Genomic DNA, 57,164 nt, shown 5'->3' with positions numbered 1-57,164 from the left:
GTTTTCTTGTGGTATCTATTGATACCCTTAACAGCAACTTCGCCTAATCTAGTGCTATCCACTTGGAGGACAACTTCCAGCGTGGTGTCTTCATTGTTACCACTACTGTTGGTGACACCTAGAACGCTAACTAGCTGCATAACAGCTTCAGTAACCTTATTGCCGATCGAGCTGGCCATCTGGTTTCCAAGATCGGATAAATCCGCTCCTTTGAAACTTTCTAGTGATCCCCTTCGGCCGCTGCCGCCAGTTGCTGACATTGAGGACGGTTGTGTTGAACGAAATACTTCTGGCATTGTCAATTCAGGAACACCGTCCATGCTCATAAAATCGAATGCATCGTTCATCAGCTCCAAGGCCCTGGCAGGTTTAGTCAAAGGTAGAATCATTTCAGCCTTATTGCCTTCAGCACCTTCGAAAAATCCATGCTGGGTGATCATTCCTCCATTTTCAAAACCAGTGAACCGATTGATCATATCCACTACCATGCTGACTACTGCGTCTTTAGCAGTTTTCACAAAGCCTTTTGCAATCGAAAACATTGGGTCTGACATTCCTGATAGATCAGCAAACTTGGAGATAGCTTCATTAACCAGATTTGACGGATTTGAGATAATTCCCCATATACCACCTAGCTCATCCGAGTCAAATCCCCCGGAAAAGAACTTCTTGAACGTGCTGAATATTCCGCCAGCGTAGCTAGGAACCATATCACCAGGTAGCACTTGAGTCCCACGTGGGAGATCAACTAGCATGTTTTTCTTGCGTGGGAACATGCCTAACTCACCAGTTGGTAACCTGAACATCTCCTGCCAACGTGACCCCGGACCATCGTTGACCAAAGCGGGGCCTCCTGGATGGTAGCTAGTCCCTTGAGCATAGTAAGGAACTTCCCATCTATTAATGCTCCAGCCAGCGTTGACAGCGCCGAGAACCCTGTTAATACCGCCAATAACGTTGTTAACGGCCCGAGCTATCGGTTGAGCTATCGTGTTTGCTATGTTACGGATCGTGTTACCAATAGCATTGATTCCGTTACTCAATCCATTTGCGATTTTCCCTGGAAGTTCAGCAGCCCAGCTCCCAATCTTTCCAAATACATCGGAGGCTGTGTTTCTTACGGATTGTAGTCTATTAGAGACTCCATCTTTGAGAGAGGTGAATGCTTCAACAGCCCGGGAACGTGCATTATTTGCTCCGTTCCTCACAGCGTCAGCAGCGCTAGACATTTTACTACTTGCCGCTGATCTCACCTGTTCAAATTTGTTAACTGTGTTGCTCCTCAAATTTTCCCAATTCGATGTAGCCCAGTCTTTTGCATTACCGGCTTTCTCACTAACAGTGTTGGCCATTTCCGTGCCTTTTTCAATGGCAGCCTTGACCATTTCTTTATTGACAGTAACAAAGGTATCTTTCATTGTTGTGAACTTCTCTGATGCCCAGTCCTTTGCATTACCAGCTTTTTCACTGACAGTACTAGCGATTTCACTAAACTTTTCACTTGTAGTCTGAGCGATTGATGATGCAGTTTCAGAAACAGTAGTTTTTAGTCCTTCCCATTTTTCTGAGACCCAATCCTTCGCTTGGCCAGCTTTTTCAGATACTGAGTTTGCAATATTAGAGAATGTTTCCGTGATTCCGGTCCATAATTCTGAGGCTATTGTCACGACCGCTTCTTTCATCTGGGTCCATTTTTCCGAAATGAAATTCTTGATATTTTCCCAAGTTTCCGAAGTGAAGTCCTTAATTGCTTGCCACTTTTCGCCGATCCAGTCGGCCAACTGTCCAGCTTTTTCTTTCATCGTGTCCCAATTTTTATAAAGAAGAACTCCAACTGCGACAACAGCAGCAATCGCCGCTGTAACCGGACCTCCAAGTAATCCAACAAGCGTAGTCAATCCGAGCTTAACTAAAGAGAATAATCCAGCCAGTGATTTGATTGACGAAATAATATTGAATATTCCAGTTACGAAACCAGCGATACCGGAAAGGAGTTTAGCTCCTGCGATAACTGCTGCAAAAGCGCCAACTAAGGTCACGAAATTCGCAAATCCTTCCTGATGTTCGTCTATAAATTCGCCCAGTTTGGTTAGAGCTTTCCCTATGCCTTCAAGGATTTTTACTATTGCACCCCCAGTCCATTTTGCTATGGGTTGTAAAAAGGAGTCCCACAACCATTGGAATGTTGGTTTTAAAGCTTCGATCACGCTGTTGATTAATTTTAATGCACCCGAAAGCATATTCAGAAACGCCGGAATCAAATCTTGAATCGAGTAGCTCGCCAGCGGCAGCAGCACATTCTTGTAGAACCACTCAAGCCCATTGCCAATGTTTTTAGTCAAAGGTTCAATTGCTTTCAGCAACTTATCAATAGACTGCAGCAGCGGTGTGAAATCGAGCGTTTTAGCCCACTCTGCTGTTGCTCTAGTAATATTGTTGATGTTGCCGAGAATACCCTCGATCATCCGCAGTATAGTCTTGAAGATCGATTCACCAACAGCACCTTGCTTCCATGCTTCAGTAAAGCGAGTAGCCAAGTTGGCAATAGTGTTATTGATGTTTGTGAAAATCTCTAAAAGGTGAGCAGCGATTCTCTGCCCTAATCCATCATCATTCCACGCATTTCGGAAAGCTACTGCGATTTCATGCAGCATTACCAAGATTGCATTGAACATATCGAAGATAGATTGAATGAGCGCTGTACCGCGGCCGCCATCTTCCCATGCACGCCTAAATGCTCCAGCAATATCCCCAATGATGGAGAGTACATCAGCTAGCAGTATCAGCAGATTCTCGACAAATCTCTGCCCGGTCCCGTTGGTCCACACTTCCATGAACGAGCGGCCGATTGCCTTAATCAAGCCCATCACTTCGCCTAAAGCGTATTTCCAAGCATCGATTACTTTCTGACCTTGTGCATCCCAAGCAGACTTAATCGGGTCGAATAATTTCGACATAATTTCTTTGAACTTGTTAGCAAAATTGGTCAGCCATGCTGGAGTCTCTGGTTCGGCACCCGACCAATCCAAACCTCCTGGTGTGCTCGGTTCATCAAGCGAATCATCGCTATCGTCATCCGTATCAAACTTAAGTGTGTTGATCTCATCAAATCCCATCAGGACTTGTTGAAGCTTTTTCACTTTTTCTTTCGCCTTATCGGAAGACTTGCCCGTCTCTTTCATAGCATCAATGTTAGACTGGAGCCCCTCAGCACCTTTTTTGGCAGCTGAATAGGTCGTTCCGAATATCGTTGCTATGAAACTAGCAAGGTACCCTGTTAACTTAGCAATTCCTGCCATCAGCGTATTAATCGCCGGCATTATTGCGGTGTAGATTGGATAAAAGGCTGTGAGTAGATTAACTTTGATCTGATTGAGCGAACTAGCAAATTGTTCGTTGGTCTTCATTGCCGACCATAAACCGCCGGCTAATTTCATAATTCCTTGATAAAGAAATGTGAAAAGGAACAATTGAGACCATAGCATTTTCATTGAACGGCCGAAGCCACCCATGGACTTCGACATCCGGTTAGCTCCGCTAGATACCTGGTTAGATTGCCTACTGAAGATAGAACCCATCCGGCCAACGCCATTCTTGAAGGAATTGCCTGCACTAGTGAACACACCCTTTAACCGGGAGAAAATCCCTTGAGTGGTTTTACTCTGACCAGCAAGGTTTCTCATGCCGTTAGTGGCCATGGCAGTCTTTGCTCCGGTCTCACCGAGTTCGGTATTCAATCCAGCTAAAGCGCCCTTTAACATACCGGATCGATCATCCATGGTCCCGAGTTGTTGCATGAGCTTGTCATTCTCAGCAATAAGCTTCTGCATCTTAGCTTCAATCTTGGCGATCTCACTAGAAGTTTTAGCGGAAGACTTAGTATCCTCGAAGCCTTTAGTCTGCCAGCCGTTCTTGCCGAAGCTGCCCTTCTCAATTTGCTGGTTACGCATTTGTTCATTCAGCGCTTTGACCTTCTGCCGCATTCGCTCTATTTGAGCTTCGTTCTGCTGCATTTGCGTCTCGCCGCGTTTGATTGATTGAGGAATTGCGTCATATTCAGTTTTCAGTTTACGCACAATAGCTTGCGCATCACTTTGTGCCCTGTTCATCTGAATTTGAGCATTAGCTATTTTTTCGTCATACTTACTAACGGCTTTCCCGTCACCAGAAATAGCAGCACCATTCCTGTCACCAGTTAAGTTTGCAATCTTCTGTTGAGCTGCACGAGCTTGTTGCATTTTCAGATTCGCTTTATCAACGGCAGTCTGAATATCTTGAGTCATTTTTGCAGTTCCTTTTGAAAATCCTTTAGTCATTGCAGCAGCAGAATTTTTCCCGGCTTCGCCTGCTTTTTGCTCGGTCTTGTTAAAGTGCTTGTCAGCTACTGCCGACATTCTCTCAAAATTCTTAGTAGCCTTATCGAATCCAGCTGTAGAAGAAAGATTTTTCTCAATTTTTCCAATGCCGTTATTAGAGATAGAGGACAAGCGATCCATAGTGTCCTGCATTTGATTTAGGAAGGGGCTCATTTTCTTCTCAATTTGTTCAATGTTAGCATCGAAAATTATTTCTAGAGTTTCTAATTCCATGTTCTTCCTCCTTTCTAAAACTTACGTCTTCGATTTGAAGAACTTATTTATTTTTTTAGATAGTACTCTAAATGTAGTTCTTCTCAATATTCTCAAGCACATCTCTGGCAGGCATTGTCAGTACTTTAGCTTCAAGTTCCCTTGCACACTCAGCGCCTACAGCATTTGTGCTTTCACCTTCAGATAAGTACTGGCTAATACCAGTTTTACTTTCTATTTCTTCAACAGCTTGTGCAATCGCTGTTTCTTTATAGTCATAAACTTCAACAGCTGCTGCCAAAATCAATTTCGCTGATTCATAAATCTTGTTGGTAACTTCATTTTGCTTTTCATCAAAATTATGCTTAACTTGTGATAGAATAATCTCGCGGGTTAATCGAGATAATTCTTCAGACTTATTTGCCTTTTCCGCTGTAATTTTTTCGTGTAAAGCTTCGCACATTTTTTTATACTTTAGATATCCATCTTCTAAAATGCTCAGTTCCTTAGTCTTTCCGAAGCTTGGTGAAATCTCAAGTTCTTTATTTAATGCATCGATTTCTTTTTGGGCTTCACTCATTTCTTGGCGCATAGAGTGATACTGCTGCTGCATGAGTTTGATTGATTCAGTAATTTCATTTATTTTTTTGTAATTGTCTGCCATCTGTTTCAGCTCCTAGTCTTTAAAATATTTACTTTTGCTACGATTTCCAAAGGCTCGTTTTGCGATTCTTTTTCCCATTTCACCAGGTTTAGCGGTATTGGTATTCTCTGCTCTAAATTCTCTAGCTAATAATTCTTGATCCTCTAATTGTTCTACTTCTAATCGGGCAATCTGTGATGGAGTGAGCCCGTATTCATTACCTAAGACTTTAGCCATTCTCTGAACGTCTGTGCCGTTTGTTTGAGAAATCATTTTGCTTTCTTCAGTCATAATTGTTTCCTTCTTTCTTTTTTCGTTAATTGATCGCCATAGTGTACCATCATGAGCCCCATTAATTTACTAGCATTTACCTCAGTGAGTACTGCAATGAACAGGTTTTTATCGTTGTCAGAACAGGATTTGATTCTTTTGTAGTACTTTTAATCATTTGGAGTACTTTTTGTAGTACTACATTTCTCTGTTCAACATACTTCTGAACAAAAAACATGGTGCAAATTTAGCGTTACTATTCGAACGTTACTTTTGGTTGCATCTTTTTTGCACCCCTAAAGGTTGCAACCATACTTTGATATACCTGGAACCTAAATATCCATCTAAGCAGCATAATTGAGTTTTGTTTCTTGTTTTGGGTTAAGTTTGTTTCTACAATTCCGCTTAGTGCTTTAATCCTCTTTAGCAACTTGCCTTTCGAAGATTTTAATAAAATCATTAATTGATATTGGATCTAAAACATATTTCTGAGCTGCCAATTTGAGAACGACTCTAGCTACCGATAAGTTTCGCCTGTTTAGTAATTCATCCTTTTTCAAAGCTTTGGCTTTCTCAATAAATTCTCTCAGCAAATGCTGGTAAATAATATCTTCATAAACTTTCATGCGATCACCCCTTTCTTATTTCAGATTTATAAACAACCAGCTCAAGTTCAGTGCAAAATTGCAGCATTGCTTCTTTTGATTCTTTGATGATTACGTCTCTCCCAAAAAAAATTCGTTCTGATATTTCTTTAAGAGTCAGGTTATTAAAGTATCTCAAGAAGAATATTTTCCTTCTTCTTTCTGACTTATCCGGTTTGACATGGGATATAGCCGAATAGCCTTGGACAAATAAATTATGTAGTTCATTGAACTCTTCTAAGGCATCTTCATGTTGAATAAGTAAAACCTCAGATTGCCCGCAGCCCTGATTGATTGTTGATGGAGGAATTAAGCTAAACGATTGTGTAACTCTAGGCATTCTTGTTTGACCAACACGTTCCCTTGAAATTTGATAGGCATTAACAAATACAGAAAAATTTTTTCTGGTGACTTCCCAATCTATTTCATCTGGGTCAGGCTTCTGATATTTGGCTATATTAAATTTCAAGAGATTCACCCTTCCCATTTTATTTCTTGGCAATAATCATCCCAATTGCGTGAGCAAACTGAACAATACATTTTGTTGACTCCTGAGAAACAAGATCTTCGCTTACATGGTTTCGTTCTGCTGTTACATATACTGAGTACCCTAAAATGTAGCGATCATAAAATATTTTCTTTTTCCTTTTGCTTATTTCAGGTTTAAAAGGATGTTCAATAGCAGAAAAACCTAAAACGAATTGCTCATGTAATTCGAGAAATTTTTCTTTTATTTCTTCGTTATAGATTAGTATTTCTTCAGCTTGTTTACTTACCTGATTTGATGAAATTGGAGTAAGTGATAAAGAAGCTGTTACTTTTGGCTCTCTTGGCTGGCCAACACGCTGTCTATAAGCCAGGTATGCACTTAGGAAGATACCAACATTCTTTTTGGTACTACGGATATCGACATCTTTTATCTCCGGACATAAAAATTCTGCTATATCAAATCCCAATCTATTCAACCTCCAAATCACTAAACAAAAAAAGAGAACATAAGGGGTCCGCCGAAAATTCGACTAACCTCTTATGTCCTCTGGTTTTCCAGTCAGACTATTCAATTTTTTGAGAAATTGTTGTCTCCGTACGAATCACTTTGCCATTTTGAACAATTAAACGAATCTCACCAAATTTTGGGAGCTCGATAGTTTCCGTCTTACTGTTGGTATCTAAATATAGTGTATCATTTTTCATGAGTCAAATCTCCTTCTGCTGCCTTCAATTTGGCTATTTTTTCTGTGTTAATACTAGAGCATTAATCTTTATCTCACGAGTGATTTATCTACTCATTATTACCATCTAAAGCGCAAGAAACACCATATATTACATCATTGAGATTGGAAAGTATCTCACTCATATTACCTAACGCTCTTTCGTCAAATAATGTCATGTGCAACTCGACTAAGCTCTCATGATCCTTCTTCATTTGAAAATTAAGGCTTAATAAATCAAGGTAATTCTTAAGCATATCAATTTGGCAAATCGATGTACTCAGGCTTACTGATAAGCTTTCAAGTTCTTCTTTAGTTGCTACATTCAGTTTTGATTGTTCTTCCATTTTTCTATCCTCCTAAATTTAAAGATATTGTTCCATGAGCTTTTTCGTATTCTGCTAAACTTATTGATTCCCACTTTGTTTCTTCTGCTACTCGATTACAATATCGGCTTAACTCTATCTCGTTGATACTCCTGAAGAATCCACTCAATCTAGATAAGATCCGGATTTGTTCCTCCAACAACCTAACTGTGGGAGTCCTAATAAGTTGCTCGCATCGGAAAATCTCTAGATACTCAGCATTGGTCATTTAGCAACTCTCTAATTCTTTTTGGAATTAAACCATACTCCCGATTTTTTGCGGCCAACTCCACGAAATATCTTTCGTCTGCAAACAAGGTATTTTGAATTTGGCTAACTAGCCATTCATCTGAGTAGCAATAATCCTGCATCCTACTGCTCAAAATACTCACTCTTCCCCAAAACTCTATTTCCCAAGCTGCAGCTTTACATTTCGCAACCTCATTTTGCTGCTTTGCAAATTTTAAACGCTCTTTGGCTTGTTCCCGCTTTTCCTTCCACGTTTCAGTTCCTAATATCATCGTTTAGCTCCTCCCTTTGACCTGTATCGATCATAATCAAAACTAAAATCAGCATATCGACCAATTAACTTGAATGGCAGCTCACCTACATTTCCATCTCTATTCTTGGCTATGTTTACCCATAGTTTTGAGCGATCCGCTAAGTCTTCTAGATAAAGCAGCATAACTACATTGGCATCTTGTTCGAAGCTTGCGCTTTCCTGGAGATCCGCAAGCACCGGTTTTTTAGTAACCTTATCAACTTCACGATTCAATTGTGTAAGTAAGACGATGGGGATATTCAATTCATTGGAAAGCCCTTTGAGTCGCTTAGTGATCTCTATCATGTTTAGCCTACGGTCATTCTTAGCTAATCCAGCATCAATCAATAAGGCATGATCTATAATAGGCACGTACTCGCCACTTGATGCATTTCTTTTTATCGTCCGGATAATTTTGTTTAGATTGCGATAACTTTGGGCTGTGTAGATTTTAATCGGCAGCTGAGCAATTCGTTTGTAGGTTTCAATTGCTTTCACTCTATCCTCTTTAGGAAATGCTTCTCGGAACCGCATCGGATTTCTTAGATGGTATGAGTTTATACGGCTTCGCTTAGCAACATATCTGTTCATCATTTGGTCCAGTGGCATTTCCAAAGAAAAATACCCGACAGTCACGCCTTCGTTTTTTGAGACAATGTTATCAGCTAAGTTCAAAGCCATTGCTGTCTTGCCCACGGCAGGCCTAGCACCAATCACGTATAATGATCCTCCTACGAGTCCTCCACCTAAATATTTGTCTAGATCACCTCCAAAGGTTTCAACGAATGGTGAGGTAGATTCTTCCATCCGGGAAATAAACTCGTTTAATCCTTTGAGAATATCCCCATCATCTTGTTCGCTTAGCAGCTCCTCTTGCTCTTCCTTCAATTCGGCAATATAGTCTAGCAGAGACTGCTTAGGTTCTTTTGCATATCGTTCGGCTGTCTCTATCAATTTCTGCTGAACGTATTGCTTATGGATTTGGTCAGCGAAAAATTGGCTTATATCTTCCCTCAAGTTCTCTGCAGGATCTTTTAGAATTAGCAATTGATCAGTGTCCATCGTAGACAGTGGATTGTTAGCCTTGATTCTTCTCATAATATCTTCAACTGCCTTTTCACTGCCGTTAGTCTCTTTGATCGCTCGGATGATTTCTTTAATTGATTCCATCTTGAACCAAGAAAGGTTAACATCCAGATCAATAATCCTTTTAGGGTGGCAAAGCAGATCACCGGCTAAACGCATTTCATAATTAAACTCTTGATTCATCAGTCATCCCACCTCAGACTATCTATATCTTCAATTGCAGCTGCCCGCTTTTCAGGCAGTGGGTTAAAGTTATCGCTTGATTGCGTAATATATTCATCCTGCCATCTTCTTTGAGAAAACCAGGTTGATCCATGGGCAATAAATCTTTTTTCCGTCTGCTTAATTTGAATTTCCTTTGTGTAACTGTTGATACCCTTGATAATAATATCATCGGTTTCACCTTCCTTGATTGCTTTGCAATAGGCTTTGAACGCCTTGTCTTTCCCTTTTTTATTTGGATAGACTTTCCAAAGTAATTCGAAGCGATCTTTCAGAGCAAGATTTGACGGTATATTATCTTTCTTAACATTCTTATCATTCTTATTATTGTTCACTTGTCGTTCACTTTGCGTTCTCTTGCCGTTCTTTTGGCGTTCACTTAACGGTTTTTCGTAACGTCCAAACCCTTGGTATTCCTCATAATTCACTACGGTAAACAGTGTTCCGTAATCGGTGACTTCAATTTTGATTCGTCCTTCCTTTACAAGTTGATCAATTTTCTGTTTTATAGTATTAAGCGAGTATTGCTTATACCCTCTTTTTTCCCTGTATGCCAAGTCATTTTGCAGGTTCCTATACGACCTTAGAAACTGACCTCTTTTCAAATGAACACCCGCAACCATGGCACCATCATCAGCGAAGACAGCATTTCCGTAGATGTAGAAAAATATTCGGAATTTAACTACATCCGTCCAAATCGGATTTTCAAAAATCTCTCTGCTGGTCTGAAATGCACCTTTAACCATCTTAATATCACCACCCTACTACTGATCTATTTGATAAGAATCGTAGTTACAAATAGTGATAAGCATCTCAGTTGCTGCCTTTTCCACGACAATCAACGGAGACTGATTATTACCAGCGCTTGGCTTCTGTAACCAATTTAAAATATTCAATATTTGATTTCTACTCGCGCTTTCAGTTCTGAATCCGACTTTCCAAGAAACAGCTTTTTGAATCTGTGGAATCGATGTAAAAATCTGTCCACGTTTTAGTTCCTTGAAATCTTTGTGCTGTGATTGCGTCAAAAGATAAATCCATACCTTCAGGTACAATAGTGGCTTTTCGAAAATAGCACTATTATTCAATTTTCTTGCAACAAGTATGGCTCCTCCTGGAATAATAGGCTCCACCATCAAACACCTCCAATTAATCCAAATCTGAATAAATTTTATCTAAATTGCTCAAGTGATCTTGTGCTAAAGCTGATATTGCGGCAACAAGCCCTCTCAATGCTCCCAAATCAGCACTAGTTGCAGATCCCCCTTCGATACTGTGAAAAACGAACTGAGATAATCCATGTAGTGCACTTTCTATTTCTCCAGCATCGTTAGTGGCTAAAAAAATAGCATCTATCAATTCTTTAGAAGTTTTTGCTTTCGTCATTTACTTAGCATCCCCATTTCTTTTGTTATAATCCCATTCGTCGAATACCATAAATAGATAAACAGCTGCTGTAGTAAATAACAAGATTTTCCCTAGGGTTGGTAGCAAAGTGGCTGCACTCCCTATTAGAAATACTAAAATAAATAAATTCTTTTTCTTGTTCATGATTTTTTGTCCTCTCTGTGATAGAATGGACAAAAGAATATAGGATCTGTTCCTATTTGATGTGCCTTTATCCCTGTCCGCCAAGACTATTTGGGATAAGGGTTTTCTTTTGTCCTCCTTCATGTCTATTCTCCTACTCAATGTCTTCTACTACTGTCGATTTGTCTCCATAATACTGTGCTTTTAGCTCTTCAAGTTCTCCCGAAGCTTCCAGTACTAAGTCTTTACCATCTTCCAAATTTGAATCATAAAATGCGATAGTCAGATTGCTTAGAATTCGATTTTTCTTCCTGTCCAATTCAATTGCTCTTATTGTCTCTTGATCCACAATAATTCTCCTTTCGTTTCTTCCAATAACTCTCTTAAGTTCATATCGCTCAATTACACGATTAACTTTTTCTGGTTCACCATTTTGGTGATTACAACTTTCGATTAAAACCTTTCGCCCCAGGTCATTTTATTTTTTGTTGTAGTTAATAATCCATTTTCGAACTTCTTGCTTAGAAAAAAAGTATTTCTTCGTTCCAATCAACGTCACCGGTAGCCCTTGGACTAGTAATTCATCTAGAAATTGGGGGCTTACATCCAACCATTCTTGAATTTCTGTCCTGTTTACTAGATCTCGATCGAGATTAAAATCTTTCTTCGCTTGCTGCAGTGTGTCTACTGCTACTTGATAAAAATATTTTTTTAGTTCCCTTTCTTGATCATCAGCAAGTAATATTTTCACTTCTGCCATTTTCTCACCTTCTTTACTGGTAAATACGAGACTTATTTGCTTCGGGCATAAATACCTTAGAAAGATATTTCATGGTAATTTCTTACAGCTTACTCTGGACTCTATGGACTAAGATTTGATTCTGGCTTGATTGGCTTGTTTGAGTCGCTCTGCATTAATCGCTTTTTGTTCTTCACTCAGCTTTTGCTTTGCCTTAATAATTACATTGCCACTAATCACTCCTTCCAGTAATGTGATCTGCCCATTTCCCTCCACCATTTCCAGGGTAGCCTGCACACGAGCACGCCATTTTCTATTTAACGGGGGACAATCACCATAATAGTGCCATTCGTCCAGTTCCCTGTCATAGCTGATAATAACTTCCTGTTCTTCTCGTGGTGTATAAGTCATTTACTTCACCTCACTTTTTTCCGGCAAATACTCAATCAATTCGCTCAATGGAACTTGTAAGAAGTCACAAATCTTTTGCAATGTTTCCAGCTGAACATTTGTTGAACGTTGATAATACAAATTAGTTAAAGTTGTTTTACTAATCCCCGTTTCTCTGTATACATCCGAAACTTTTATCAATCGCTCACCAAGCAATTTAGATAGATTATTCTTCACAACCAACCCTCCTTAAATTCGTACAAGTATTCTTGTACAAAAAGAACTATACCACGATGTAGTGATTTGTACAAGTATATTTGTATAAATGATAATTACCTTGTGAAATAATACATTTCGTTGTAAACTCTGTTTATAAGTCTAAGAAAAGAGGTAGCTATATGATCAGGAATAATTTATCTATTTTGATGAGCGAGCGCGGTGTTAAAAACAGTACTCTCTCATTCAAAACCGGTATTTCTAAAAATACAATTTCCTCAACTGCACAAAATGATGGGAAAATGATTCAGCTAGAAACAATTAACAAAATTTGCCAAGTTCTCGATGTCACGCCAGATATGTTTTTTTCATATTTACCATATGACTTAAAATTCAGCACGATTTTGAGCAACGTTAAAGTTAACGGGTATAAAAATGATAAAAATAGAGTCGATAAAATCATTGTTTCCGATTTGGATTTAGATTTGTTCGTTCAGGTTTTAGAGAAGAATAGTGTAACTAATACTTTTGATTTCGAATGCTCCCAAGAAACTGAATGGGATCTTTGCGACCCATACGATATTAGAAAGCTTCATATAAAAAGTAACCTGGATACCGAATTTGCGAAATTTTGGGAAGCAATACCAACTCCATTTCAGACTGACTTGAAGAAAGAAATAAATGCCGTATTGATTGCTGACTTAAAAAAAACACTCATTACGAGAGTTACGGAAATCTGTAAATATTGTGCACTTGATTCAGACGATCCTGAGTCCTTGTTCGAATTCTTCTCATTGGAATTACAATCTTCACTTTTTAATTTTTAGCAAATGATAATTTATTTGCATCGATAAAACACCTATCCCCTTGCCCCAGGTCAGATAGGAGAATTAAAATGTCAAAAACTTTTAAACAATACCAAAAACAGAATGGAACCAAAGCTTGGATGTTCAATTCCTTATATCTAGGGATGGACGATCAAGGCAAGCAAGTTCGTGTTACTCGCCGAGGATTCCCTACCCAGAAAGCTGCCAAGCTTGAAGCAACTAAACTGAAGGCGGCCTTTGATAGAGGTGAGTTCAACAAAAAGACTCCTGATAATTCATTTCAGGAGATTTACGAACTATGGTTTGACAGCTACAAAAAGACTGTCAAAGAAACAACCTATGTAGCTACTGAGCGAACATTCCGGCTACACATTTTGCCAACTTTTGGAGAAATATCCATCAGTAAAATCGATATGAAACTTTGCCAGAAAACCGTGAATCAGTGGGCTGAAGAATTCGAGCATTATAATATCATGCTGCAGTATGCTTCTAAAGTTATGGACTATGCTGTTCACCTGGAATTGATTGTAAAAAATCCATTCCTGCATATTATCCGGCCGAAAAAGAAGGGACCTAGAGAAAAGAAGCTGAAATTCTATACTAAAGATCAAATTCAGACAATCATGGCTCATTTAGACAATAAGGCTGTCGCAAACAAAAATTCTTCTTTGTACAAAAAGTATTTTTCTGAGTTTGATCGAGCACTGTTTCGCTTGCTAGCTTTCTCTGGTATGAGATCGGGAGAAGCATTAGCCCTGGAATATTCTGATTTCAATTTCGAAGATAAACTTTTGTCTATCACCAAGACAATAACTAACACAAGAACTGGATACACTATCTCACCACCTAAAACTCCGAGTTCTAATAGAGTTATTCCTATGGATGAAAAGACTATGCAGATAATCAAACGCTGGCAATTGCTGCAGCGGAAAATGCTTTTCTCCAATAGAGTAAAAGCTATTGATGGTGTGTTCACGGATGTATATGGTGAAAGAATGATACGGCAAGATATCTATCAGCGAGCGAATCGACTGGCAGATGCAAACAAACTTCACCGAGTAGGCGTCCATGGCTATCGACACTCACATGCTTCAATGCTTTTTGAAGCTGGAGCGACCATGAAAGAAGCACAAGTACGTCTTGGCCATAGTTCTATTGAAATGACTATGAACGTGTACACACATGTCACAGATAAGGTGAAAGCTGAAACAGTAGAAAAGCTGATAAAATTCGCCAATTTTTAGCTTATTGTAATCAATTTTGTAATCAGTCCGAATTTTAGGCAAAATAAAAAAGCTAGAATCCTTATACGACAAGGGTTCTAGCTCACATCTAAAAAGCTTATTTAACTTCACGGTGCAAAGTAACTTTGCGTTCGCGTGGGCAGTATTTTTTCTTTTCCAAACGATCAGGGTTGTTACGTTTGTTTTTATTCGTTAGGTAGTTACGTTCTTTACAAGAAGTACATTGTAGAGTAATGTTTACGCGCATGTTTTTCCCTCCCATACATAGCAATCTTCCAAGATGACTCTCAGACTTGAATATCATACCATGTTTCGTTAGGTTTGACTAGTATTTTTGTCAATTTTGTTAAGTAGTTCTACTTGACGTTAGCTCAACAGCGCTTCGATATCTTCTGCAATTTCTTCTGGCTTTGTCTGCGGTGCGTAGCGCTTTACAACTTTTCCTTGACGGTCAATCAAAAATTTGGTGAAATTCCATTTGATGTCTTTGTTAAGTAAACCACCTTGCGCCGTCTTCAAATACGTATACAACGGATTTTCGTTTTCACCATTCACGTCAATTTTACCAAATGTTTGAAAAGTGGTTTGATAATTCAGCTGGCAAAAAGTCGCTACGTCTTCATTACTGCCAGGGGCTTGATTCCCAAATTGATTACATGGGAAATCTAAAACCTCAAAGCCTTTTTCTTGGTATGCCTCGTATAGTTTTTGCAATCCTTCATACTGAGGGGTGAACCCACAGCCAGTTGCTGTATTTACAATCAATAAAACCGTATCTTGATAATCCGTCATTGCTTTGGTTGAGCCGTCTGTCTGCTCAATCGTAAAATCATAAATCCCCATAAATAATTCCTCCCTATTTTTGTGGTCTTCTACGAGTATACCTGTTGTTATTCACTTTCACCTACTGGTTTGTTTCGATAATTACCAATCTTATTCAAATTTTGATCAAAAAAAGAGAAAAGATCAATTGACCTTTTCTCTAATTTGCTCCATACATTTCAGCATAGGCATTGATAATATCTTTAGCAATTGCTTTATTGGTGTCATCATGGTCCACTGATAAGTTTGGCAGCATCACACTAATCGCAATTTTTGGTGCGTCAGACGGTGCATAAGCGACTAAATTACTATTAATGGTTTGAACAACTTCCCCATTCACGGTTACCGAAGTTTCCGCTGTACCAGTTTTTGCGGATGTATCCAAAGCTGCAGTTTGCAAGTCGCGAGCGGTTGTATATCCATCATTACCGTGAACAGCTTGATAGAAACCTTGCTTGATGATTCCCATTTGTTCAGGTGTAATATTGACTTTCTCCAGCTCTTGGCCGCTGATTTCTTTTTGCAAATCACCTAAACCGCCGCTCTCATTATTGCTGTAAATTCCTTTAACAACATGTGGGGCAATTCGTGTACCGCCATTAGCCACAGTTGCAGCGTATTGAGCCAGCTGCATGGCAGTATAAGTATCATACTGACCAAAGGATAAGTCCAATAAATTCCCGCCGCCTGGGGCATTAGCTTCACCGAAATTGGTGTTTACAATACCGGAGGATTCACCGGGTAAATCAATTCCGGTTTTAACACCCATACCATACTCAGCTAGAGCACCCCGCAGTTTATTGTACATTTCTTCTGAACTGGCACTTTCCGGTAACGTCATGTTGTAACTGTAATTAACACCCAGCATTCTTAATACGATTTGCATCATATAAGCATTGGAAGATATTTCTAATGCTTTAACGGTATCCAACGGTATCTGATAGCCAATTACTTTGTTGTAAATCGAACCCTTCAACGCTGTCCCGGCTAACTTGATCGGTTCATCAATTAATACATCGTTCCCGCTAATTGCACCAGTTTCGTAACCAGCTGTTACGGTTCCAGCTTTAACTACGGAACCCGGTTCGAAGTTATTCAAAATCGTTCCTAATGAAAACTCTTCAAGATCTTTACTGCCAACCTTGTGCTGGAAACCCGACATTGCCAGGACTTGTCCATTGTTAGGGTCTAGTGCAACAGCATAAACTCCAGGTGAATATTGCGCCTGCCCATTATCCACTAATGTTTGATAATGGTTTTTAACAATTTCTTCTACTTTCTTTTGGAATTCAGTGTCAATGGTCAGCATCAGGTTAGAGCCCTTCTCACCTGGACTGATTTCTGTTTGACCAGTCACATTGCCTTCCTGGCTTAAAGAAACCTCGTATTCACTCTTTTTACCTTGCAGTACATCTTCATATTGTTTTTCTAAATAGCTGGTACCGACACGGTCATTGCGGGCATATCCTTTTTTCAAATATTCCTTCAATTCTTCAGCTGGAACCGAAGAGACTGTTCCTAAAATACTGCGTAAAGAATCATCTACCTCATTGTTATAGCTGCGCTGCCAATCCTTACCGGTGGAGACACCAGGCAATTCAGCAGCACGTTCGGCAACAACTGCCAACTCTTCGTTGGTTACTCCTTCATTTTTTATGAAAACCGTACTTAATGCTGACGCGCTGTTCATCCGTTTGAAGATCGTCGCAGCCTTTAATTGATTTTCGTCAAATTGAATTTCTTCATCTGTCACCTTGTCTACCAGTTTTTGGTATTCGTTGGTTGTATCCAGATTTTTTTCCTTAAATGAAAGCCGATCTTCGGCTGCTTGCAAGTGTTCCGGATCGCCTAACCAGTAATCCTTCTTATCGCGTTCAGTCAATTTATCGTCTGCAGGTACATCAATTAAGGCATTCAAAGTGTTTGCCAACGCAAATATATCTTTGCCTTCCATGGTATTTCCGCGAGTAAAAGTAATCGCCGAGTTAGCTTGATTATCCACCAACGCTACACCTTTAGCGTCGTAAATTGTTCCGCGTGGCGTGCTTCCGGTGACCTTGATTGTTGTCGAAGCTTTCAACTGCTCCTGCATCTGCTCCCCATTAACGATCTGCAGGTAGCCTAGACGTCCCACTAATAAAATAAATAAGAAGAAAATAACAAAGAATAGAAAGTTTAAGCGAAACGGTACATGGCTTTTATTTTGATTGCGGCCTACTTCATCGGCCGCCTTTAATTTGTCGAATCCTTTTTTGAATGGATTTGTTTGTTTCATAGGAAATTCCTTTCGTTTTGTCTGCTTTTCCTATTGTAGCCGAAATTATTTTGATTAAAAAGAAGAATCGGTTAAATTACTCTTTAGTTTAAGCTTTTTTTAGTAGTTGTCCGCTCTGTTTCACAGAAAGATTTTTAGATTTTCAGATCTCACTGAAAAAGGCTTTGTATAAGCAGAAAAGAGCATTGTACCTTTTCTATTTCGTGAAACATTTTTCTATTCTAAAAATTGTGGAAAACTCTGAATGGACAGATTCCACCCAAAAGCGGATGGCCTCAAGGTTGTCTTATAAAAGTTATCCACAATGAGCAGCCACTCTGAAAAATAAAAATTCCCTTAAGCAAAACACGAAATCGCTTTGCTTAAGAGAATTCTTCCTGTTAGTAAAAATTAACGGTTCCGGCTGAAGTTTTTGATTTCATCTTTGATGGACTCAACAAAGATATTCAACTCTTGCGCTTCTTGCTCTTCACTGCCGTAACGACGAACATTGACACTGGCACTATCTGCTTCTTTGTCCCCTACCACTAAGATATAAGGAATTTTTTGCGTTTGTGCCTGACGAATCTTATAACCCATTTTCTCGTTACGCTCGTCGACTTCGACACGCACACCTTCGACCTTCAAACGGTTCTTAACTTCATAAGCGTAGTCGCCATGATGTTCAACTGAAACTGGAATAATCACCACTTGTTCAGGTGCCAACCAAGTTGGGAAAGCTCCTTTGTATTGCTCGATCAAGTAGGCAGTGAAACGTTCCATCGTTGATACTACACTACGGTGAACAACGACTGGACGATGATCTTTACCATCTTCGCCCACGTAAGTTAAATCAAAACGTTCAGGTAATAAAAAGTCAAATTGGATCGTTGACAAAGTTTCTTCTGTTCCCAAGGCAGTTTGTACTTGAACGTCCAATTTAGGACCATAGAAAGCTGCTTCACCATCGGCTTCAAAGTAGTCAAAACCAGATTCATCCATAACTTCTTTTAACAAGCCTTGAGAAGTTTCCCACATTTGGTCATCGTCAAAATATTTTTCAGTGTTGTTAGGGTCACGATAGCTTAAACGGAAACGATAATCTTCAAAGCCAAAGTCTTTGTAAACTTCCAAAATCAAATCTAATGTACGACGGAATTCTTCTTTGATTTGGTCAGGGCGAACAAAGATATGGGCATCATTCATCGTCATTTCACGAACCCGCTGCAAGCCGGACAAAGCACCAGATTTTTCATAGCGGTGATCCATTCCAAGTTCAGCTAAACGAATTGGCAATTCACGATAAGAATGAATCCGATCTTTATAAACCATCATGTGATGCGGGCAGTTCATTGGACGAAGAACTAAATCATCGCCGTCTCCCATATCCATAATTGGGAACATGTCTTCTTGGTAGTGATCCCAGTGACCAGAAGTTTTATAAAGACCAGTATTAGCTAATACCGGAGTATATACGTGTTCGTAGCCCATTGATAATTCCTTATCAACAATATAACGCTCGATTTCGCGACGGATTGTTGCACCTTTTGGCAACCAGAATGGCAATCCTGAACCAACCTCTGGAGAAATCATGAACAAATCTAATTCGCGGCCTAGTTTACGATGATCACGTTCTTTTGCTTCTTCGCGAATCCGTAAAAACTCATCTAGGTCTGCTTGGTTGAAGAAGGCTGTTCCGTATACCCGTTGCATCATCTTGTTGTCAGAATTACCGCGCCAGTAAGCACCCGCTACTGACAATAATTTGAAGACTTTGATTTTACCAGTTGACGGAACATGGGGTCCGCGACATAAATCAGTGAATTCGCCTTGCGTATAAGCTGTAATCACTTCGTCTTCTGGCAAGTCTTGAATCAATTCTACTTTGTAAGGATCATAGCTGAAGAATTCCAATGCTTCGGCACGACTCATGACTTTGCGTACAATCGGCAAGTTTTCCTTCACAATTCTTTTCATTTCTTTTTCGATTTTTGGAAAATCTTCTTCTGATACTTGGCCTTCATCATTGTCGGTATCATAGTAAAAGCCTGAATCAATCGCTGGCCCTACTCCAAAATGAACATTTGGGAACAAACGACGCATCGCTTGTGCCATTAAATGGGCGGTTGAGTGACGCATCAACTGCAAAGCCTCTTCATCTTTATCGGTAACAATCTTTAGCTCAGCATCTTGTTCAATTGGACGAGCCAAATCTTCCAACTCTCCGTTTACCACCACGGCCAATGCTTTTTTTGCTAATGATTTTGAAATACTTTCGGCAATCTCTAATCCAGTCACGCCATCGTGAAACTCCTTCACTGAACCGTCTGGAAATGAAATATTTACTGACATGTACAATCTCCTCCTTGATCTTGATTGAAAATAAAAAAGTCCTAGTACCGTAATTGGTACTAGGACGAATAAACGTGGTTCCACCTAATCTTTGAGCAAAAACTGCTCCTCACATGCGATAACGGCGCTTTAGACCGCCTCTGCATTTAACAGAGGTCTTTCGAAAGTGGTCATCCCTTGTGCTTGTTTGGAAAAGTCTCAGCCTTGCTTTCCCTCTCTGGTAAACAGCCCTCAAGTTCAGGTGTCTTTCTTCATCAATCAATTTATACTCACATTAAAACACTTAGTCTCTAAAAAAGCAACCCATACACAAAATATTTTATTTCCACTGGCCGTTTACAGCATACGTTCCTTTTTTCAATTCATTTAAAATAACATGAACGTGTTCTTTTGGAGCGCCCGTGTTTTTAGAAATAACCTCGGTTACCTCTTCCATCATTTTGGTCAATTGTTCCTCGCTTCTACCTTCGACTAATTCAATATGAACAAATGGCATAATTCTTCCTCCTCTTTGTAATTGCTACCTTACCATTATACTACTGATTCATTTTGCCGCAACGATTTTTCCGCTGATCAAAGGTTGGCTTGCTGAGTGAACGTCCCTTTTTCGACAAAGATTACTTTTAACGCTTTTTGTGCTATACTTGTATGCTGTTATCAGCAAGGAGGAACACGCATGAATGCTAGACAAGAAGAACAACAGCATCTGGAACAGACTGTTGCCCTGATAGATCAAGAAAAACAATTATTGGACAAGCAAAAACAAAAAAACCAATCTCAATTTCAGGAAAATCTGCAAGAAAATGCCGGTCAAAGAGTTCAATCTGGTTCTTTTGAAGCCTTAGCGGAAACGATGGCGGACACCCGTCAGCACGAACAAGATTTATTGGTTCGCTACCAAACCATGGCTGCTCAAGAAAAAAGACAAAAAGTACTTCGCCTAATGAAAGGAAATCCTTACTTTGCTCGTATTGACTTCAAGGAAGATCAAGGTGTTGAGACCTTATACTTAGGAATTGCTTCATTGCGAGATACTGCTGAAGAAACCCTCATTATCGACTGGCGTGCACCAATTGCCAATCTTTATTATGAAGGCGAGCTGGGTGCCACTACTTATGAGGCTTACGACACGACGGTTGATATTGAGTTGTTGTTAAAACGGCAATTCAAAATTCGCGATGCTCAAATTCTTTCAATGGTAGATACATCCGAAGCAATTAACGATGATTTTCTTTTAGAAATTTTAGATGAAGCCTCATCCAATCACATGAAAAATATCGTCGCGACTATTCAAAAAGCGCAAAATCAAATTATTCGCGATACCCACAGCAAGCTGTTGGTAGTCGAAGGGATTGCCGGCAGTGGTAAAACCTCGGCTTTACTGCAACGGGTAGCCTATCTTTTGTATCGTAACCGAAACTGGCTGGACAATGACCAAGTTCTTTTGTTCTCGCCAAACCATATTTTTTCTGATTATATTTCTACCGTATTACCTTCTTTAGGAGAAAGTGGCATTCCAACTGAAACCTTTAAAAGCTTTTTGGCTAAGCTTTTGCCGCTTTATCAGATTCATACCGAAGACAGCCATGAAGAAGTCTTTTTATCGGGACAAGACGATCGTGTATTGCGGGCAAAAAGCAGCTGGTTAATCGTTGAGGCGTTAAATCGTTATTGCGAAAAAATAACGCCGTTCGGACCTTTATTTCGTGATTTGACTTTAGAAGGCAAACCTTTAATCAAGAAAGAACAGATTCGGGCTTGGTACCAAGAGGCCAATCCAGGTCTACCAATGTATCAACGGATGCAGCTTTTGCAAACTAAGCTTCTCAAAAAACTCGGCGGATTAGAAAAAGACGAGATGAAAAAAGACTGGGTAAAACAAGCAGCTGAAGATTTGCTGCAGCAAGCCTACACTGATAATCCTGACTTAGAAGACTCTGAACAAATTGAACGTCGGATGCGCCGACAATTCAGTAAAAAAGTGGTTCGCAAAAAAATGCGGCCAATCAAACGGAAGATTACCCGTTTTACTTTTATTAATTACAGCAAGCAGTATCTGCATTTTCTACAAACTATTTCAGAAGACTTGCTGGAGCAGTATCAGTTGACCACCGCAGATTGGCAAGACATGCTGGTAGAACTGCGTAAAGATTTCCAACGGCGCGATCTGAGTTTAGAAGATGGTACCTTGATGTTCCTATTGATGAAGTCGATGTATCCATTACATGTGCAGCAAAAAGCTCGTTTTATTTTTATTGACGAGATGCAGGACTTTTCTCCTGCTCAAGTTGCTTTATTAAAACAGCTGTATCCGAAAGCAACTTATACTTTTTCTGGCGATTTAAATCAAAAAGTCTTTGGGAATGAGAGTATGGTGGAAGCTTTGGGAGCAATCTTCCCTGAGCAGCCGATTACTCATCACCAATTAACAACCAGCTACCGTTCGACAGAGGAAATCACTCATTTTGCTAATCAGTTCCTAACTCAGGAAAATCGCGTACAGCTGACCGCCCGAGTAGGCGATCGACCAGCAATTTATTATGCACTAGAAAAGGAAGCGATGCTGACTCATTTAGTCGATGAGTTGAAGGCAACCGCCGAAAAAGCCAAATACTGGCGCACTGCAATTATCGGCAAAACCGTTGAAGACTGCGAAGATTTGTATCAACAGCTCGCACCTGAACAGCAAGAACAAATTCAATTGCTAACGGATGAAGAAGATTTCATGCGCAAATCGTTGATTATCATCCCAACTTATTTAGCCAAAGGGTTGGAATTTGATCGCGTGTACGGCTGGAATATCTCGCCGGAAAATTATCATACCGAACAAGACAAGCTGATTTTGTACACGTTATGTACTCGCGCGATGCACGAATTGAATTTACTGACCATTGGACAAAAGAGTCCATTGCTGGAGAAAATTCCGGAAGAACTTTATCAAGTAAAACATGTTTAATTATCCATGCAGCCTTCCTCAGTAATTCTGAGAAGGCTGTATTTTTTCGTTTTTCCAGAAAATAGGACTTTAGTCTATATAAATTCTTAAGGAAAACCTATATAATAGATTTCAAGGAGGGATTTTGTATGGACGGTTGGATACTTGCAGGTCTTATTTTAATTGGGATTATTGTGATCCTGTTAGTATGCGGTGCTTTTGCCGTTTATTATCGCGAATTGGAGATTAAAAATCGCTTTTGGCGAGCATTAGTCTCTGGCGTTCTATTCATGATGGAAGTCTTCCTTAGTCTTATTCATTAAGAAATCGAAAACGCGCTGTGCCCAGGCACAACGCGCTTTTTTTAATCTTCAAATTCTACATTATGATAGACTTGCTGCACATCTTCTAAATCTTCCAGCACGTCGATCATTTTTTCAAATTTCTCTAAATCGTCGCCGCTTAAGGTAATTTCGTTTTGTGCAATCATTTGCATTTCAGCTACTGAGAATTCAGTAATCCCTTTTGCCTTCAAGGCTTCTTGAATGTTGTTGAAGTCTTCAGGCTCCCCGTAAACAATGACTTGCCCTTCTTCATCAACGACATCTCTTACATCAATATCCTGCTCCATCAAGTATTCCAGGATTTCATCCGCATCTTCCCCCGCAAATCCAAATAAAGCAGTATTATCGAACATGTAAGACACTGCACCGGAAACACCCATGTTCCCACCGTTTTTACCAAAGGCAGCCCGTACATCAGCAGCTGTGCGGTTTACGTTGTTAGTCAAAGCATCTACGATAACCATTGAACCATTTGGTCCGAAGCCTTCATAACGCAGCTCTTGGTAATTTTCGTCGCCTGATCCTTTAGCCTTTTCAATCGCACGATCAATAATATGTTTTGGTACATTGTAAGTTTTTGCCCGTTCAATGACAAAACGCAGCTTTTGGTTCGCGTGTGGATCTGGATCTCCTGATTTTGCTGCAGCATAAATCTCAATTCCAAATTTTGCATAAACTCGGCTGTTGTTTGCATCCTTTGCAGTTTTCTTCGCAACGATGTTTGCCCATTTACGACCCATAATTTCACTTCACTTTCGTTATTTTCATACTTTCCCATTATACCCACAAGTCTGAGGTTTTGAAAGTCTTTTTTACACTCGAATCGGTGTACGTCCGATATTTTGTTCGATTGGATGAATCAGCTGATAGAGCTGGTCTGCCCGATAAGTTAAGAAATGCCGCTCTTTTTCTATTTGGCCCATTTTGGCAGCCAAAGGTAACGTGAATTCTTTTTTATTTTGGCTTAGGTATTCTTGCCCTTGTTTGGTGAAACCCAAAACATGCAGCATGCTCTGTTCCTGCTCATTTTCTATTTCTTCTGGACGAATTTGCAGTAGAAAGTAAGTAAGCAAACGCTGCAAACGTGTGCCTGTATATCGTTTTGTTTTTACCTTCAGCAAGTAATCAGCGAAATTCTCACCTTGACTATTTTTCAGTCGGTGTTCAATTCCTTCATTCATCTGATAGATAGTCAACATTTGCTGTGGTGTGTTGACCGTTAACTGATAATTGAGATACGACCAAAAATTATCCCAAGATATAGCCTTCTTCAACTGGTCGCTAGTTTCACTAGGTACAAAAGAATTAATTTCCTGTCCGCTTATGAAAGCTTTTCGAATCCCAGTTGCGCTGGCAAACTGCTCTTTCACCATTTCAGCATCATGGTAGCCTTGATCTTTTCTTGTTAGCGGATAAATCTCCATTGGCTTTGGATATTTAGCATTTTCTTTTGCATAGCTTAAGCCTAAAATATGATTGGGAGGAAATTCCTGAATTGTCGGAAAAACCTGCCGTACGACTTCAGCCATTTTTTCCGGATAACTCATGCCGATTGGCAGCTGATGGAACAGGCGATCTATTTCGACTTCCTTCTCAACAAAAAGCTGGCCATATTCCTGGTAGTTAATTGTCTCCTGGCTGTCGGTTCCGAAGCACAACGCATCGCAATTCAATGCCTGCAGCAATTTTATCCCGCCTTTGGCAAAATAATCCGCTGATTGAACTGCCCATGAAAAAGGCAGTTCAATGACTAAGTCAACGCCATTATGCAGCGCTGCTTCCGCCCGCATCCATTTATCTATAATTGCCGGTTCTCCCCGCTGCAGAAAATTGCCGCTCATAACGGCGATTACTACATCAGCGCCGCTCAACTTTCTAGCCATTTCAGCATGATAGCGATGACCATTATGAAATGGATTATACTCTACAATAATGCCGCAACTGCGCATTCATCTTCCTCCCTTCAAAAAAAGATGAGACAATAACTGTCTCATCTTACTTATGGCAAACGAAAAACCAACGCTTGCTTGTTTCAGTTGGTGCTTCATCTTCAAAATCGGCATAGACATTGCATTGGAAGCCGACCTTATTCAGCATTTCCATATAGGTCTCTAAAGGATAGGTCCGCTCTTGATGCAGCTCATCAATCCGTTCAAAGTACTCGCCCTCTTTTACAAAAAAAGTCAGAAAATGCTCAATACTATGAGGAACCTCTCCGGCATAACTATCCCACAGAAAAGCAAAGTCTTCTGTTTGATCATGGAAACTATAATCCGGGAAAAGCTTGTCCATTTGATACAATGAATGAACATCAAAAATGAAGGTACCTTTTTCTTCTAATAGGTCATAGACCCCTTGAAAAACCTGCTGTACCTGCTCTTCATTTTTCATATAGCACAGGGAATCAGAAAAACAAGTCACTGCTTGATATGTACCAATGTCTTGCAAATCCAGCATATCCCCTGCTACAAATTGAATTTCAGTCTCTTCACTGATTGCCCGATCTTGAGCCAGCATCAGCATTTCTTCGGACAAATCCAATCCGGTTACTGAAAACCCAGCGTTAGCAAAAGCAACTGCCAAAGCACCTGTTCCACAGGCTAACTCCAGCAAGTTCAGATCATTCGCTGGTAAATGGCGCAGTGAGAAATCCAACCATTTTTGATAAAGGCTGTCATCCATCACTTCGTCATAAACCAGCGCAAAAGTTTCGTAAGCCATCAGTCCAACCAAGCCTCAATGTTCACTAACGGAGCATCTGACCAAAGTTTTTCTAAGTTGTAAAATTCGCGTTCTGAATTACTAAAGACATGAACAATTAAATCGCCTAAGTCAATTAGCACCCATTTTCCGCCGCTTTTACCTTCCACTCGTTTAACCTCTACTTGGTTCTTTTCTTCTTCTTCCATGATTGCTTCAACCACGGCGTTAATTTGACGATCGGAATTTGCTGAACAAATCAAAAAGTAGTCAGCTAACAACGACACTTCTGAAACATCCAATGCGACGATGTCAACAGCACGTTTTGAATCAGCTGCCTTTACTGCGATTTCTAACATTTGTTTACTATCTATGATAATTCTCCTCCTTAACGTGTGCCAGTTACCCAACGATTATAAGTCTCAAGCGTTTTAGGATAAACCAGCTGTTCTTCTTCAATTAAATGACTTAACGTATGTTTCGTTTCAAACGCCACTGCTTCATCTAAGTCTCTTAAAGCAATGGTTCGAGCATCTTTCACCCCTGGAAAATTACGACCAGGTTCAATATAATCGGCTACATAAATAATTTTATCCAGCAAAGTCATATCTGCGGCGCCTGTGGTATGAAGCCGAATCGCCTGAAGGATTTCTTCATCTTCAATCCCTAATTCACGTTTAACAAAATCGGCTCCCACTAAGCCATGCCAAATCGCATTGCCAAACTTCAGCAATTCTTTTTTATTAGGATAATCCCCCTGCTCAATTGCTAATTGAAATTCCTCATCAGAACGTTCCTTAGCATAATCGTGAGCCAATGCTGCTATACTGGCTTTTTCAGTGGAAGCACCATAACGATCGGCCAAAGCAATCGCGGTTTCCTCTACACCTAATACGTGCTTAAATCTGCGCTCACTCATGCGCATTTGAACCGTCTGCATCAAAGCTTCTCGATCCAATTGTGAATAATGTCTGCTATAGTTCATCTAGATACAGCCCCTCTTCTTCGATGTACTCACGAACCTTTTCTGGGACAAGGTAACGAATCGAACAGCCTTGTCTGACCTGCTGACGAATGTAGCTGGAAGACAGCTGAATCTGCGGCACATCTACCCAAATAATCGGGTAAGGACTGTCTACCTCGTAGCCAGGCCGTTTTACGCCAACAAAATGAACGATTTGTACTAATTCATCGATTTTGTGCCAAGTAGGTAAATACTCCACTTGATCGCCACCAATAATGAAATAGTATTCAGTATCAGGATGTTCCATCGTCAGCTGCTTAATTGTATCATACGTATAACTTTTTCCTTTTCGTGTCAATTCAGCCATATTGACCGACAAATGCGGATTGTCTTCAACGGCTAATTCTACCATGTTCAACCGGTGTTGACTATCGATCGTCTTCTTTTCATCAATATGCGGAGGTAAATAGGAGGGTAAAAGCTCTACTCGATCAAAGCCCAATTTTTGTCCTACTTGCTCTCCAATCATTAAATGTGCTAAATGAATGGGGTTAAAATTTCCACCTAATAAACCTACTTGCTTTTGCGGTTCTTTTACATCCATCACTGCGACGACTTCCGGAATCGTTCCTACACTTCGCTGATACAACGTTTGCGCCTCCTAACCGATTGCTTTTACTTCACGGGATATTTTTTGGAATTTTTCTTTCGTTGATGCTTTGTATAAAACCAATACACGTCCGATAATTTGAACAATCTCGCATTTAATTTCTTTTTCCAACATGTGTGCTACTTCTTCAGCAACCTCATCGGTATTTTGTAATAAGCTGACTTTAATCAGCTCACGTTTTTCCAATGCTTCATTAATTTGTGTGATCATCGCCGGATTCACGCCATTTTTACCGATTTGAAAAATTGGTTGTAAATGATGTGCTTCACTGCGTAAGTAGCGCTTTTGTTTTCCTCGTAATGTCATAGTATTCTCCTTTATATTAACGCTTTGCGCGTCAAGACGTCTACGCCTTTAGGTGCCCAGCCAGCGATTACAGCTGGTTTGGAAATTGTTACCCAACCTAAACCGGCAAATACAATATCCGTTTTTTCCTTAATTGAAAATTCAAAACGAACCAGCTCAGGAAATTCGTCTACTTCATCAGGACGCGGCGGCTGTAACAGGCCACCTGCATGTTTTTGATAAAAATCATCGGCCTTTTCCAGTTTCGTCCGGTGAATCATCAAGTCATTCGCGACATAAGCAATAAATGAAGCTCGATCCCCTTGGATAAAGTCAAAACGAGCCAAACCGCCTAAGAACAATGTTTGTCCAGCATTTAACTGATATATTTTAGGCTTGATCTCTTTATGAGGAGCAATAATCTTCAAGTCTTTTTTGCCTAAATAATGAGCCATTTGATGACGATGAATAATCCCTGGAGTGTCAATCAAGAAATGACCATCGTCTAAAGGAATTTCAATCTTATCCAAGGTTGTTCCTGGAAATTGCGAAGTCGTTATCAAGTCCTGTACACCGGAAGTCTGCTTAATGATTTGATTAATCAAGGTTGATTTACCAACGTTGGTCACACCAACCACATAAACGTCCCGACCCTCACGATATTCTTCAATTTTAGCCAGCAGCTCTTGCATTTGATTCGGCTTGCGAGCACTAGTCAACAACACGTCTACAGGTCTCAAACCTTCTTCATGAGCACGCTCTCTCATCCACTGAATCAAGCGGCCTTTTTTCAATGATTTTGGTAGAATATCCACTTTGTTCCCGACCATTAAAACTGGATTGTCGCCAATAAAGCGATGCAAACCAGGAATGATTGAGCCGTTAAAATCAAAGATATCCACGACATTAACAATTAATGCATCTGTTTTGCCTAACTCATTCAGCAGGCGCAAAAAATCGTCATCCGTTAATGCGACATCTTGAATTTCATTATAGTGTCGTAAGCGGAAGCAGCGTTGGCAATAAACTTCACCATTTTCCAAACCTTTTTCTAACGCTGATTGCGGTGTATAACCTAATTCTTTAGGATTTTCGGTTTGAATTTTTGCGCCGCAACCAATACAATAAATTTCTTCTTCCATTATAATCCACTCTTCCATTTCATTTCAGGATGTTTTTTTAGTAAATAGCGCATAATTTTCCGTTCAAAGAAGCGGTTAATTTGGGTACTTGCCCCATCCGTATCGACAATTGGCCGCACTAAGACACTGCGAATGCCTGCCGCATTTGCCCCACGGATATCTGTCATAATTTGATCACCGATCATAATAATCTCGTCACTTGTGAGACCCAGCTTACGTTGCGCACTCTTAATTCCAGCTGAAAAAGGCTTCATCGCTCTTGAAACAAAGTCGAGGCGAAATTGCTGAACAGCTCGAGCTACTCGGCTCGCCTTATTGTTAGAGACCACTACAACAGGAATATTAGCTTCATCCATGACTTTCAGCCAATCCAATAATTCTTTTGTGCCATCTGGGTTGTCCCAAGCGATCAAGGTATTATCCAAATCTGTCAGCACAGCTTTCACGCCCTGTTTTTTCAACTGTTCAGGGGTAATTTGATAGATGGCATCTACCATCCAGGTCGGTTTATATTTATCTAACATGGCCACTCCTATGATTTTCCATTTTCTACTTCTACAAAAGATGATTATAACGCAAAAACCTTGAAAACTCCACTTTTCACACCAAAAGAAAACGATTGGATGAAATCACCCAATCGTTTAGAGTACTTTTGATAGAAAATCGATAGTTCTTGGATTTTTGGTTTGCTCAAACACTTCGATTGGCGAACCTTCTTCGACAATTACGCCGCCATCCATGAAAAGAATCCGATCACCAACTTCTTTGGCAAATCCCATTTCATGAGTAACGATTGCCATTGTCATCCCTTCTTTAGCCAGCTGCTGCATTACTTCCAGCACGTCTCCCACCATCTCCGGGTCTAAGGCAGAAGTAGGCTCATCAAACAGCATAACGTCTGGCTGCATTGCTAACGCTCTAGCAATCGCAATCCGCTGTTGCTGTCCACCTGATAAAGATTGCGGATAAGCTTCGGCTTTTTCAGAAAGTCCAACTTTTTTCAGTAATTCATGAGCTACTGCTTCAGCTTCTGATTTACTCATCTTCTTCACCTTGATTGGTGAAAGTGTAATATTGTCAAGAACCGTCATATTAGGGAACAGGTTGAATTGCTGGAACACCATCCCCATTTTTTCACGGGTTTTAAAAATATCATTGTTCTTATCGGTAATGTCCGTACCTTCGAAAGTAATGGTTCCTGAGGTAGGCACCTCTAATAAGTTGATACAACGCAACATAGTACTTTTACCAGAGCCTGAAGGTCCGATAATTACAACTACTTCACCTGGATTGATTTCAGCTGAAATGTCTTTTAAAACCTCATTGTCGCCAAACTTCTTATTTAAATGTTCAATTTTAATTAAAGCTTCTTTCATTGCCTTCTCCTCCTATCGTTGGTAACCTTTGCCAAGCTTCTTCTCCCATAAGTTTAACAAACGGGAAGTGGCAAACGTCATCACAAAGTAAAGAGCAGCAGCAACAAAATATGGTTCTAGCGGGATAAATGAATTCGAGATAACAATTTGTGATGACCCCATCAATTCATTAATCCCAATCGCTGTTAATAAAGAAGAATCCTTGATTAACGTAACGAATTCATTTCCTAAAGGAGGTAAAATATTTCTTAATGCTTGTGGTAAAACCACGTAGCGCATCGTCTGTGCTGGACGCAGCCCTAATGAGAAAGATGCTTCTCTTTGTCCATAGTCAATTGCATTGATACCACCACGGATAATTTCTGCTACGTATGCTCCAGAATTTAACGATAAAACAATCATCCCAGGAATCAGTCGCCCAAGATCAATTGTTAACACACCTACAGGCAGATCGACTGAAGGAAAGAGTCTTTGTAACAGGATGAATCCAATAGTGATTTGAAGCAGCATGGGTGTCCCGCGTAAAATTTCAATGTAAATGTTAGCCAACCAATTCAGCGGTTTGTTCTTAGATAATTTCATTAAGGCCATAATTAGACCGATGATCGTTCCAAATAGGACAGTTACAAACGAAATAATAATTGTAACGCCTGCACCAGAAACAAAGTATGGATAATATTGATCTAAAAACGAAAATTTCAATTTAATGCCCTCTATTCTTCAGTTGCTGATGAATTAGCAAGTTCATTGTTCTTCTTAACGAATTCCTCAATCTTGCCTTCATCATTCAATTTTTTAATAACTTTATTGATTTCTTCTTTTAGCTCGCTGCTTCCTTCTTTTTGCAAAGCAATCGCGTAAGCTTCATCTTCGTTTGTTTTCAACTCAACGTTAGCGATCATCAACTCAGGATTTTGTTGAACATAAGATTCAGCAGTTGTTTCCTCTAATACTACACCATCTAAAGAACCTTCATTTACTTCTACAATCATGCTTGGTACTTTATCAATCGAAACTAAACGAGCAGAAGGCAACTGTTCTTTAACAACATCTTCTTGGATTGAACCGCGTTGTCCACCTACTTGTTTGCCATCGAAAGCATCAAGACTGTTTAATGTACTTTCATTTGCTTTATTAATCACCATTACTTGTGGTGGATTGTAGTAATCATCAGAAAAGTCAAACTGTTCCCTACGTTCTTCTGTTGCAGATAATCCCGCAACTGCAATGTCAGCACTGCCGTCTTTTAATGTAGCTAAAACGGTATTATAACTCATATCTGAAACTTCAAGCTCTACGCCAAGTTCCTTTGCAATTTCATTTACTAGATCGATATCTGCCCCTACAACTTGGTCCTTGCCGTCAACCATTGTGTGGAATTCAAATGGTGCAAAATCGGCAGAAGTTGCGACTTTCAAAACGCCTGCTTCTTTAATTGCTGCCAATTGGTTTTCTGCTGGTGCATTGTTGTCGCTTGAGCTGCTGGTATTGTTGCCCCCGCCGCCGCAAGCTGCCAATGTTACTAATGCGAAAAGTGATACTGCTAAGCCGGTAATTTTTTTCATCCTAGTTCCCCCTAAAATTTGTATTAAACGAATGTCCTCATTATAGCATTAAATCACGAAAAATCCAGAACCTTAATGCATATTTATAAAATCGAAGTCCCTTTTTATTCATATAACGCATTTTAAATCATTCCGCTGTATAAAGATTTATTCGCTAGCTGATTTCATCAATTCGCTGTTTTTATTAACCATTTCATCAATTTCGTCATTTTCTTTCATTTCGTTAATCAGCTTATCCAATTCCTCTACCAATTTAGGATTACCCTTAGGAACCGCAATTGAGAAGGAATCTTCTTTCATACTTTCTAACGGAATATCAGCAATCATCAATTCAGGATTTTGTTCTACATAAGAAGTTGCTACCATCTGTTCGACTACTAAGGCATCCAATGAGCCGCTGCTGACTTCGATAAAGATATTTGGCAGCTTTTCAATCGAGACCAACTGCGCTCCTTCTAGTTGGTTTTTGACAATATTTTCTTGAATCGTCCCTTTCTGTGCTCCGACATTTTTATCAGCTAAGCTTTCAATAGAGTTTAGTGTTTCTGCATTATTTTTGTTGATGACGATTACTTGCGGTGATGTATAGTAATCCGTAGTAAAGTCGAAGCTTTCTTCCCGCTCATCCGTTACAGAAATTGCGGACACTGCGATATCTGCTTGTCCTTCTTTCGTTGTGGCAAGAACATTATTAAAGCTCATATCCATCAATTCAACTTCTACGCCCATTTCGTCGGCAATTGCATTAACTAAATCAATATCAGCTCCGACAATTTTGTCCTTGCCGTCAATGGTTGTGTGAAATCCAAAAGGTGCATAATCTGGCGAAGTGGCTACTTTAATCACTCCAGCCTCCTGAATAGCATCATACTTATCCTCTTGTTCACCTGATCCGCCACACGCGGTTAATGTGATTGCTGCCAGACCTAATACTCCCACTAATAAACTCTTTTTCATGTTTTATTTCCCCCTAATTTCATTTCTTGATTGAAATTAGTATAGCATATTTTTACATAAAGTCGAGTCTTTTATGCATATTTATTTACAAAATAGTAAATTAGGGCATAAAAAAACAGCAGGAGCTCTGCTGTTAAAATTTACGGAAGCGTTGATAGCGTTGTTCTACCAACTCTTCAGTTGAATATTTGCATAATTTTTCTAAAGCTTCAATCAAAGATTTCTTCATCATTCGCAGGATTTTTTCCTGTGATAGATTCTCACCTCTGAAGGTTTCAGGAATAATTTTATCTATGACATCTAGTTCTAATAATTCAGCAGCTGTGATCTTCATCAATTCCGCGGCCTCTTCTGAACGTTTGCCATCTTTCCATAAAATCGAAGCAAAGCCTTCCGGTGATAAAATTGCATAGATGCTATGTTCCATCATCCAAACTTCATCAGCCACAGCTAAAGCTAAAGCACCACCGCTTCCGCCTTCACCAGTAATAATAGAAATAATCGGTACTTTCAGATCGGACATTTCCAGCAAATTGCGGGCAATTGCTTCCCCTTCACCACGTTCTTCGGCTTCAACGCCGCAAAAAGCACCCGGCGTGTTGACAAAACAAATCACTGGACGCCCAAACTTCTCCGCTTGTTTCATCAAGCGCAGTGCCTTGCGATAGCCTTCAGGATTAGGTTGTCCAAAGTTGCGTTCCATATTCTCTTTCAAGTTGGCACCTTTTTGAATGCCGATAACCGTTACCGGCTTTCCTTGTAAATAGGCAATACCACCAACGATAGCCGGATCATCTCCATACAAGCGGTCGCCATGAACTTCTTGAAATCCTTCAAATAATTGCTCAAAAAAGTCGAGGCTGGTTAACCGCTCCGTTGACCGGGCCAGTTTAACAACCTCACCTGCTGTCAGACTCATTCATGACACCACCCTTTACTTTGATGCAGATCCAATAATTCGGCTAATCGCTCTTTTAACACTGTTCGCGGAACAATTTGATCGATGAAGCCATGATCCAGTAAAAACTCAGCCTTTTGAAAATCGTCAGGCAGCTTTTGGCGAATCGTCTGCTCGATCACGCGTCGACCAGCAAAGCCTACTAAGGTTTGCGGTTCAGCTAAGATCAAATCGCCCTCCATCGCAAAGCTGGCAGTTACACCGCCAGTGGTTGGATCCGTCAGGACAGTAATGTACAAAAGACCGGCGTTGCTGTGGCGTTTGACCGCAGCCGAAACTTTTGCCATCTGCATCAAGGAGAAAATCCCTTCTTGCATACGAGCGCCGCCAGAAGCGGTAAATAAAACGACTGGCAGTTTTTCTTTCGTTGCCCGCTCAAACAAGCGAGTAATTTTCTCGCCGACAATCGTTCCCATGCTGCCCATGATAAAATTGGTGTCCATGACACCGATTGCGATGGGCCGACCTTCAATCAAGGCTTTCCCTGTTATGACAGCTTCATCTAAGCCGGTTTTTTCTTTGGTTTTCGCTAATTTTTCTTCGTAATCAGGAAAGTTGATGGGGTTCTTAGCAGGAAGCTGGTTGTCCCACTCCTCTAAGCTCTTTTCATCAATGGTGATCGCTAATCTTTCCCACGCGCTAATACGGAAGCTGTATCCGCAATGAGGACAAACTTTCTCGTCACCCATCTCCTTCTTGTATAAAGTCCGTTTGCAATTGGGGCACTTCGCCCACATATTGTCTGGAACAGAAGGTTTGCTTGTGGGAGCCAGGTCGCGATTGGGATTGATACGAATATAATTTTTCTTTTTATTGAAAAGTCCCATCTATCTTCCTCCTACTCGCTTTCTTGCCATTCTGGTAAGAAAGTAGTCTGTAAAAAGCTGGTATCATAATCGCCAAATAATACATTTGGATGGCTGATTAGATCCATCTGAAATTCTACGTTGGTTGTTACTCCTTCAGAAACAAATTCTCCCAGCGCTCGCTGCATTTTCATTAATGCATCCAAACGGTCCTCGCCATGAACGATGATTTTTGCAATCATTGAGTCATAGTAAGGCGGGATTGTTACGCCGCTGTACATTGCACTATCTACACGTAAACCTAAGCCGCCGCTAGGAAGCAGCAAGGTTTTTATCTTACCTGGGGAAGGTGCAAAATTAAAGGCAGGGTTTTCGGCATTGATTCGACACTCAATTGAATGTCCATTAAAGGTTACATCCTCTTGCTTCAAACCAATTGGTTCCCCTGATGCAATTCTAATCTGTTTTTTAACAATGTCAATACCTGTAATCATTTCCGTAATCGGATGTTCCACCTGAATCCGGGTATTCATCTCCATAAAATAGAAATTTCCCGTTTCATCTCTTAGAAATTCAATCGTTCCAGCACTCTCATAGTTGACCGCTTCGCCTGCCTTAACCGCGATTGATCCCAACATATCACGCTGTTCTTGATCGATCACAATTGAAGGAGCTTCTTCCAGCACTTTTTGGTTATTGCGCTGCAAAGAACAATCCCGCTCACCTAAGTGAATGACATTGCCTTTTTGATCCCCTAAAATTTGAACTTCAATATGACGAGCCGGATAAATGATTTTTTCTAAGTACATAGAATCATCACCGAAGGCTGCTTTCGCCTCTGATTTAGCAGAAGTAAAATTCTTTTCCAGTTCTGATTTTTTCAGAACCTTACGAATTCCCTTGCCGCCACCGCCGGCCGCTGCTTTAAGCATTACCGGATAACCTACCGCGTCAGCAATTTTTTCGGCCTCTTCCAGCGTATGGATAGCGCCGTCGCTCCCCGGAATAACGGGAACTCCCGCATCTTTCATCAATTGACGGGCATGGATTTTATTACCCATAGCATCAATTGTTGTTTCAGTAGGACCGATGAACTTAATGCTGCATTCACGGCACATCGTCGCAAATAAACTGTTTTCAGATAAAAAACCGAAACCAGGATGAATTGCTTCTGAATTAGTGACAATCGCAGCGCTCAAAATCGCCTGCATGTTCAAATAAGAATCCGTTGAGCGTGCAGGTCCGATACAAATTGCTTCGTCAGCCATTTCAGTATGCAGTGCTTCTTTGTCTGCTTCAGAATACACAGCAACTGTTTGGATGCCCAATTCGCGGCAAGCACGGATAATTCGTACCGCAATCTCGCCACGATTGGCAATCAATATTTTTGAAAACATAGACATCTATCCAATCATAAAGGTCAGTTCTGCTTCGGCTACCTTTTTGCCGTCAACTCGTGCAATTCCTTTACCGCAGCCAGCAGAAGAACGGACTTTTGTTAATTCAATTTCTAATTCTAAGGTGTCGCCAGGAACAACTTTTTTACGGAATTTTGCTTTGTCAATTCCACCAAAATAGGCGGTCTTTCCTTTGAATTCATCCATAGATAATAAGGCTACTGCTCCGGCTTGCGCCAATGCTTCAACGATTAATACCCCTGGCATTACTGGTTCGTGGGGGAAATGTCCTTGGAAAAATGGTTCGTTAATAGACACATTCTTTTTTGCTACAATCGATTTCCCAGGTTCTACGCTCTCTACGCGGTCAATTAACAGCATAGGGTAACGGTGAGGGATGATTTCTTTAATCTCTTCAATTGTCATCATATGTTTTCACTCCTATTTCATTCTAATAAGCAATCTAGTTAATGCGGAACAATGGCTGTCCATATTCCACGACGTCTTCATTTTCAACAAGTATTTCGGCAATTGTTCCATCAAAGTCGCTGACTACTTCATTGAGAAGCTTCATTGCTTCGATGATACAAACGGTCTCACCTTTTTTCACTGCATCACCGGCTTGTTTAAAAGCCGGCTGCTCTGGTGAAGGCTGCAAATAAACCACACCAACAATCGGTGAAGAAATGATTTGACCCATTGCTTGCTTGGCTGGACTAGCTGTTTCTTTCAAAGCAGCTGCCGGTGTTTCAATCTCATTTGATTGAGGGGTTGAAACGCTTTTGCTTTCAATAGCCGGTGCTGCTTGTCGACTAGTTTGATTCTTATTCATATATAACTCAAAACTGCCTTCATGAAGGTCAAATTCAGTTAAAGAGGAGCGGTCAAACTGCTCCATCAATTCTTTGACTTCTTTGATATCCATTTTGACTAAGCCTCCCAGCGCTTCAGACAAATCACTGCATTGTGTCCGCCAAAGCCTAATGAATTGCTTACGGCATAATTCACAGGAGTTTCTTTCGCTTCATTTACAACAATATTGGCTTCAATTTCAGGATCAACTTCTTGGATGTTTGCAGTTGGTGGAATAAATTGCTCTTGCAAAGCTAATAAAGTAGCTACTGCTTCAACACCACCAGCTCCACCTAACAGGTGACCTGTTAAAGATTTTGTACTGCTGACATACGCATTGTCAGTTAATGCTTGTGCAATTGCTTTACTTTCAGCTTTATCATTTGCTTGAGTACTTGTTCCGTGAGCATTGACATAATTAACTTCCGCTGGATCGATCTGTGCTTCTTGGACAGCCAGAGTGATTGCACGAGCTGCTCCGTCGCCTTCAGGATCTGGTGCCGTCATATGGTACGCATCGCAAGTAGCACCATAGCCAACAACTTCGCCTAAAATAGTTGCTCCGCGTTTTTGAGCATGCTCAAGTGATTCTAAAATCAGGACGCCGGCACCTTCACCCATGACAAAGCCATTACGGTCTTTATCAAAAGGAATCGAAGCACGAGCTGCATCTGATGAATTGCTTAGGGCAGTTAATGCCGCAAAACCGGAAATACCAATCTTGTTAATGCATGATTCCGCACCACCAGCTACCATTACATCAGCATAACCGTGTTTAATATTACGGAAAGCTTCTCCGATCGAATGGGTTCCGCTGGCACATGCAGTAACTGTACAGGTACAAATTCCTTTAGCACCAATTCTTAGTGCCACGTTTCCAGCAGCCATATTAACAATCGCTAAGGGAACAAACATTGGTGATACTCGGCCAGGGCCTTTAGCATCCATCCGGGTTACTTGGTCTTGAATGGTTCCAAGTCCGCCGATTCCAGAACCAATCATGACACCCATACGTTCCATGTCTTCATCTTCGGTATTAATTCCGCTCATTTCCAAAGCTTCCAAAGCCGCATAAATAGCGTATAGTGAATAACGCTCCATACGTTTTGTGTCTTTTTTAACGAAATATTTATCTAAAGGAAAATCTTTTACTTCAGCAGCCATGGTTATCCCTGTTTCAGAAGCATCAAACTGCTGAATCGGACCAATGCCGTGATTTCCTTGCTTCAAATTTGTTAAAAATGTTTCTCTGTCATTGCCAATTGGCGATACAACACCATATCCGGTAATTACGACGCGATTCATTTTTTTCATCCTTTCTTTACATGACCATGCCGCCATCGACATTGATCACTTGACCTGTGAGATACGGACTTTGCGCTAAAAATACTGCAGCTTGTGCTACATCTTCGACACTTCCATAGCGCTTCAAAGGAATTTGTCCTTCGATTTGCTCTTTGATTTTGTCACTTAGCTGATCCGTCATTTCGGTAGCAATAAAACCAGGAGCTAATGCATTGCAGGTAATCCCTCTAGGAGCTACTTCACGAGCTACCGATTTAGTAAAACCGATGACGCCTGCTTTACTAGCCGCATAATTACTTTGGCCTACATTACCAATCTGACCAATCACACTAGCCATATTGATAATTGCTCCGCTGCGCTGCTTCATCATTTGCTTCAACACTTGTTGAGTCATATTGAAGGTTCCTTTAAGATTGATATCAATACAAGCATCAAACTCTTCCGGCTTCATACGCAACAACAGCTTATCTTGAGTAATACCAGCGTTGTTTACTAAGATGTCGATGGAACCAAAAATTTCATTGACCTCAGCAATCATTCGGCCAGCATCTTCAAAGGAGCTGATATCCCCGCTGACACAAATACACTTCACACCGTTTGACTCAATTTCAGCTACTTTTTCAGCTGCAATTTCTTTGCGGCCATTTAGTACAATATTAGCACCCAGTTTTGCAAAGGCTTGGGCAATTCCCCAGCCAATTCCACGACTGCTGCCAGTAATAAAGACATTTTTATTCGTTAATTCCATTGGTTCCTCCCATTAATTGGATTGTTTCCTGCAATGTTTTGCTATCTTCCACACGGCTAGTTTGAATCGAGCGATCAATTTTCTTGATAAAGCCGCTTAAGGTTTTACCAGGTCCAATTTCAATCATTCGTTCAATGCCCAGCTCTTTTAATTGAATAATGCTATCGCTAAAACGTACTGGAGACATGACTTGTGCGGTTAATAAAGAAATAATTTCTGAGGCTGGCATTTCTTTAGCCGTCGTATTTGAAATCACTGGACACTGCAAGGAATGGAAGGTAACTTTTTGCAATTCCTTATTTAGTTGACGACTGGCCGGTTCCAATAAGGCGGTATGAAAAGGTCCGCTAACGTTTAAAGGAATCATTCGTTTAACGCCAGCAGCTTTCAACAACTCCTCAGCTTTTTCTACGGCAGCTGCTTCTCCACCAATCACGATTTGTTGTGGAGTATTGTAGTTGGCTGGCGAAACGATCCCGATTTCTGAGGCTTGTTTGCAGCAGTCTTCAATTACTTCAGCTGAAGTATTTAACACAGCTACCATTTTTCCACTGCCGCTTGGTGCAGCGGTACTCATAAATTGACCACGTTTTTGAACCAGTTGAACGGCATCACCAAAATCTAAGGCTCCCGCTGCGACTAAGGCCGTGTATTCCCCCAAGCTTAGTCCGGCAACTGCATCTTTGGTTAACCCCATTTTCTCTACGACCCGTAAAAAAGCCGTACTTACGGTTAAAATAGCTGGCTGAGTATACTCAGTTTCATGAATATTTTGGTTTTCTTCAAAACAAAGCTGACTCATAGAATAGCCTAATAAGTCACTGGCCTCTTCAAAGGTTTGACGAACAATTTCCTCTTGTTGGTAGAGTTCCTTGCCCATCCCGACATATTGTGCCCCTTGGCCGCTAAATAAGAATGCTGTCTTCATAAATTTTTCTCCTAATATAAGGAAAGGCCAGGCTTTCGCCTCGCCCTTAGTCCTTTATGCGTTTTGTTGTTTTTCTACGTATTCAACTAAATCTTTTACTGTTGTAATGCCGTCTTCAGTTTCGATTTTCACATCGAATTCATCTTCGATTTCGTTAATGATTTGGAACAAGTCTAAGCTGTCTGCTTCCAAATCTTCTTGAATGTTGGTTGTTAGTTCAACCTTTTCTTTTTCTACCCCTAGTTCTTCTACGATAATGTCTTGGATTTTTTCAAAAGTCATGAGTTGTTTCCTCCATTTATTGTTTTTAAATTATTTGTAAACAGTTATAGCTCCAGCAATAAATTGCCCCAGGCGAGCCCGCCGCCATAACCTGTTAATACCACTTTTTGTGTACCGTCCAAATGAATAATGCCATCTTCAACTAACTCATCCAATAATATTGGAATACTAGCTGCCGAAGTGTTGCCGTAATTAGCTAAGTTCATCGGAAATTTATCAATCGGTTCCTTCAGCTTCTTCGCCATCTTTTCAATGATGCGGCGATTGGCTTGATGAAATAAATAGAGATCGATTGGTTCCTCTTCGGTGAATGTTCGCAAATCCTTTACGACGTCATTTAGCGCAAAGCTCCAAATACCGCGTCCGTCCATCGTTAAACCTGCTTGATCCTCTTCTTGATAATAACGTGTCTGAGTAGGACGAAAGCCGGCTACTAATGAATCCGCTCGCTGTCCATCTGCTCGCAGCATCTGACGCAGAATCGTTGGCTGATCACCAGCCTCTAGCAACACGCCTGCCGCTCCATCTCCGAAAAGAACTGCAGTTGAACGATCATTCCAGTCCAGCAGCTTAGAAGTTTTCTCGCCGCCAATAACGATCCCCCGTTTTAATCCGCTGCGGATAAAATTTTCGGCTGTTGCTAGTGCGTAAACAAAACCGGCACAGGCAGCCGCAAGATCAAAGGCCATGGCACGATGTGCACCAATTCGTCCTTGTACCTGACAGGCAACGGAGGGCGAAGAGTAATCTGGTGACATGGTTGCTACTATAATAAAGTCTAAGGAAGATGCATCAAGCTTGGTCTTATCCAGCAACTTACGTGCTACTTCAGTACATAGGTCCGAAGTATTCTCTTCTTCAGCAATGTGACGCTGTTTGATTCCCGTTCGTGATTGAATCCATTCATCCGATGTATCCATCAATTGCGCTAATTCATCGTTTGTAACAATTTTTTTGGGAAGGTAGCGAGCTGTTGCCGCAATTCTTCCATATTGGTTGATGCTCATTTGATTTCCTCTAAGTATCCGTTTAGATTTTTCAATGCCCGCAAGAAGGCTTGCTGTTCATCAGTGTTTAACCCTTGTGTTGCACGACGAACCATTTCGCGATGGAAATGCTGATGGACACGGAAAACTAATTTTCCCTTTTTAGTCAGGGATAATTTAACTACTCTCCGGTCATCTTCACTGCGGATTCGCTCTACATACCCTTTTTTGACTAAACGATTAATCGACGTTGTTAAAGTTCCCACAGTAACTAACAGTTCTCTTGCAACCTCAGTCGTGGTTTTCTTCTTGTACATGCCAATCGCATCAATAGTATGCATTTCGGTAATGGTTAAATCACCAAAGCGCGATTTTTTTAGTTCATTTTCTTCAATCGACAGAACGTCATTAAAGATTGTTACTAAGTAAGTATTCATTTCTTCCCAATTGTGTTCCATTTTTCCTCACCCAATTAGTTTGACATTCAAATCATTTGATGATCAAACTATATCTTATTTTTATTTTCATTGCAAGATGATTTTAGTCTTTTACAGAAAATTGATCTTCAGTCCTAGCAAAGACCTAATCAAACTAAGAACCAAAATACTTTGGCAATCAAAGTTTATTTGCTTTGCTAAGGGAATTTCCTGTATTTCACTTCAATCAAAAACGCCTGTTTCCCATTTTATAAGATTTTCTTAACAAGAACAACAAAAAAAGAGCAACCAGCGTTAGCTGATTACTCACGAAGCTATCCTTTGCGGTGCATTGGGATATTATTGTTGTTAGGATGAACCAATAGGTATTGAATGACATCAATGTTGCTGGCTTGGAACGAAGCTGCACAGGCTTGTAAATACAAATCCCACATTCGATAGAAGGCTTCATCCTTTTGCGCTAATACTTGCTCTTTAACATCATGGAAGTTTTTGGTCCAATGCTCTAAAGTAAGCTGATAATCGCGACGTAAGCTTTCTAAATCAATTAGCTGCAAATCATTTTCCGTCATGTGACCGACAAGCTCAGTCACGCCAGGAACATAGCCGCCTGGAAAAATGTACTTGTTGATCCAACCATTTTTAGCCCCGCCTTGCTGACGACTGATCCCATGGATTAAGGCAGTTCCGTTAGCAGCTAGATTTTTTTCTACTACATTAAAGTATTCTTGCAGATTCTCGGCACCCACGTGTTCAAACATCCCCACACTAGTAATGTGGTCATAAGCTTCACCTTTTAGGTCACGATAGTCCATTAAGCGAACTGACACCTGATCTTCCAGGTTTTCCTTTTTAATAACTGCTTGAATATGATGGTATTGCTCTTCACTTAAGGTGATTCCGCTGGCCTTAACACCATACTCTTTAGCAGCAATCAAGATTAACGTACCCCAGCCACAGCCAATATCCAACAGTGTTTCTCCTGGTTGAATAAATAATTTATCCAAAATATGGTGGACCTTATTGATTTGAGCCTGTTCTAACGTATCTTCTGGTGTAGCAAAATAAGCACAAGAGTACGTAAGCGTTGGATCTAACCATAGCTCGTAAAAATCGTTTCCTAGATCGTAGTGACTGTGAATATCCGTTTGCGATTGCTTTTTCGTATGCTTTTCTTTAGGCAGCCATTTTTTGAAGTTGTTATTATGGAAGAAGCCTTCTGCTTGATTATAGACATCATAAATAAGCTCTTGCAGGTTTCCTTCAATTTCGATTCGTTTTTCCATATAGGCCTCGCCAAGGGCTAATGAAGCATTATTCATTAAATCCTTTACCGGAATTTTTTCATGAAAAGTAATTTTAAATGCTGGTTCACCCGAAGTTTCGCCGTATTCTTTCACACTGCCATCCCAAAAAATCACCTGGGTCTTTTTAGAAAAAGATGGCTTAAATAACTGATTGTAAACTTCTTTGTCTAACATTTTATTTCCTCCACTTCTAGTTACATCCTCTATAATTATCCAAAAGTGAAATAAGTTCAAATAATATGCAACGTAGAGTAAATGAGAAAAGTTTTGCAGATGCTTTCTGCTTTAAAATAGTAAGACTGGATTTTAGATAATGTGACTCTAAAGTTTCATCTTTTTCGAAAGAACTAGCTTGCCATAACGGCTTGCCCATTGAGAAAAACATCCGTTTCCTTCAAAAAAAGCCTTATAAACGAGTCTATTCGGATAGTGAATAGACTTGCTTATAAAGCTTAGTTGAGTACATAATTTGTTGGCTGTTTATCTAATCAAAAAAACGGGTTTCCCCGTTTTATTGAATCAAGTCATAAATTTCCATTGCTACGATGTCGATATTATCGAATTGATATGTTTGTTTGGTGTCGCTTTCGGTTAATTCGAATGTTTCGGTTGTGCTATCGTAAGTTACCGTGCATTTTTCGACTCCATCTTTTTCAAAACGGCGAACTTGAACTTCGTTATCGGTTGATTCTGTCATAGCTTCCAAGCGTTTAATAATGGCAACTAATTGCGAGTGTTTCATCTAGGTGCCTCCCTTCCAATCATTCTGTATTATTGTATCAAATCAGACTCTATCTTGCATTGTTTTTACCAAAATAATTATTAATTTTTGTCAAAGTCTGCTTTACCCTCAGGCCACCACAATTTAATCAAGGCTTGAGTGCCGTCATTCTCATAACCGGCCTTAGCAAGCTGCTGGTACAACTGCTCTGCCAACTTAGTTCCGGGAAGCTCTAAATCCATCTTTTTGGCTTCATCTAAGACTATTTTCAAGTCCTTGATGAAATGCTTGACAAAAAAGCCTGGTGAATAGTCTTCGTTTAGTATCCTTGGAACATAGTTCATCATTGACCAATTTTCAGCTGCACCGCCACCTAGCGTCTTGAGGACTTGCTGGAGATCTAATCCTGCTTTTTGTGCGTAGGCTAGCATTTCACTCATTCCGATCATTGTACCAGCAACCATAATCTGATTAGCCATTTTCGTATGCTGACCACTTCCGGCTTCACCATGGAGTGAAAAAGTTTTACCCATAATTCCAAATAAAGGAACAACTTTTTCGTAGGTGGACTTATTGCCGCCCACCATAAGGGTTAAGGTCGCATTTTTAGCTCCAAGATCCCCGCCAGATACGGGCGCATCTAATGCATCTGCGCCTTTTTCTTCAGCCGTTTGTTGAATACGTTTAGCCAAAGTAGGCGTCGAAGTCGTTAAATCCACAAAAACTTTATCTTGAACCGAAACGGTAAAAATGCCGTTTTCTTTATAGTAAATTTCTTCTACATCATTTGGGTATCCTACCATTGTAAAAGTGACTTCTGCATTTTCGGCAACCTTTGCAGGAGAATCTTGCCAGACAGCACCTTTTTCTACCAATTCATCGGTCTTGCTTTTTGTTCGGTTGTAAACGTGGACTGCATGTCCTGAACTTAATAGATGTCCAACAATCGCTTTTCCCATCACGCCTGTACCGATAAAGCCTAGTTCCATACTCTAATCCCTCCTAAAATGACTAAATCCATCTCTAGTATACCTTAAGAGATGGATTTATACCTTATTTATCGACTGAATTTTTAAGTGACGCAATCTTTACTCGAACTTTCTCCACCGGACGTTTTTGACTCAGTGGAACTTTCTGATGATTTTCTTGATAATACTCAACCATCTCCTGATAAAAATCAAATATTTCATTGCCAAATTTTTCAGCAGATATTTCGATCAGCTTTCTTTCTCGCAAAGTATCGTCTAGCACCAGGCCTTTATGGACATAGTTGATGAAAGCATCAGAAAACTCTTCATCCTTCGCAAAAGTTACGCCTAAGCGCTCGTCATCTAACAGAGCCTCCAAGTAGTCATTGCCTTCTACAACACATTGTGTTCCAGATGCTAAGGCTTCAGCATAGGTTAACCCCTGCGTTTCTGACGTTGAGGCACTGACGAAATAGTCAGCAGCTCGATAGTAAAGCGCCACCTGATCATGTGGAACCTCGCCAGTAAACTGAACATAGGCTTGTAAGTCCAGCTCAGCAACTAATTCCTCCAGCGCTTCCCGGTGAGGGCCTTTACCGACAATAACCAAACGAGCATTAGGAAAGCTTTCCAACACTTTAGGAAATTGTTGGACGATCACTTGAATGTTTTTTTCGTAAGCCACTCGACTCAATGATAAAATCATTAAATGATCTTTGGTAATTCCTAGTTGACTGCGCAAATCCAGCAGCATTTGATCGGTAATATCAGGTCGCACGAAACCCTCGGTCTTAATCCCTGTCGGAATAATTCGCATTGGAATATCTACTTCATAGCGTTTCATGGTGTTAACCACTCGCTGACTTGGGCAAACTACCCCCGTCGAGCGATTGACAAACATCCGAACAAAATGCTTCACATGCGTTGGCCGCACAACTTTTCCGTTGGCGATGTAATGAAGATAATCTTCATACATCGTATGATACGTATGAATGACCGGGATTTTCAACCGGCTGCCCACCATTTTACCTAACAGCCCAGCTCCAAATTCCGTATGGGTGTGGATTAGCTCCAGCTCTAACTCTTTGGCAATTTGATAAGCAAACCACATTCCCCGCACAACAATTCGCCGATCCTTAAATGAAACAAAAGGAACGCTAGGCATTCGCACAATATCCTTTTCAAAGTCTTCAGCATCCGGGTCAGTCGTGGTGAATATATAGACTTCATGACCTTTTTTTTCCAACTCATCCTTCAACGTTTTGATTGATGTCGCTACTCCGCTGACTTGCGGAAAATAGGTATCTGTAAAGAAACCAATACGCACACTTACTCCTCCAAACTATTCGACAATCAATTGCTTGATTGCTTACACAGGCTCATCCAACATGTCCTGATAAACAGATTTCAGCTCTCGTCCAATTTCCATTATACTTTTGCCTTGTGCAGTCTTAAATCCGGCTTCTGTAACATCTGGCAATTGTTCACTAGTCATTTGTTTAATCAACGTTATAAATTCTTGATTCGATCTTCCCATATAGCAATTACATCCATCCTTCATCCAGCCAGAATAAACGGGAATGTCTCTTAACAGGACTTTTTGTCGACTAGCTAAGGCCTCAAGTACCACAATGCCTTCCGTTTCTTCATAGGACGGAAAGAAAAACAAATCAGCAGCTGAATAGCCGCCTTCGATTACTTCCCCTTCAATATAGCCAGGGAAAATAACATTCTTGGGATGATCGTGTTTTACAATTTTTCGTATGTTTCGCGGGATTGAATACATCGGTACATCACCGAACCAAATAAATGTGTACTCAGGCATTTGTCTAGCAATCTCAACAAAATCAATGATCCCTTTGCGCTCAAAAAAAAGACCTACACTAATGATCACCTTTTGTTCTTCAGGCAAAGAAAAATACTCGCGAAAAGCAGCTTCTTTTTCTTTATTGGGATAATACCGCTGTAAATCGATACCATTTGAAATTGCTGCAATTGGTTGAGTCAGTCCGTAGCTTTTCAACAACTCTCTTGAATAAGGAGTTGGTGTAATCAAACAGTCGGCCTGACTATATAGATGAACCAGCCATTTCTTTACAATGGGAGCTAATTTATTTGACCCAACAAAAGAATTACGGAAATCTTCTTCTGTAGAATGAGCATGATAAATGATTTTCTTACCGAGCCTTTTCGCTTTCGCTACCATTCTCGCACTATTAGGTCCATATGTATTTACATGTAAAATGTCGTAATCTTCACTGGAGGGATCTAGCGTATATTGAATTCCCACTGAAGATAATGCTCTTTTTTGATGGGCTAAGGCACGACCGATTCCTGATTTGCCTATAACAGATAGTCCTTCAAAGTATAATAAGATTTTCAATCGTTTCCCTCCTATTCGACAGCAAATCTATTATACCATAGGGTCATTCTTTTTCTATCAATCGAAAGTCTTAATTTAAGTAATAAAAAAAGCCACTGCCTAATAAAAGACAGTGACTCAAGATTGATTATTTTACGTAAGACTCAACTAACTCAACAACTTCTTCCATTGTGTCGCAGTCATTCAATGCTTTGTCTGCTAATTCAGCCATTTCTGAAGTAGTTAGACGTTTCATCAAGCTGCGAGTTTTAAGGATAGATGTTGCGCTCATAGAGAACTCATCAAGACCCATACCCATTAATAAAGGTACAGCTGTTTGATCGCCAGCCATTTCTCCACACATACCAGCCCATTTACCTTCAGCATGCGCTGCATCAATAACGTTTTTAATTAAACGTAAGATTGAAGGGTTGTAAGGTTGATACAAGTAAGAAACGCGTTCGTTCATACGGTCAGCTGCCATAGTGTATTGAATCAAGTCATTCGTTCCTACACTAAAGAAGTCGACTTCTTTTGCAAATTTGTCAGCTAATACAGCTGCTGCAGGAATTTCGATCATGATACCAACTTGAATAGTATCTGATACTTCAACGCCTTCATTTACAAGTTTTTCACGTTCTTCTTCGTACATTTTCTTAGCAGCACGGAACTCTTTAAGAGTCGCTACCATTGGGAACATAATACGCAAGTTGCCATAAGCAGAAGCACGCAACAATGCACGCAACTGAGTGCGGAACATGTCTTCACCAAGTTCAGACAAGCTGATACGTAATGCCCGGTATCCTAAGAACGGATTCATTTCATGCGGTAATTTCAAATATGGAAGCTCTTTGTCCCCACCGATGTCCATTGTACGAACAACAACAGGTTTTTCGCCCATACCTTCTAGAACTGCTTTGTAAGCTTTAAACTGATCTTCTTCAGTTGGGAAGTCAGGTGAATCCATGTATAAGAATTCTGTACGATACAAACCAATTGCTTCAGCGCCATTGTTGTGAACACCAGTTAAATCTTTTGGCGTACCAATGTTAGCAGCTAATTCAAAGTGTTTGCCATCGGCGGTTACTGTTTCAGCATCTTTTAGTTTGTCCCACTCAGCTTTTTGAGCTGCGAAGGCTTCCCCTGCTTTAACAAATTCAGCAGCTTGTTCATCAGTAGGATTGATGATTGTTTCACCAACAATACCGTTAACTGCTAAAATATCGCCTTCTTTTACTTTTGAAGTAATTTCCATTGTACCAACGATTGCTGGGATTTCCAATGAACGTGCCATGATAGCTGAATGCGAAGTACGTCCACCAATGTCAGTAACAAAGGCTTTAACGAAGTTTTTGTCCAATTGAGCTGTATCACTTGGAGTCAAGTCATGAGCAACTACGACAACTTCTTCATCAATCATTGAAGGGTTTGGTAATTTCACTCCTAATAGGTGTGCCATTACACGTTTAGTAACATCACGAATATCCGCTGCACGTTCTTGCATGTACGCATTATCGTCCATTGCTTCAAACATACCAATATACATGTCTGTAACTTCTTTTAATGCTGATTCAGCATTTACTTTATTATCTTGAATATGTGTTTTGATTTGACCGATCATTTCTGGATCTGAAAGAACCATTAAATGGGCATCAAACACTTGAGCTTCTTCTTCACCTAAGCTTGTTGCAGCTTTATCCCGAATTTTTTGCAATTCTGAAGAAGAAGCTGCTAAAGCGTCGTCTAGACGGCTTTCTTCAGCAGCTGCATCTTCAATAGTTTGCTTTTGAAAAGACAAATCCGGTTGAACTAGCAAGTAAGCTTTCGCAACGGCAACTCCGTCACTAGCGGCAATACCTTTTAGCATTTCAACCATTATTCAGATAGTCCTTCCTTCTTCATAGTTTCTACGATTGCTTCCATTGCTTCTTTTTCGTCAGCACCTTCAGCAGAGATAGTAACGTCAGAACCTTGGCCAACACCTAAAGACATAACGCCCATAATTGATTTAAGGTTTACTGATTTTCCTTTATACTCCAAATTGATATCAGAGTTAAATTTGCTTGCAGTTTGCACTAATAATGTTGCTGGACGTGCGTGAATACCTGTTTCTGCTACTACGTGAAAATCTTTTTTTTCCATATTGACCATTCTCCTTTATATAAGAAAGTATTATTTTATGTTAGGGCTTTCGCAACATACCTTGTTCCTTCAAGCCCTTCATTTCTAAAGATTACCATTTTTTGGTTATTGATACAACAATTTTAGACGAATTCTTTCAATAAAATGTATCCCCTTTCTTAAAATACCCAATTTACACGAAACAATCGCTGAAATTTTCAGTTTTCATCCTTTTTTTCATAACAACCACTTTCATTCAAATAGAATTTCATGAGAAAATTTTCTTATTAGCACTCTCTGAGATCGAGTGCTAATATTTTCGAGCCTAACGCTTGATTTTTTGATAAAAGTCAGTATAATATTGATTAAGGTCAAAGATAGTCAGAGTTTTGACCAGCGTATCTTTTTACGAGAATCCCCTCCTAGATGTACAATAGAGAAAAGGTGAAAGGGTGAATAGAATGCTTTGCCAAAATTGCCACAAGAATGAAGCAACGATTCATTTGTATGCAAATGTCAATGGTCAACGAAAACAGTTGGACTATTGTCAAAGTTGCTATCAAAAACTTAAAAATCAAGCAACTGGAGGTGCTCCGCAAATGGCAGCAAACGATCCATTTGGATTTGGAAGTCTTGATGACTTATTTAGATCCATGTCACAACAAATGCAGCAGCAAGGTGCCCCGGACCAAACTCCTCCTACCCAATTTGGTGGTGGAAATGGTTTTAACGGCCAACAACCCCCACGCGGAAATAGCGGCGGTGGACTCCTTGATGAATTTGGAATTAATATTACGAAGCTAGCACGTGATGGAAACATTGACCCTGTAGTGGGCCGCGATGATGAAATCCAACGTGTCATTGAAATTTTAAACCGTCGAACAAAAAACAATCCGGTGCTGATCGGTGAACCTGGTGTTGGTAAAACAGCCGTGGTGGAAGGTTTAGCGCAAAAAATTGTCAATGGCGATGTACCGCAAAAACTGATGGACAAAGAAGTGATTCGTTTAGATGTTGCTTCCTTGGTTCAAGGTACGGGTATCCGCGGTCAATTTGAAGAACGGATGCAAAAACTAATTGAAGAAATCCGCCAAGCTGAAAACATCATCTTGTTTATCGATGAAGTGCACGAAATTGTTGGTGCTGGCTCTGCTGGCGATGGCAATATGGATGCTGGTAATATTTTGAAACCAGCACTTGCTCGTGGTGAAATGCAAATGGTCGGTGCGACTACTTTAAATGAGTACCGGATCATTGAAAAGGATGCCGCGTTAGAACGTCGGATGCAGCCGGTTCGAGTTGAAGAACCTAGTGTTGAAGAAACGATTGAAATTTTGAAAGGTTTGCAGCCTCGCTACGAAGACTATCATCATGTTAAATACACCGATGAAGCGATTAAGGCAGCAGCTGAACTTTCTAACCGCTACATTCAAGATCGTTTCTTACCTGACAAAGCAATCGACTTGCTGGATGAATCAGGTTCTAAAAAGAATTTGACCATTCAAATTGTTGATCCAAAGGTTATCGATAAAAAATTGGCTGAAGCTGAGGAACAGAAAAAAATAGCTTCTCAAGAAGAAGATTTTGAAAAAGCTGCTTACTATCGTGACCAAATCAATAAATTGCAACGAATGAAGGAACGTCAAATCACTGACGAAGAAACACCTGTTATTACTGAAAAAGACATGGAAATCATCGTTGAAAACAGTACAGGAATTCCAGTTGGTGAATTAAAAGAAAAAGAACAAACACAATTGAAAAATCTTGCTGATGATTTGAAGAAACATGTGATTGGTCAAGATGAAGCAGTAGAAAAAGTTTCCAAAGCCATTCGTCGGAATCGCGTAGGCTTGAATAAGAAAAAACGCCCAATTGGTTCTTTCCTATTTGTTGGACCAACTGGTGTGGGTAAAACTGAATTAGCTAAACAATTGGCTTATGAAATGTTTGGTTCTGAAGAATCGATGATTCGCTTTGATATGTCTGAATACATGGAAAAACACAGTGTCTCTAAATTGATTGGTTCTCCTCCAGGCTATGTAGGTTATGAAGAAGCCGGTCAATTAACTGAACGTGTACGCCGCAATCCATACAGCTTAATTTTATTGGATGAAATTGAAAAAGCTCATCCCGATGTATTGCACATGTTCTTGCAAATTCTTGATGATGGTCGCCTAACTGATGCACAAGGACGCACGGTCAGCTTCAAGGATACCTTGATCATTATGACAAGTAATGCAGGAACTGGTAAAATCGAAGCCAATGTTGGTTTTGGTGCCGCTCGCGAAGGAACGACTCGTTCGGTCTTGGGACAATTGAAGGATTACTTTGCACCAGAATTCTTGAACCGTTTTGACGGAATCGTTGAGTTTGGCTCATTGTCTAAAGAAGGCTTGATGGAAATTGTCACCTTGATGATCGATGACGTGAACAGCATGCTGGCAGATCAAAAACTGCATATTGATGTCCCTGCAAATGTTAAAGAAAAATTGGTAGATCTTGGTTACGACCCATCAATGGGTGCTCGCCCACTTCGTCGAACCATTCAAGAAACAATTGAAGATGGCATTGCTGAATTTTACTTGGATCATCCAACAATTCATGAGCTTAAAGCAAAACTGGACAAAGATGATACAATCGTTATAACCTCAAAACCAGAACGTTTAGCAAAGGAAGACAGTAAAGAGTAAGCAAAAAAACTGAGGTAGAAAATCTATCTCAGTTTTTTTGAGCTTTACCCTTCATTTTTTGGGAATTTTTTTATATAATTATCATAGAAATGTAATCTTCAAGGAAGGAGCTTGGTTATGAAATTAGTCAACGTTACAAATAGCCATTCGCGTCTAGTTTACAGTCAATTGGAAAATACAGATGCGAACATGATCAAAGTTTACACTATCGGCAATACAACCGTTATATTCACCGATGCTTACAAGCATGCAGAGATCGTAATCAAAAATGATAAACGAAACATACAACAAAAAGAGCTGGACTTTATACATAAATACTTTAGAAGGAAATTAAGCGAAGACAGTTACGATTTTGAGAATGTGACGACGATTGAAACACCAGGACTGGTGGAAATTTCAATCACAAAAAAAGAGGCTGAACTGACGAAGCAGTGAGTATTACTCACCGCTTCGCGGGTTCACCTTTTTTATTATAGCTTTTATTCTTTTTTTAGGTAAAACAATGACTAACAAAGTAATCAAACTAGCTAATCTAGCACTGATAGCTAACCGGGTATAGCTGGATGAAATAGTAATTTCAGAGTCACCTTTAGGTACTTGAATTTCTGTTGTGCCAGAATCAGATAATTTGCTTGTCGTTTCTTTGTCATTGATCGAAACGTTTTGCCCGATATATCTGTAGATAGGGGTTATCAAGTTACCAGGATTTTTTATGTCCTTTAGCTCAATTCTAATTGTACTATCAGTTAAATTGAACTGAGGGGTAATCTCTTTCCCATCTAGTAAAAACTTATAATTAGCGACCACGTCCATATTCTCTACTACTCGCTGGTTCGCATAGTCAATATTGTTTAACGAATTATCAAGTGCGGTCATATCACTATCCTGTATTACAGTTCTTATATCATCATTTCGGGCCACTAAATTATAAACCTTTTCCGAATTATACAGATTAAAAACCGCAATAATATGAAGCAGCGCAATAATCGGCAGCAACAGTATCTGCCGATTAATTCTAACAACTACTTTTTTCGAGTCAAATGAAACACTAAAGCTGTAGGCGAGCAATAAAGTGACCAAGGCGTTTAGACGCCATACAAATTGAATCGTCAGCAAAGGGGTGGCACTAAGTTTATCCCACGGTAACAATCTAGTTGTAGAAACAAACAAAAGGACGCCCATAATAAAGATAACCATATCTGGTTTTTTTAATTTTTTTCGTCCTATTATGGTCATAAAGATTGCAATGAATATGAACAAACCGATGGAAAAGCCATTAAGTCGATTCCAAAGGAGGTTGCTCAACAAGGAGCGATAAGTGAATCCTTCTAATGATACGCCCCTTGGAGTATATAAATCCAGTTGAAGCATTTGTTCTAAGAACGGAACAATAAAAGCTAACGATAATAATAGGGTAAGAAATGTTGCTTTAGTTAAAGCTTTTAAACGTTGCAAGCGTTTGTCCCAAAACGGAATAGAAATAATCAAGAAAATCGCAATTAGTACGGAGAGCATCGCTACCGAGAGCAAGTGAGTGTACAGCACCAAAGTCATTCCGAAAGCTAAAACACGCCAATTTTTCTCGTCACCGACAAAAATTTCATAGGCACCGGCTAAAACTAAAGGAAAGAAGGTCATTGCTACTGCTTCACCTAGTGAACCTCTATAAAACAAATCCGTAGCTCGATACGCCGCAAACGTGTAGACGGCAGAAAATACCAATGCAATATTGGTACTTTTCTTCATTTTGAAAATAGAATAGTAAGAAATCAGCAATGTAACTAATGTGATAAACCAGCAGTAGAGTTTGTAGCCCCAAACCATACTGCCAGTTATTTTAGTAAATAGATACGCTGGATAAATCGTCAACCACGGATAAAATTGATTGATCATAGACCCGTTATGATGATACGAAGCGTAGTTTACTGGACTAGTCCATACATTGCTCATACTTGTTATCCGAGAAAAATGAAAGTAAGTATCTTGCATACTGAAATGAATGACACCTGAATATAAAAACATCGGCATCATATAAAAGATGCTCAAAATTATTAAAATCAGCAAATGATTATACTTACTGAGCTGCTTTACCATTGTGCATCTCCTTTTACAGATGTATTCACAGTTGTCCTACATCAAACTCTTCAATTCTACGTCTGGATATTTGTCCGCAAACCAGCGCATCGCAAATTGATTTTCAAACAAGAACAGCGGTTGATCAAAACGATCCTTAGCCAAAATATTCCGGCTAGAGCTCATGCGCTCATCTAAGTCTTCGGGTTTGATCCATCGAGCAATTTTATTTCCCATTGGTGTCATAACCACTTCGGCGTTGTATTCATTTAGCATCCGATATTGGAAGACTTCAAACTGCAACTGACCTACCGCACCGATAATGTAATCATCGGTAAGATACGTTTTGTACAACTGAATCGCACCTTCTTGAACCAGCTGGTTGATTCCTTTGTGGAAAGATTTTTGCTTCATAACATTTTTAGCTGTGACTTTCATAAATAATTCTGGTGTAAATGAAGGCAGCTCTTCATAAGAAACTTTCAATTTCCCTTCAAATAAGGTATCGCCAATTTGATAATTTCCTGTATCATAGACACCGATAATATCCCCGGCTACTGCTTCTTCAACATTTTCGCGAGCATCCGCCATAAACTGAGTAACGTTGCTGAGCTTCATCTTTTTATCTGTTCGGTTAAGAGTAACGTCCATTCCCCGTTCAAAGGTACCTGAACAAACACGAACAAAAGCAATTCTATCGCGATGGTTCGGATTCATGTTAGCTTGAATTTTGAAGACAAAACCAGAAAATTCTTCTTCATAAGGTGAAACTTCTGTGCCCTGTTCTGTTTTATGGGCATATGGTTTAGGTGCCAAGTTAACAAAGGTTTCTAAAAAGGTTTGGACACCAAAGTTAGTTAAGGCCGATCCGAAGAATACAGGTGTTTGTTCCCCTTTAGCGATTTTGTCTAAATCAAAGGCATCACCAGCTTCTTGGACTAATTCAACTTCGCCTAAAACATCTTCATAAATTGATTGCTCTTTCAAAGGATGATCTTCGACGATCTCTCCATCGGTTAGTGAAATAAAACGTTCGCCATCATACCGTTCAGGACGATAAAGCTCGATGCGTTTATTGTGAATGTCGTAAAGCCCTTCTAAACCTTTTCCCATACCAATTGGCCAATTCATTGGGTAAGATTCAATATTCAGCAGCTCTTCTAATTCTTCTAACAGATCTAACGGTTCCCGACCATCACGGTCCAATTTATTAATGAAAGTAAAAATTGGAATGCCGCGGCGCTTAACTACTTGGAATAGTTTCTTTGTTTGTGCTTCGATCCCTTTGGCGCTGTCAATAACCATCACGGCACTATCGACGGCCATCAATGTCCGATACGTATCTTCTGAGAAATCCTCGTGTCCTGGTGTATCTAAAATATTCACTCGTTTGCCTTCATAATCGAACTGCATAACGGAGCTCGTTACCGAAATCCCCCGCTGCTTCTCGATATCCATCCAGTCTGATTTGGCAAAGTTTCCGGTTTTTTTCCCTTTTACCGTTCCTGCTTGACGAATCGCTCCGCCAAATAGTAAAAGCTGTTCAGTAATCGTCGTTTTCCCCGCATCCGGATGGGAAATGATCGCAAAAGTTCGACGGCTGTCGACTTGTTCTTTTAATTTTGGATTGTTCATCTATTTACTCCCTTTAACAAATTTCAACCCAATTAGTATAGCATGGATGGCCTAAAATAGGGAAGTTGAAAACGATTTTTACAAAGAATCTTCATACCTATTAAGAAATGAGAACCATGATTCTCAGAAAGTTTTCTTATTGTTTTTTTCTGACGGGCCTATTTACAAAACAAACTCTAATGTTAAAATTAGATTGCTATTGTTTCTTTTTAATTTTTAAAAATTGCATCAGTAAGGAGGAGTCTATGCGTATATCCAAGAAAAGCATTACCGCCGTTTTTGTATTGCTATTGGTTGCTGCTATCTTACTTGTTCTCTATTTTAAAAGTCATTTTCTCCCTTGGGCAAAGGTCAATGATCTTTCAGTTGGCGGTATGACGGTTCAACAGGCTCAAAAGGAACTGTCGAACAACTATAACACCCTTACGACTCAACTGGAACAAGACGGCACTTCTATTACACTAACAATCGAGCAGCCTTACCAGCTGTCAGAAAATATCTTAAAGACTAATTTGCACCGATCATCTTTTCAACTACCATTAACCGACGTAATTAACGCACAAATGCAAGCTAAAATTGAAGCTGCTGATTTCGGAACAGAAGTAGCCAGCCAAAATGCGGTTATCAGTCATGATAAGCAAAAATTCCTGCTTGAATCGGAAAAATTAGGAACGACGATTGATCGAGAACAGCTTGCTGAAACGCTGCATAATGATTTAGCTCAAGGTACGTTAAAGGAAACGTATCAATTAAGTGACTTTTATCTGCTGCCAGAAGTTACCGGTGATGATCTTGATAAAACCACCAAGGAATTGAACCAGCTGCTAAAAACAGACAAAACTTTGCTGATTTCAAAACGCAAGGTGCCCGTTTCAAAAGAGATGCTTTTCGCTTCTGTGAATGAAGCAGGCGAGTTTGATCCTATACTGATTACGCAATTGGTCCAGAAATTAAACCGAGAATATTCTACAGTTGATCGGCCGGTTGATTTTACAAATGTCCATGGTGAGCATTTGCGTTTCAAAAACGTTGGCAATTACGGCTGGTATATCAATACGGAAAAAGCGGTCAATGTATTAGCCAAACAGCTGCCTAACGATAAAAAAACTACAATCAAACTTCCTTTAGCAGGTGATCCAGCTAAACAGCCGCTGCATGTGAAGAAAAATTATATTGAAATCGATTTGGATAACCAGAAAATGTATTGCTTCCAGCAAGGGAAAAAAGCTGTTTCTACGGATATCATCACTGGACAGTTTACCAAGGGGACCGCAACTGTCCCAGGTTTCCATACCATTATGGATAAGCAAAAGGATACTTTTTTGAGCGGTGAGATCGTTAACGGGGACGGCAGTTATCGTGTACCGGTTAAATACTGGATGCCATTTTTAAGCTATGGCCAAACCATCACTGAGATTGGTATTCATGACACTGAACATAAAAAAGAGGCCTTCGGAGATGATCAGGCCTTCAAAACAAATCTGGGAAGCTACGGTTGCATTAACACGCCCCTAGATAAAGTCGCAGAAATCTATGACTACAGCTATATTGGTATGCCGGTTTTTGTTTATGGGCACGCTTATGATGACGCCCCTGGAGAATTCGACAAACCGGTTGATTATGGTGAAAAAATTAAAAAGGACTAGTTCACTCGCGTTGAGTAGGTTCTTTCTCAAGTTTGGTTACAGCACAAAAAAGCAGGTACGGATGTACTTGCTTTTTTTGT

General features: G+C 40.1%; 63 protein-coding genes (1 of these 63 running past the window's edge). 7 read left to right on the top strand and 56 right to left on the bottom strand.

The window, feature by feature from the left end; all coding sequences use genetic code 11:
- From JZO70_RS10265 to JZO70_RS10180, 18 genes are all read right to left on the bottom strand, one after another.
- Positions 1-4,589 carry the 5' portion of a hypothetical protein gene (locus JZO70_RS10265; RefSeq protein WP_207673475.1) on the bottom strand. It extends 25 nt beyond the left edge of the window, so the window shows 4,589 of its 4,614 coding nt (coding positions 1-4,589); its start codon is at positions 4,587-4,589; its stop codon lies off the left edge, out of view.
- 67 nt (positions 4,590-4,656) lie between these two features.
- On the bottom strand, positions 4,657-5,232 hold the full coding sequence (locus JZO70_RS10260; RefSeq protein ID WP_207673474.1) for a hypothetical protein: 576 nt from the start codon (positions 5,230-5,232) through the stop codon (positions 4,657-4,659).
- A gap of 12 nt (positions 5,233-5,244) precedes the next feature.
- A complete protein-coding gene (locus JZO70_RS10255) occupies positions 5,245-5,502 on the bottom strand; it encodes a hypothetical protein (protein WP_207673473.1) in 258 nt (85 codons plus the stop codon).
- Between the two features lie 392 nt (positions 5,503-5,894).
- On the bottom strand, positions 5,895-6,107 hold the full coding sequence (locus JZO70_RS10250) for a hypothetical protein (RefSeq protein ID WP_207673472.1): 213 nt from the start codon (positions 6,105-6,107) through the stop codon (positions 5,895-5,897).
- A gap of 4 nt (positions 6,108-6,111) precedes the next feature.
- Positions 6,112-6,594, bottom strand: coding sequence for an ArpU family phage packaging/lysis transcriptional regulator (locus JZO70_RS10245; protein ID WP_242703890.1), 483 nt, complete (start codon positions 6,592-6,594; stop codon positions 6,112-6,114).
- 19 nt (positions 6,595-6,613) lie between these two features.
- A complete protein-coding gene (locus tag JZO70_RS10240; protein WP_207673471.1) occupies positions 6,614-7,081 on the bottom strand; it encodes an ArpU family phage packaging/lysis transcriptional regulator in 468 nt (155 codons plus the stop codon).
- A gap of 97 nt (positions 7,082-7,178) precedes the next feature.
- Positions 7,179-7,319: a DUF2292 domain-containing protein gene (locus JZO70_RS10235; protein WP_207673470.1), complete on the bottom strand. Its 141-nt coding sequence runs from the start codon at positions 7,317-7,319 to the stop codon at positions 7,179-7,181.
- A gap of 88 nt (positions 7,320-7,407) precedes the next feature.
- Positions 7,408-7,683 (bottom strand): hypothetical protein, encoded by a 276-nt coding sequence (locus JZO70_RS10230; protein WP_207673469.1) that lies wholly within the window; start codon positions 7,681-7,683, stop codon positions 7,408-7,410.
- A gap of 233 nt (positions 7,684-7,916) precedes the next feature.
- Positions 7,917-8,222 carry a hypothetical protein gene (locus JZO70_RS10225; protein WP_207673468.1) on the bottom strand — a complete coding sequence of 102 codons (306 nt, stop codon included), beginning with the start codon at positions 8,220-8,222 and terminating at the stop codon, positions 7,917-7,919.
- Complete coding sequence (locus JZO70_RS10220) at positions 8,219-9,511, bottom strand: DnaB-like helicase C-terminal domain-containing protein (protein WP_207673467.1); 1,293 nt, start codon at positions 9,509-9,511, stop codon at positions 8,219-8,221. Before JZO70_RS10220 ends, JZO70_RS10225 begins: the two co-directional genes overlap by 4 nt.
- Entirely contained in the window at positions 9,511-10,296 is a 786-nt protein-coding gene (locus JZO70_RS10215) for a hypothetical protein (RefSeq protein WP_207673466.1), read from the bottom strand. Before JZO70_RS10215 ends, JZO70_RS10220 begins: the two co-directional genes overlap by 1 nt.
- Before the next feature lie 18 nt (positions 10,297-10,314).
- Positions 10,315-10,686 (bottom strand): hypothetical protein, encoded by a 372-nt coding sequence (locus JZO70_RS10210; RefSeq protein ID WP_207673465.1) that lies wholly within the window; start codon positions 10,684-10,686, stop codon positions 10,315-10,317.
- 13 nt (positions 10,687-10,699) lie between these two features.
- On the bottom strand, positions 10,700-10,936 hold the full coding sequence (locus JZO70_RS10205) for a hypothetical protein (RefSeq protein ID WP_207673464.1): 237 nt from the start codon (positions 10,934-10,936) through the stop codon (positions 10,700-10,702).
- Positions 10,937-11,224 carry a hypothetical protein gene (locus JZO70_RS10200; RefSeq protein WP_207673561.1) on the bottom strand — a complete coding sequence of 96 codons (288 nt, stop codon included), beginning with the start codon at positions 11,222-11,224 and terminating at the stop codon, positions 10,937-10,939. It abuts the gene before it with no gap.
- Positions 11,225-11,234: 10 nt separating this feature from the next.
- Positions 11,235-11,429 carry a hypothetical protein gene (locus JZO70_RS10195; protein WP_207673463.1) on the bottom strand — a complete coding sequence of 65 codons (195 nt, stop codon included), beginning with the start codon at positions 11,427-11,429 and terminating at the stop codon, positions 11,235-11,237.
- Positions 11,430-11,558: 129 nt separating this feature from the next.
- On the bottom strand, positions 11,559-11,840 hold the full coding sequence (locus tag JZO70_RS10190) for a hypothetical protein (RefSeq protein ID WP_207673462.1): 282 nt from the start codon (positions 11,838-11,840) through the stop codon (positions 11,559-11,561).
- Between the two features lie 108 nt (positions 11,841-11,948).
- Positions 11,949-12,230: a hypothetical protein gene (locus JZO70_RS10185; protein WP_207673461.1), complete on the bottom strand. Its 282-nt coding sequence runs from the start codon at positions 12,228-12,230 to the stop codon at positions 11,949-11,951.
- A complete protein-coding gene (locus tag JZO70_RS10180) occupies positions 12,231-12,446 on the bottom strand; it encodes a helix-turn-helix domain-containing protein (protein ID WP_207673460.1) in 216 nt (71 codons plus the stop codon).
- Between the two features lie 161 nt (positions 12,447-12,607).
- Between JZO70_RS10180 and JZO70_RS10175 the strand changes: the two genes are divergently transcribed.
- Positions 12,608-13,252, top strand: coding sequence for a helix-turn-helix domain-containing protein (locus JZO70_RS10175; protein ID WP_207673459.1), 645 nt, complete (start codon positions 12,608-12,610; stop codon positions 13,250-13,252).
- Positions 13,253-13,320: 68 nt separating this feature from the next.
- The gene (locus JZO70_RS10170; protein WP_207673458.1) at positions 13,321-14,496 is read left to right on the top strand and encodes a tyrosine-type recombinase/integrase; all 1,176 of its coding nucleotides are present in this window, start codon (positions 13,321-13,323) and stop codon (positions 14,494-14,496) included.
- Positions 14,497-14,593: 97 nt separating this feature from the next.
- Here JZO70_RS10170 and rpmG read toward each other — a convergent pair whose 3' ends face one another.
- From rpmG to thmT, 5 genes are all read right to left on the bottom strand, one after another.
- Positions 14,594-14,758 (bottom strand): 50S ribosomal protein L33, encoded by a 165-nt coding sequence (rpmG, locus tag JZO70_RS10165; protein WP_430748895.1) that lies wholly within the window; start codon positions 14,756-14,758, stop codon positions 14,594-14,596.
- Between the two features lie 104 nt (positions 14,759-14,862).
- Positions 14,863-15,339 (bottom strand): glutathione peroxidase, encoded by a 477-nt coding sequence (locus JZO70_RS10160; RefSeq protein WP_207673456.1) that lies wholly within the window; start codon positions 15,337-15,339, stop codon positions 14,863-14,865.
- Between the two features lie 139 nt (positions 15,340-15,478).
- On the bottom strand, positions 15,479-17,593 hold the full coding sequence (locus tag JZO70_RS10155) for a penicillin-binding transpeptidase domain-containing protein (protein ID WP_207673455.1): 2,115 nt from the start codon (positions 17,591-17,593) through the stop codon (positions 15,479-15,481).
- 390 nt (positions 17,594-17,983) lie between these two features.
- Positions 17,984-19,924 carry a threonine--tRNA ligase gene (thrS, locus tag JZO70_RS10150; protein ID WP_207673454.1) on the bottom strand — a complete coding sequence of 647 codons (1,941 nt, stop codon included), beginning with the start codon at positions 19,922-19,924 and terminating at the stop codon, positions 17,984-17,986.
- Between the two features lie 319 nt (positions 19,925-20,243).
- Positions 20,244-20,420 (bottom strand): 2-hydroxymuconate tautomerase, encoded by a 177-nt coding sequence (gene thmT, locus JZO70_RS10145; protein WP_207673453.1) that lies wholly within the window; start codon positions 20,418-20,420, stop codon positions 20,244-20,246.
- A gap of 180 nt (positions 20,421-20,600) precedes the next feature.
- On the opposite strand from thmT, the gene helD reads away from it, so the two are divergent.
- Together helD and JZO70_RS10135 are read left to right on the top strand one after the other, a co-directional pair.
- On the top strand, positions 20,601-22,880 hold the full coding sequence (gene helD / locus JZO70_RS10140) for an RNA polymerase recycling motor HelD (protein WP_207673452.1): 2,280 nt from the start codon (positions 20,601-20,603) through the stop codon (positions 22,878-22,880).
- Positions 22,881-23,008: 128 nt separating this feature from the next.
- The gene (locus JZO70_RS10135) at positions 23,009-23,182 is read left to right on the top strand and encodes a hypothetical protein (RefSeq protein ID WP_207673451.1); all 174 of its coding nucleotides are present in this window, start codon (positions 23,009-23,011) and stop codon (positions 23,180-23,182) included.
- A gap of 41 nt (positions 23,183-23,223) precedes the next feature.
- Here JZO70_RS10135 and JZO70_RS10130 read toward each other — a convergent pair whose 3' ends face one another.
- From JZO70_RS10130 to JZO70_RS09980, 31 genes are all read right to left on the bottom strand, one after another.
- Positions 23,224-23,943, bottom strand: coding sequence for a YebC/PmpR family DNA-binding transcriptional regulator (locus JZO70_RS10130; RefSeq protein ID WP_207673450.1), 720 nt, complete (start codon positions 23,941-23,943; stop codon positions 23,224-23,226).
- Positions 23,944-24,015: 72 nt separating this feature from the next.
- Positions 24,016-25,152: a nucleotidyltransferase gene (locus JZO70_RS10125; protein WP_207673449.1), complete on the bottom strand. Its 1,137-nt coding sequence runs from the start codon at positions 25,150-25,152 to the stop codon at positions 24,016-24,018.
- A gap of 46 nt (positions 25,153-25,198) precedes the next feature.
- Positions 25,199-25,924: a class I SAM-dependent DNA methyltransferase gene (locus JZO70_RS10120; RefSeq protein WP_207673448.1), complete on the bottom strand. Its 726-nt coding sequence runs from the start codon at positions 25,922-25,924 to the stop codon at positions 25,199-25,201.
- Entirely contained in the window at positions 25,924-26,262 is a 339-nt protein-coding gene (rsfS, locus tag JZO70_RS10115) for a ribosome silencing factor (RefSeq protein WP_207673447.1), read from the bottom strand. The genes JZO70_RS10120 and rsfS overlap by 1 nt, the downstream gene beginning before the upstream one ends.
- Positions 26,263-26,291: 29 nt before the next feature.
- Positions 26,292-26,888, bottom strand: coding sequence for a bis(5'-nucleosyl)-tetraphosphatase (symmetrical) YqeK (yqeK, locus tag JZO70_RS10110; RefSeq protein ID WP_207673446.1), 597 nt, complete (start codon positions 26,886-26,888; stop codon positions 26,292-26,294).
- Positions 26,878-27,471: a nicotinate-nucleotide adenylyltransferase gene (locus JZO70_RS10105; RefSeq protein ID WP_207673557.1), complete on the bottom strand. Its 594-nt coding sequence runs from the start codon at positions 27,469-27,471 to the stop codon at positions 26,878-26,880. The genes yqeK and JZO70_RS10105 overlap by 11 nt, the downstream gene beginning before the upstream one ends.
- A 57-nt stretch (positions 27,472-27,528) precedes the next feature.
- Positions 27,529-27,843: a ribosome assembly RNA-binding protein YhbY gene (yhbY, locus tag JZO70_RS10100; protein ID WP_207673445.1), complete on the bottom strand. Its 315-nt coding sequence runs from the start codon at positions 27,841-27,843 to the stop codon at positions 27,529-27,531.
- 11 nt (positions 27,844-27,854) lie between these two features.
- Entirely contained in the window at positions 27,855-28,964 is a 1,110-nt protein-coding gene (yqeH, locus tag JZO70_RS10095) for a ribosome biogenesis GTPase YqeH (RefSeq protein WP_207673444.1), read from the bottom strand.
- The gene (locus JZO70_RS10090) at positions 28,964-29,488 is read right to left on the bottom strand and encodes a YqeG family HAD IIIA-type phosphatase (protein WP_207673443.1); all 525 of its coding nucleotides are present in this window, start codon (positions 29,486-29,488) and stop codon (positions 28,964-28,966) included. Before JZO70_RS10090 ends, yqeH begins: the two co-directional genes overlap by 1 nt.
- Positions 29,489-29,605: 117 nt before the next feature.
- A complete protein-coding gene (locus JZO70_RS10085) occupies positions 29,606-30,340 on the bottom strand; it encodes an amino acid ABC transporter ATP-binding protein (protein ID WP_207673442.1) in 735 nt (244 codons plus the stop codon).
- 12 nt (positions 30,341-30,352) lie between these two features.
- Positions 30,353-31,042, bottom strand: coding sequence for an amino acid ABC transporter permease (locus JZO70_RS10080; RefSeq protein ID WP_207673441.1), 690 nt, complete (start codon positions 31,040-31,042; stop codon positions 30,353-30,355).
- Between the two features lie 11 nt (positions 31,043-31,053).
- Complete coding sequence (locus tag JZO70_RS10075) at positions 31,054-31,905, bottom strand: transporter substrate-binding domain-containing protein (RefSeq protein ID WP_207673440.1); 852 nt, start codon at positions 31,903-31,905, stop codon at positions 31,054-31,056.
- 147 nt (positions 31,906-32,052) lie between these two features.
- A complete protein-coding gene (locus JZO70_RS10070) occupies positions 32,053-32,862 on the bottom strand; it encodes a transporter substrate-binding domain-containing protein (RefSeq protein ID WP_207673439.1) in 810 nt (269 codons plus the stop codon).
- Between the two features lie 133 nt (positions 32,863-32,995).
- Positions 32,996-33,781 carry an acetyl-CoA carboxylase carboxyl transferase subunit alpha gene (locus JZO70_RS10065; protein ID WP_207673438.1) on the bottom strand — a complete coding sequence of 262 codons (786 nt, stop codon included), beginning with the start codon at positions 33,779-33,781 and terminating at the stop codon, positions 32,996-32,998.
- The gene (gene accD, locus JZO70_RS10060; RefSeq protein ID WP_207673437.1) at positions 33,778-34,647 is read right to left on the bottom strand and encodes an acetyl-CoA carboxylase, carboxyltransferase subunit beta; all 870 of its coding nucleotides are present in this window, start codon (positions 34,645-34,647) and stop codon (positions 33,778-33,780) included. Before accD ends, JZO70_RS10065 begins: the two co-directional genes overlap by 4 nt.
- Before the next feature lie 11 nt (positions 34,648-34,658).
- On the bottom strand, positions 34,659-36,023 hold the full coding sequence (locus JZO70_RS10055; RefSeq protein ID WP_207673436.1) for an acetyl-CoA carboxylase biotin carboxylase subunit: 1,365 nt from the start codon (positions 36,021-36,023) through the stop codon (positions 34,659-34,661).
- Positions 36,024-36,029: 6 nt separating this feature from the next.
- Positions 36,030-36,449, bottom strand: a complete 420-nt coding sequence (fabZ, locus tag JZO70_RS10050) for a 3-hydroxyacyl-ACP dehydratase FabZ (protein WP_207673556.1) — start codon at positions 36,447-36,449, stop codon at positions 36,030-36,032.
- Positions 36,450-36,486: 37 nt separating this feature from the next.
- Positions 36,487-36,948 (bottom strand): acetyl-CoA carboxylase biotin carboxyl carrier protein, encoded by a 462-nt coding sequence (gene accB / locus JZO70_RS10045; protein ID WP_207673435.1) that lies wholly within the window; start codon positions 36,946-36,948, stop codon positions 36,487-36,489.
- A 5-nt stretch (positions 36,949-36,953) separates the two neighbouring features.
- A complete protein-coding gene (gene fabF / locus JZO70_RS10040) occupies positions 36,954-38,180 on the bottom strand; it encodes a beta-ketoacyl-ACP synthase II (RefSeq protein ID WP_207673434.1) in 1,227 nt (408 codons plus the stop codon).
- A 16-nt stretch (positions 38,181-38,196) separates the two neighbouring features.
- The gene (gene fabG / locus JZO70_RS10035) at positions 38,197-38,928 is read right to left on the bottom strand and encodes a 3-oxoacyl-[acyl-carrier-protein] reductase (protein WP_207673433.1); all 732 of its coding nucleotides are present in this window, start codon (positions 38,926-38,928) and stop codon (positions 38,197-38,199) included.
- Positions 38,912-39,856, bottom strand: coding sequence for an ACP S-malonyltransferase (gene fabD / locus JZO70_RS10030; protein WP_207673432.1), 945 nt, complete (start codon positions 39,854-39,856; stop codon positions 38,912-38,914). Before fabD ends, fabG begins: the two co-directional genes overlap by 17 nt.
- Positions 39,857-39,910: 54 nt before the next feature.
- Complete coding sequence (locus JZO70_RS10025; RefSeq protein WP_207673431.1) at positions 39,911-40,138, bottom strand: acyl carrier protein; 228 nt, start codon at positions 40,136-40,138, stop codon at positions 39,911-39,913.
- Positions 40,139-40,182: 44 nt separating this feature from the next.
- Complete coding sequence (locus tag JZO70_RS10020) at positions 40,183-41,145, bottom strand: beta-ketoacyl-ACP synthase III (protein ID WP_207673430.1); 963 nt, start codon at positions 41,143-41,145, stop codon at positions 40,183-40,185.
- A complete protein-coding gene (gene fabT, locus JZO70_RS10015) occupies positions 41,142-41,582 on the bottom strand; it encodes a fatty acid biosynthesis transcriptional regulator FabT (RefSeq protein ID WP_207673429.1) in 441 nt (146 codons plus the stop codon). Before fabT ends, JZO70_RS10020 begins: the two co-directional genes overlap by 4 nt.
- Before the next feature lie 293 nt (positions 41,583-41,875).
- Positions 41,876-43,042, bottom strand: coding sequence for an SAM-dependent methyltransferase (locus JZO70_RS10010; protein WP_207673428.1), 1,167 nt, complete (start codon positions 43,040-43,042; stop codon positions 41,876-41,878).
- Between the two features lie 337 nt (positions 43,043-43,379).
- Complete coding sequence (locus JZO70_RS10005; protein WP_207673427.1) at positions 43,380-43,610, bottom strand: YkuJ family protein; 231 nt, start codon at positions 43,608-43,610, stop codon at positions 43,380-43,382.
- An 80-nt stretch (positions 43,611-43,690) separates the two neighbouring features.
- Positions 43,691-44,578, bottom strand: coding sequence for an NAD(P)-dependent oxidoreductase (locus JZO70_RS10000; RefSeq protein WP_207673426.1), 888 nt, complete (start codon positions 44,576-44,578; stop codon positions 43,691-43,693).
- 64 nt (positions 44,579-44,642) lie between these two features.
- Complete coding sequence (locus tag JZO70_RS09995) at positions 44,643-45,884, bottom strand: glycosyltransferase (protein WP_207673425.1); 1,242 nt, start codon at positions 45,882-45,884, stop codon at positions 44,643-44,645.
- Positions 45,885-45,926: 42 nt separating this feature from the next.
- Entirely contained in the window at positions 45,927-46,940 is a 1,014-nt protein-coding gene (locus JZO70_RS09990; protein ID WP_207673424.1) for an LTA glycolipid anchor biosynthesis glycosyltransferase, IagA/BgsA family, read from the bottom strand.
- Positions 46,941-47,067: 127 nt separating this feature from the next.
- A complete protein-coding gene (gene ptsP, locus JZO70_RS09985) occupies positions 47,068-48,795 on the bottom strand; it encodes a phosphoenolpyruvate--protein phosphotransferase (RefSeq protein WP_207673423.1) in 1,728 nt (575 codons plus the stop codon).
- Entirely contained in the window at positions 48,795-49,061 is a 267-nt protein-coding gene (locus JZO70_RS09980; RefSeq protein ID WP_010759545.1) for a phosphocarrier protein HPr, read from the bottom strand. The genes ptsP and JZO70_RS09980 overlap by 1 nt, the downstream gene beginning before the upstream one ends.
- Positions 49,062-49,501: 440 nt before the next feature.
- On the opposite strand from JZO70_RS09980, the gene JZO70_RS09975 reads away from it, so the two are divergent.
- Both JZO70_RS09975 and JZO70_RS09970 read left to right on the top strand, forming a co-directional pair.
- The gene (locus tag JZO70_RS09975) at positions 49,502-51,730 is read left to right on the top strand and encodes an ATP-dependent Clp protease ATP-binding subunit (protein ID WP_207673422.1); all 2,229 of its coding nucleotides are present in this window, start codon (positions 49,502-49,504) and stop codon (positions 51,728-51,730) included.
- 117 nt (positions 51,731-51,847) lie between these two features.
- The gene (locus JZO70_RS09970; protein WP_207673421.1) at positions 51,848-52,165 is read left to right on the top strand and encodes a DUF1827 family protein; all 318 of its coding nucleotides are present in this window, start codon (positions 51,848-51,850) and stop codon (positions 52,163-52,165) included.
- 3 nt (positions 52,166-52,168) lie between these two features.
- On the opposite strand, the gene JZO70_RS09965 is transcribed toward JZO70_RS09970, so the two are convergent.
- Together JZO70_RS09965 and JZO70_RS09960 are read right to left on the bottom strand one after the other, a co-directional pair.
- Positions 52,169-53,824, bottom strand: coding sequence for a 6-pyruvoyl-tetrahydropterin synthase-related protein (locus tag JZO70_RS09965; RefSeq protein ID WP_207673420.1), 1,656 nt, complete (start codon positions 53,822-53,824; stop codon positions 52,169-52,171).
- A gap of 36 nt (positions 53,825-53,860) precedes the next feature.
- Positions 53,861-55,438 carry a peptide chain release factor 3 gene (locus JZO70_RS09960; protein ID WP_207673419.1) on the bottom strand — a complete coding sequence of 526 codons (1,578 nt, stop codon included), beginning with the start codon at positions 55,436-55,438 and terminating at the stop codon, positions 53,861-53,863.
- 245 nt (positions 55,439-55,683) lie between these two features.
- Between JZO70_RS09960 and JZO70_RS09955 the strand changes: the two genes are divergently transcribed.
- On the top strand, positions 55,684-57,084 hold the full coding sequence (locus tag JZO70_RS09955; RefSeq protein WP_207673418.1) for a L,D-transpeptidase: 1,401 nt from the start codon (positions 55,684-55,686) through the stop codon (positions 57,082-57,084).
- The last annotated feature ends 80 nt before the right edge of the window (positions 57,085-57,164 follow it).

Source organism: Candidatus Enterococcus moelleringii (genome assembly GCF_017377575.1).
Lineage (GTDB): Bacteria > Bacillota > Bacilli > Lactobacillales > Enterococcaceae > Enterococcus_A > Enterococcus_A moelleringii.
This window is presented reverse-complemented; position numbering and strand designations above follow the sequence as displayed.

What these genes read in the sequence shown, in the direction of transcription:
- JZO70_RS10260 (WP_207673474.1), bottom strand. Translation starts at nt 5,232, where the DNA reads ATGGCAGACAATTACAAAAAAATAAATGAAATTACTGAATCAATCAAA.
- JZO70_RS10255 (WP_207673473.1), bottom strand. Translation starts at nt 5,502, where the DNA reads ATGACTGAAGAAAGCAAAATGATTTCTCAAACAAACGGCACAGACGTT.
- JZO70_RS10250 (WP_207673472.1), bottom strand. Translation starts at nt 6,107, where the DNA reads ATGAAAGTTTATGAAGATATTATTTACCAGCATTTGCTGAGAGAATTT.
- JZO70_RS10235 (WP_207673470.1), bottom strand. Translation starts at nt 7,319, where the DNA reads ATGAAAAATGATACACTATATTTAGATACCAACAGTAAGACGGAAACT.
- JZO70_RS10230 (WP_207673469.1), bottom strand. Translation starts at nt 7,683, where the DNA reads ATGGAAGAACAATCAAAACTGAATGTAGCAACTAAAGAAGAACTTGAA.
- JZO70_RS10225 (WP_207673468.1), bottom strand. Translation starts at nt 8,222, where the DNA reads ATGATATTAGGAACTGAAACGTGGAAGGAAAAGCGGGAACAAGCCAAA.
- JZO70_RS10220 (WP_207673467.1), bottom strand. Translation starts at nt 9,511, where the DNA reads ATGAATCAAGAGTTTAATTATGAAATGCGTTTAGCCGGTGATCTGCTT.
- JZO70_RS10215 (WP_207673466.1), bottom strand. Translation starts at nt 10,296, where the DNA reads ATGGTTAAAGGTGCATTTCAGACCAGCAGAGAGATTTTTGAAAATCCG.
- JZO70_RS10210 (WP_207673465.1), bottom strand. Translation starts at nt 10,686, where the DNA reads ATGGTGGAGCCTATTATTCCAGGAGGAGCCATACTTGTTGCAAGAAAA.
- JZO70_RS10205 (WP_207673464.1), bottom strand. Translation starts at nt 10,936, where the DNA reads ATGACGAAAGCAAAAACTTCTAAAGAATTGATAGATGCTATTTTTTTA.
- JZO70_RS10200 (WP_207673561.1), bottom strand. Translation starts at nt 11,224, where the DNA reads ATGAAGGAGGACAAAAGAAAACCCTTATCCCAAATAGTCTTGGCGGAC.
- JZO70_RS10190 (WP_207673462.1), bottom strand. Translation starts at nt 11,840, where the DNA reads ATGGCAGAAGTGAAAATATTACTTGCTGATGATCAAGAAAGGGAACTA.
- JZO70_RS10185 (WP_207673461.1), bottom strand. Translation starts at nt 12,230, where the DNA reads ATGACTTATACACCACGAGAAGAACAGGAAGTTATTATCAGCTATGAC.
- JZO70_RS10175 (WP_207673459.1), top strand. Translation starts at nt 12,608, where the DNA reads ATGATCAGGAATAATTTATCTATTTTGATGAGCGAGCGCGGTGTTAAA.
- JZO70_RS10170 (WP_207673458.1), top strand. Translation starts at nt 13,321, where the DNA reads ATGTCAAAAACTTTTAAACAATACCAAAAACAGAATGGAACCAAAGCT.
- rpmG (WP_430748895.1), bottom strand. Translation starts at nt 14,758, where the DNA reads ATGGGAGGGAAAAACATGCGCGTAAACATTACTCTACAATGTACTTCT.
- JZO70_RS10160 (WP_207673456.1), bottom strand. Translation starts at nt 15,339, where the DNA reads ATGGGGATTTATGATTTTACGATTGAGCAGACAGACGGCTCAACCAAA.
- JZO70_RS10155 (WP_207673455.1), bottom strand. Translation starts at nt 17,593, where the DNA reads ATGAAACAAACAAATCCATTCAAAAAAGGATTCGACAAATTAAAGGCG.
- thrS (WP_207673454.1), bottom strand. Translation starts at nt 19,924, where the DNA reads ATGTCAGTAAATATTTCATTTCCAGACGGTTCAGTGAAGGAGTTTCAC.
- thmT (WP_207673453.1), bottom strand. Translation starts at nt 20,420, where the DNA reads ATGCCATTTGTTCATATTGAATTAGTCGAAGGTAGAAGCGAGGAACAA.
- helD (WP_207673452.1), top strand. Translation starts at nt 20,601, where the DNA reads ATGAATGCTAGACAAGAAGAACAACAGCATCTGGAACAGACTGTTGCC.
- JZO70_RS10135 (WP_207673451.1), top strand. Translation starts at nt 23,009, where the DNA reads ATGGACGGTTGGATACTTGCAGGTCTTATTTTAATTGGGATTATTGTG.
- JZO70_RS10130 (WP_207673450.1), bottom strand. Translation starts at nt 23,943, where the DNA reads ATGGGTCGTAAATGGGCAAACATCGTTGCGAAGAAAACTGCAAAGGAT.
- JZO70_RS10125 (WP_207673449.1), bottom strand. Translation starts at nt 25,152, where the DNA reads ATGCGCAGTTGCGGCATTATTGTAGAGTATAATCCATTTCATAATGGT.
- JZO70_RS10120 (WP_207673448.1), bottom strand. Translation starts at nt 25,924, where the DNA reads ATGGCTTACGAAACTTTTGCGCTGGTTTATGACGAAGTGATGGATGAC.
- rsfS (WP_207673447.1), bottom strand. Translation starts at nt 26,262, where the DNA reads ATGTTAGAAATCGCAGTAAAGGCAGCTGATTCAAAACGTGCTGTTGAC.
- yqeK (WP_207673446.1), bottom strand. Translation starts at nt 26,888, where the DNA reads ATGAACTATAGCAGACATTATTCACAATTGGATCGAGAAGCTTTGATG.
- JZO70_RS10105 (WP_207673557.1), bottom strand. Translation starts at nt 27,471, where the DNA reads ATGGATGTAAAAGAACCGCAAAAGCAAGTAGGTTTATTAGGTGGAAAT.
- yhbY (WP_207673445.1), bottom strand. Translation starts at nt 27,843, where the DNA reads ATGACATTACGAGGAAAACAAAAGCGCTACTTACGCAGTGAAGCACAT.
- yqeH (WP_207673444.1), bottom strand. Translation starts at nt 28,964, where the DNA reads ATGGAAGAAGAAATTTATTGTATTGGTTGCGGCGCAAAAATTCAAACC.
- JZO70_RS10090 (WP_207673443.1), bottom strand. Translation starts at nt 29,488, where the DNA reads ATGTTAGATAAATATAAACCGACCTGGATGGTAGATGCCATCTATCAA.
- JZO70_RS10085 (WP_207673442.1), bottom strand. Translation starts at nt 30,340, where the DNA reads ATGAAAGAAGCTTTAATTAAAATTGAACATTTAAATAAGAAGTTTGGC.
- JZO70_RS10075 (WP_207673440.1), bottom strand. Translation starts at nt 31,905, where the DNA reads ATGAAAAAAATTACCGGCTTAGCAGTATCACTTTTCGCATTAGTAACA.
- JZO70_RS10070 (WP_207673439.1), bottom strand. Translation starts at nt 32,862, where the DNA reads ATGAAAAAGAGTTTATTAGTGGGAGTATTAGGTCTGGCAGCAATCACA.
- JZO70_RS10065 (WP_207673438.1), bottom strand. Translation starts at nt 33,781, where the DNA reads ATGAGTCTGACAGCAGGTGAGGTTGTTAAACTGGCCCGGTCAACGGAG.
- accD (WP_207673437.1), bottom strand. Translation starts at nt 34,647, where the DNA reads ATGGGACTTTTCAATAAAAAGAAAAATTATATTCGTATCAATCCCAAT.
- JZO70_RS10055 (WP_207673436.1), bottom strand. Translation starts at nt 36,023, where the DNA reads ATGTTTTCAAAAATATTGATTGCCAATCGTGGCGAGATTGCGGTACGA.
- fabZ (WP_207673556.1), bottom strand. Translation starts at nt 36,449, where the DNA reads ATGACAATTGAAGAGATTAAAGAAATCATCCCTCACCGTTACCCTATG.
- accB (WP_207673435.1), bottom strand. Translation starts at nt 36,948, where the DNA reads ATGGATATCAAAGAAGTCAAAGAATTGATGGAGCAGTTTGACCGCTCC.
- fabF (WP_207673434.1), bottom strand. Translation starts at nt 38,180, where the DNA reads ATGAATCGCGTCGTAATTACCGGATATGGTGTTGTATCGCCAATTGGC.
- fabG (WP_207673433.1), bottom strand. Translation starts at nt 38,928, where the DNA reads ATGGAATTAACGAATAAAAATGTCTTTATTACTGGCAGCAGTCGTGGA.
- fabD (WP_207673432.1), bottom strand. Translation starts at nt 39,856, where the DNA reads ATGAAGACAGCATTCTTATTTAGCGGCCAAGGGGCACAATATGTCGGG.
- JZO70_RS10025 (WP_207673431.1), bottom strand. Translation starts at nt 40,138, where the DNA reads ATGACTTTTGAAAAAATCCAAGACATTATCGTAGAAGAACTAGGGGTA.
- JZO70_RS10020 (WP_207673430.1), bottom strand. Translation starts at nt 41,145, where the DNA reads ATGAGCATCAACCAATATGGAAGAATTGCGGCAACAGCTCGCTACCTT.
- fabT (WP_207673429.1), bottom strand. Translation starts at nt 41,582, where the DNA reads ATGGAACACAATTGGGAAGAAATGAATACTTACTTAGTAACAATCTTT.
- JZO70_RS10010 (WP_207673428.1), bottom strand. Translation starts at nt 43,042, where the DNA reads ATGTTAGACAAAGAAGTTTACAATCAGTTATTTAAGCCATCTTTTTCT.
- JZO70_RS10005 (WP_207673427.1), bottom strand. Translation starts at nt 43,610, where the DNA reads ATGAAACACTCGCAATTAGTTGCCATTATTAAACGCTTGGAAGCTATG.
- JZO70_RS10000 (WP_207673426.1), bottom strand. Translation starts at nt 44,578, where the DNA reads ATGGAACTAGGCTTTATCGGTACAGGCGTGATGGGAAAAGCGATTGTT.
- ptsP (WP_207673423.1), bottom strand. Translation starts at nt 48,795, where the DNA reads ATGGTTGAAATGCTAAAAGGTATTGCCGCTAGTGACGGAGTTGCCGTT.
- JZO70_RS09980 (WP_010759545.1), bottom strand. Translation starts at nt 49,061, where the DNA reads ATGGAAAAAAAAGATTTTCACGTAGTAGCAGAAACAGGTATTCACGCA.
- JZO70_RS09975 (WP_207673422.1), top strand. Translation starts at nt 49,502, where the DNA reads ATGCTTTGCCAAAATTGCCACAAGAATGAAGCAACGATTCATTTGTAT.
- JZO70_RS09970 (WP_207673421.1), top strand. Translation starts at nt 51,848, where the DNA reads ATGAAATTAGTCAACGTTACAAATAGCCATTCGCGTCTAGTTTACAGT.
- JZO70_RS09965 (WP_207673420.1), bottom strand. Translation starts at nt 53,824, where the DNA reads ATGGTAAAGCAGCTCAGTAAGTATAATCATTTGCTGATTTTAATAATT.
- JZO70_RS09960 (WP_207673419.1), bottom strand. Translation starts at nt 55,438, where the DNA reads ATGAACAATCCAAAATTAAAAGAACAAGTCGACAGCCGTCGAACTTTT.
- JZO70_RS09955 (WP_207673418.1), top strand. Translation starts at nt 55,684, where the DNA reads ATGCGTATATCCAAGAAAAGCATTACCGCCGTTTTTGTATTGCTATTG.